This is a genomic window from Paraburkholderia sp. J41, from assembly GCF_905220235.1.
Lineage (GTDB): Bacteria > Pseudomonadota > Gammaproteobacteria > Burkholderiales > Burkholderiaceae > Paraburkholderia.
In genome coordinates this window covers 1-56,972 of record NZ_CAJMZE010000029.1, presented here as the reverse complement: position 1 = coordinate 56,972, position 56,972 = coordinate 1, and the positions used below count along the sequence as shown (strand labels likewise).

Below are 56,972 nucleotides of genomic sequence, written 5' to 3'. Positions count from 1 at the left end.
GCGAGCGAAGGCTCGAGCGTCGCGGTCATCAAGGTGAAGACGCAAGCCGAACTCGCGCCGGCGCTGGAAGAAGCCGCGAAGTACGACAAGATCGTGCTCGCGGAAAAGAGCATTGAAGGCGGCGGCGAATACACGGCCTGCGTCGCGGGCGATCTCGACCTGCCGATCATCAAGATCGTGCCGGCGGGCGAGTTCTACGACTACGACGCGAAGTACATTCTCGACACCACGCAGTATCTGATTCCGTGCGGCGTGGCGCCGGAAAAGGAAGCGCAGCTGAAGCAGCTCGCGCGCCGCGCGTTCGACGTGCTCGGCTGCACCGACTGGGGCCGCGCGGATTTCATGATGGACGGCGCGGGCAACCCGTACTTCCTGGAAGTGAACACGGCGCCCGGCATGACCGACCACTCGCTGCCGCCGAAGGCCGCGCGCGCGGTCGGCATCGAATATCGCGAACTGGTGGTGAAAGTGCTGGCGCTGACGCTGAACGACTGAAACCGGCTTGAACCTGGCTTGAACCTGCTTTGAACCAAAGCATCGATTGATCGACTAATTGCCGTCTCGAAAATGTGGAATAACGTACGCCAGCTCAACCTCGCCGCCAATGCGCTGCACACGCTGCTCGTGCTCGCGCTGCTGGCGGCCGGCTGTTACTGGCTCGTGCAGCGGCCGAACTTCGCGCTGCGCGAAATCCGCATCGAGGGCGACACCGAGCACATCAACTCGCCCACGGTGCGCGCGAGCGTGGTCGGCAAGCTGAAGGGCAATTTTTTCACCGTCGATCTCGACACGGCGCGCGCTGCATTCGAGCAGATGCCGTGGGTGCGCCACGCGAGCGTGCGCCGCGTGTGGCCCAATGCGCTCGCGGTGTCGCTGGAGGAGTACAAGCCGCTCGGCACGTGGGGCAGCGATCAGCTCGTGAGCACCGACGGCGAGCTGTTCACGGCGAATCAGGGCGAACTCGACGAAGACCTGCCCGCGTTCGACGGCCCGGAAGGCACGGCGAAGGAAGTGGTGGCGCGCTATCGCGACTTCGAGAAGTGGTTCGCGCCGCTGGGCCTCACGCCCGACGAGGTGACGCTGTCGCCGCGCTATGCGTGGACGGTGAAGCTCTCGAACGGCACGCAGTTGGAACTGGGCCGCGAGCGTAACGCGGACACGCTCGGCGAACGCTCGCATCGTCTCATCGCGGCGTGGTCGGCGCTTACGCAGCGCTGGGGTAAAGACATCGAATACGCGGACTTGCGCTATCCAAACGGGTTTGCCATTCGGGCGGCGGGCATGCGCTTCATCAGCGACACGCCGGGTCCGGGCAAGAAGTAACAGCACATCACACGCAACGAGCACGATATGAGTAAAGACTATAAGGATCTGCTGGTCAGCCTCGACATCGGGACGTCGAAGGTGGTGGCCATCGTCGCCGAAATGAAGGGCGACGGGCACTACGAGGTGATCGGCCTGGGCCAGAGCGAGTCGAAAGGTCTCAAGAAGGGCGTGGTGGTGAACATCGAGGCCACGGTGCAGTCTATCCAGCGAGCGCTCGAAGAAGCGGAACTCATGGCCGACTGCAAGATCACTAATGTGTTCACGGGCATCGCGGGCAGCCACATTCGCAGCTTCAACTCGAGCGGCATGGTGGCCATCAAGGAAAAGGAAGTCACGCAGGCCGACGTCGCGCGCGTGATCGAAACGGCGAAGGCGATCAACATCCCGACCGACCAGCAGGTGCTGCATATCCTCACGCAGGAATTCATCATCGACGGTCAGGAGGACGTGCGCGAGCCGATCGGCATGAGCGGCATTCGCCTGGAAGTGAAGGTACATATCGTGACGGGCGCGGTGAGCGCGGCGCAGAACATCGTGAAGTGCGTGCGCCGCTGCGGGCTCGAAGTAAACGACCTCATCCTGCAACCGCTGGCGTCGTCGCTGGCGGTGCTGACGGAGGACGAGAAGGAGCTGGGCGTGGTGCTCGTGGACGTGGGCGGCGGCACGACCGATATCGCCATTTTCAGCGAAGGCGCGATTCGCCATACGGCCGTGATTCCGATCGCGGGCGACCAGGTGACGAGCGACATCGCCATGGCGCTGCGCACGCCCACGCCGGACGCGGAAGATATCAAGGTGAGCTACGGCATCGCGAAGCAGGCGCTCGCCGACCCGGACGAGATGATCGAGGTGCCGGGTCTGGGCGAGCGCGGTCCGCGCACGCTGTCGCGCCAGGCGCTGGCGGCCGTGATCGAGCCGCGCGTCGAAGAGTTGTTCTCGCTCGTGCAGCAGGTCGTGCGCGAGTCGGGCTACGAGGAGTTGCTCAGTTCGGGCGTGGTGCTCACGGGCGGCGCGGCCATGATGCCGGGCATGGTCGAACTGGGCGAGGACATCTTTCTCAAGCCGGTGCGCATCGGCGTGCCGGAGTATGCGGGCGGTCTCGCCGACGTCGTGCGCAATCCGCGCTACTCCACGGCGATGGGCCTGCTGGTCGAAGGACGTTCGCAGCGCATGCGCGGGCGCAAGGTGGCGGTGCAGTCGGGATCGATGGGCCAGGTGTTTTCGCGCATGAAGGACTGGTTCCTCGGCAATTTCTGACGCGACTTCCGAGGCAATTGAAGTCACGCGGTCGAAGTCGATCTCGCAGCACGGATGTCCTGTAGGAAAACGCAGTACAAGCAGTGAAAACCGCGCTGGTGCCGGCGGCTGGCGCGCGGTGAGGGGTTGCCCGATCTTTCACCGGATAACGGCCGAGGTGCGGAAATTTTTTTCTTGACGGAGGCAACATGGAATTCCAGATGCTGGAAACGGAAACCAACGGCACCATCATCAAGGTGGTGGGCGTTGGTGGTGCTGGCGGCAATGCCGTGCAGCATATGATCAGCCGCGGCGTGCAAGGCGTCGACTTCATCGTGATGAACACGGACGCACAGGCGCTCTCGCGCTCGCGTGCATCGGCCGTGATCCAGCTCGGCAACACGGGCCTTGGCGCCGGTGCGAAGCCGGAGATGGGCCGCGCGGCGGCGGAAGAAGCCCGCGAGCGCATCGCCGATTCGCTGCGCGGCGCGCACATGGTGTTCATCACCGCGGGCATGGGCGGTGGCACCGGCACGGGCGCAGCCCCGGTCGTCGCACAAATCGCCAAGGAAATGGGCATTCTGACCGTCGGCGTGGTGAGCAAGCCGTTCGAATTCGAAGGCGGCAAGCGCATGCGCGTGGCGGAAGCCGGCTCGCAGCAACTGGAGGATCACGTCGACTCGCTGATCGTCGTCCTGAACGACAAGCTGTTCGACGTGATGGGCGATGACGCCGAGATGGACAAGTGCTTCCAGTGCGCCGACGACGTTCTGAACAACGCTGTCGCGGGCATCGCCGAAATCATCAACGTCGACGGCCTCGTGAACGTCGACTTCGAAGACGTGAAGACGGTGATGGGCGAGCAGGGCAAGGCGATGATGGGCACGGCCACGGTGGCCGGCGTCGATCGCGCGCGCCTCGCGGCGGAACAGGCCGTGGCGAGCCCGCTGCTCGAAGGCGTCGACCTGTCGGGCGCGCGCGGCGTGCTGGTCAACATCACGTCGAGCCGTTCGCTGCGTCTGTCGGAAACGCGCGAAGTGATGAACACCATCAAGAGCTACGCGGCGGAAGACGCCACGGTGATCTTCGGCGCCGTCTACGACGACGCGATGGGCGACGCGCTGCGCGTCACGGTGGTGGCAACGGGTCTTGGCCGCGCTGCGAAGAAGCAGCAAGCCGCGCCGATGCAACTGCTGCGCACGGGTACGGACAACCATCCGATTCCCCAGGCGCAAACGTACGCCCCGCAACAAGGCAATGCCGCCGACTACGGCGCGCTCGACACGCCGGCTGTCTGGCGCACGTCGCGCGACACCGCGGCGTCGCACGTTCAGGCGTTGCAGGAAAAGGGCGTCGACACGTACGACATTCCGGCGTTTTTGCGCAAGCAGGCGGACTGAACGGCGCGAGCCCGGCTGCGGCGCGACACGCGGTGCGCGTGCGCCCGTGGACGGACCGCGCGGGAAGTTGCGATGAAGGCGAGAAAGACCAGCAAGGCCGCATCTCACGAAGATGCGCGGCAGGGACGGTTGCCCGCCACGTTCTGAACGTGCGGGCCGGGCGCGGTGTCGCTCCACGGTCCTGCTATACCTTGTCGTACATCGTTGCCCGCCATCGCGATTGGCCAGCGCGGCGCGCATTTCAGGCTTAACCGGCCTTACGCATGCCGCTTTATGCATGCTTACGCATCGTTGCAAAGGACGAGTCATGATCAAGCAAGGCGATACGCTGCCGCCCGCGACCCTCTTCGAGTTCGTCGAAGACGAGCGCGAAGGCTGCACACTGGGGCCCAACAGCTTCGAAGTGAAGCAGGAAGCTGCGGGCAAGCGTGTGGTGATCTTCGGGTTGCCGGGCGCTTTCACGCCCACGTGTTCCGCAAAGCACGTGCCGGGCTACATCGAGCATGCCGACGCATTGCGCGCGGCCGGCGTCGACGAAGTCTGGTGCGTGTCCGTCAACGACGCGTTCGTGATGGGCGCGTGGGGCCGCGATCAAGGTACCTCGGGCAAGGTACGCATGATGGCCGACGGCAGCGCGGCGTTGACTCGTGCACTCGGACTGGAGCAGGATTTGTCGGCGCGCGGCATGGGAATCCGTTCCCAGCGCTACGCGATGGTGGTCGACGACGGCGTGGTCAAGACGCTGCACGTCGAAGCACCGGGCAAATTCGAAGTGAGCGATGCCGCGAGCATACTTGCCACGTTGACCCGCGCATGAGCGTTTCGCGCGAACCTCGCGTTGCCTTGGCGCAACGCAGCGTCGCGGCGCAAATGTGACAGGCAATTACGCGAGATCCGCGGGCCGATGTCCGGAAACGCCTCCGTTCCGGGCGTCGGCCCGTCCTCCATTCCCGCTGGCCGCATGGCGGCTTTTATTGCCGATGCCTTGAGGGTAACAACGGGAAACAGTTTGTCACGCTGGGAGAACGGCGGACTTGCCTCAACTGGAGTATACTTCGCGCTATGAAATAAAAAGTCCCGATTGGGATTTTCAATGAGCAGAAAATTATGTTGAAGCAGCGAACCATCAAATCGATCGTGAAGACGGTCGGCATCGGCCTGCACTCGGGCCGCAAGGTCGACCTCACGCTCCGTCCGGCGGCGCCGAACACGGGCATCGTGTTCTCGCGCGTGGATTTGCCGACGCCGGTGGACATTCCCGCTTCGGCCATGGCGATCGGCGACACCCGTCTCGCTTCGGTGCTGCAAAAGGACGGTGCGCGCGTCTCGACGGTCGAGCATCTCATGTCCGCATGCGCCGGCCTCGGCATCGACAATCTTTACGTCGACGTGACCGCCGAAGAAATTCCGATCATGGACGGCAGCGCCTCGTCGTTCGTGTTCCTGATCCAGTCGGCCGGCATCGAGGAACAGAACGCGCCCAAGAAGTTCATCAAGGTGAAGAAGCCGGTCGAGATTCGCGACGGCGACAAGTTCGCGCGCCTCGAACCGTATTTCGGCTTCAAGCTGAAGTTCACCATCGACTTCCGTCATCCGGCCGTGGATAAAACCGGCCAGGCGCTCGAAGTGGATTTCGCGAACACTTCGTACGTGCGCGAGATCGCGCGTGCGCGCACGTTCGGCTTCGCGCACGAAGTCGAAATGATGCGCGAGCTGGGTCTTGCGCGCGGCGGCAGCATGGACAATGCGATCGTGCTCGACGAGTACCGCATTCTCAACAACGACGGCCTGCGCTACGACGACGAGTTCGTGAAGCACAAGATGCTCGACGCGATCGGCGACCTTTACGTGGTCGGCCATCCGTTGCTCGCGTCCTACGACGCGTACAAGTCGGGCCACGGCTTGAACAACGCGCTGCTGCGCGAACTGCTCGCGAACGAGGACGCCTACGAGATCGTCACCTTCGACGACACGCAAAAGGCGCCGCGCGGTTTCGGCTACGAAGCGCAAACGGCGTTTGCCTGACAGGAACCCTTCGCGAGGACCGTTCCGAGTGGTTTCGCGAAGCAATCCGGCAACAAAAAAGGGCGACTCGATGTCGCCCTTTTTTATTGCGCGCGCTCCGGCGCGGCGTTCTAACGTTTTGTGTGGCGCGCGGCCATGCGTGCGAGCGCGGCCTGCAACGGCGACGGTTCCAGATGCTCGCTCAGCGCCTGGAGCGCCGCGGCGCCGGCCGGCGTCATGCGCGCCTGTTTGGGCGGCGCGGGATCTTTCACCGCTTGCGGACGAATACGGATGCGCACGCCGTCGAGCGCCCATCCGCGCGCCTGCAAATCGGCAACGAGGCGAGGCTCCAGATGCCGCAGCCGCGCCGCGAGCGCGTTGTGCGCGGCGAACAGCGCCAGCTTGCCGTCCTTGATGAAGCCCGGTTCCACGCTGGCCGCCAGATAGTCGGGCAGCAGCGCGTCGAGGTCGCGCCGCATCGCCGTCATTTGCTCGACGCCCGCGCGCAGCGGCGCGAACGCGTCCGTGCGGCTCAGCACTTCGGTGAGCAGCTGCGGTGCGCGCGACCTTGAAAACGGCGGGAAACGGCTCATGTGTCGGAAAGATGCGTAAGTCGCCTCATTGTAGCTTGCGCATCGCCTGGGAACGCGCCTTTTGGCCGTTCGGCCAGGACCGCGCGCGCGCCACGGCGCCGGTCCGGCGCCGCATGGCGAAAAGGCTGTCAGCGCGGGCATTCTTGCGCGAATCGCGTCGTCGAGCCGTCTTCCCGCCGAGACGGGCGGCCTTGAGGGCGCGTGCTAAAATGCCCGATTCGAATCCACCATTTTGGGCTTAAGCCGCCGAGGTTCTTCCGATCCGGGTTGCGTGGCGCAGCGCTTGTTGTGTCCGGCCCAGCGCGCGCAGGAATCCCGGCCGAAGCCGCGACGCAGACACCGATCCGATGACCACCGGTTTCTTACAGAAAATCTTTGGCAGCCGCAATCAGCGCCTGATCAAGCAATATCAGAAGACGGTCGCGGCGATCAACGCGCTCGAACCGAAAATCGAGCAGTACACCGACCAGCAACTGCGCGCGAAGACGGTCGAGTTCCGCGAGCGCGTGGCCAACGGCACCTCGCTCGACGAACTGCTGCCCGAGGCGTTCGCGGTTTGCCGCGAGGCCAGCAAGCGCGTGCTGAAAATGCGTCACTTCGACGTGCAGTTGATCGGCGGCATGGTGCTGCACTACGGCAAGATCGCCGAAATGCGCACCGGCGAAGGCAAGACGCTCGTCGCCACGCTGCCCGTGTACCTGAACGCGCTTTCGGGGCGCGGCGTACACGTGGTCACGGTGAACGACTACCTCGCCCAGCGCGACGCCGAATGGATGGCGCGCCTCTACAATTTCCTCGGTCTTTCCGTCGGCATCAACCTGTCGCAGATGGACCATGGCATGAAGCAGCAGGCCTACGGCGCGGACATCACCTACGGCACGAACAACGAGTTCGGCTTCGACTACCTGCGCGACAACATGGTCTACGAGACCGAGGCGCGCGTGCAGCGCGCGCTGAACTTCGCCGTGGTCGACGAGGTGGACTCGATCCTGATCGACGAAGCGCGCACGCCGCTCATCATCTCGGGCCAGGCCGAGGACCACACCGAACTCTACGTGCGCATGAACGCGCTGCCGCCGCTGCTCGAACGCCAGATCGGCGAAGAAAAGGCCGACGGCACGGGCGTCGAAAAGCCGGGCGACTACACGCTCGACGAAAAAGCGCGCCAGGTGTTCCTCACGGAATCGGGCCACGAAAAGGCCGAACGCATGCTCGCCGAGTGGGGCCTGATCGGCCAGGGCGAAAGTCTCTACGCGCCGCAGAACATCACGCTGATGCACCACGTGTACGCCGCCCTGCGCGCGCACACGCTGTTCTTCAAGGATCAGCACTACGTGGTGCAGAACGGCGAAGTCGTGATCGTCGACGAATTCACGGGCCGCCTGATGGCGGGCCGCCGCTGGTCCGACGGTCTGCATCAGGCCGTGGAAGCGAAGGAGCACGTGAAGATCCAGAGCGAGAACCAGACGCTCGCCTCGATCACGTTCCAGAACTACTTCCGCATGTACGCGAAGCTCTCGGGCATGACCGGCACGGCGGACACGGAAGCCTACGAATTCAACGAGATCTACGGTCTCGAAACGGTCGTGATCCCGACCAACCGCGTGCCCAAGCGCATCGACAAGCAGGATCAGATCTACAAGACCGCGAAAGAGCGTTACGACGCGGTGATTCGCGACATTCGCGACTGCTACGAGCGCGGTCAGCCGGTGCTGGTCGGCACCACCTCGATCGAAAACTCGGAGCTGCTCTCGCATCTGCTCACGAAGGCGGGTCTGCCGCACGACGTGCTCAACGCGAAGCAGCACGGCCGCGAAGCCGCGATCGTCGCCGAAGCGGGGCGCCCGAAGCGCATCACCATCGCCACCAACATGGCCGGCCGCGGCACCGACATCGTGCTGGGCGGCAACGTGGAAAAGCAGGCGTCGTTCATCGAAGCCGACGAAGCGATTCCCGCCGACGAGAAGGCGCGCCGCATCCAGCAGCTCAGCGACGAATGGCAAACGCTGCACGATCAGGTGAAGGCCGCGGGCGGTCTGCACATCATCGGCACGGAACGCCACGAATCGCGCCGTATCGACAACCAGTTGCGCGGCCGCGCGGGCCGTCAAGGCGATCCGGGCTCGTCGCGCTTCTATCTCTCGCTCGAAGATCCGCTGCTGCGCATTTTCGCGGGCGACCGCGTGCGCGCGATCATGGACCGCCTGAAGATGCCCGAGGGCGAGGCGATCGAGGCGGGCATCGTCACGCGTTCGATCGAGTCGGCGCAGCGCAAGGTCGAAGCACGCAACTTCGACATCCGCAAGCAACTGCTCGAATACGACGACGTGTCGAACGACCAGCGCAAGGTGATCTACCAGCAGCGTAACGAACTGCTCGAAGCGCACGACATCACCGAAACGATCGGCGCGATGCGTCATGGCGTGATCACGGAAATCGTGCGCCAGTACGTGCCGGCGGGCAGTATCGAGGAACAGTGGGACGTGCCCGAGCTGGAGGAAGTGCTACGCAGCGAATGGCAGCTCGACCTCGCGATCCAGGAGATGATCAACGAGTCGTCGCAGATCGACGCCGACGAGATTCTCGAAGCCGTGCTCGCCGCCGCCGACGAAGCCTACGAGCAGAAGGTCGCGCAAGTGGGCCGCGAGTCGTTCAGCGCGTTCGAGCGCTCGGTCATGCTGCAAACGCTCGACCGTAGCTGGCGCGAGCACCTGGCGGCGCTCGACCACTTGCGTCAGGGCATTCACCTGCGCGGCTATGCGCAGAAGAATCCGAAGCAGGAATACAAGCGCGAGGCGTTCGAACTGTTCGCCGCGATGCTCGACGCCGTGAAGATGGAAGTCACGCGCATCGTGATGAACGTGCGCATCCAGTCGCCGGAGCAACTGGAGCAGGCGGCCGAGCAGATGGAGGAGCAGGGCGGTCATCTCGAGAACGTCGAATTCCGTCATGCCGAGTTTGCCGAAGCCGCACCGCCTGCCGCCGCCGCCGCGCCCGTTGCCGCCGACGCCACGGCGGCCATGGTCGGCGCGGCCATGAGCCACGCTGCGGTGGGCGGCGACGACTTGCCGAAGGTCGGCCGCAACGATCCGTGCCCGTGCGGCAGCGGCAAGAAATACAAGCAGTGCCACGGCAAGATCGCGTGATCCGCGAAATTTGCCTTGCCGCTTGAGGCGCTGCGTGGCGCACGTCACACCGTTTGCCACGCCGTTGCCACGCGATTGCCTTGCAGGTGCCACGCACTTGCTATGTAGTTGCCGTTCAAGCGGCGTAGATCCGTAGATTCGGTGGCCCGCTTTTCGTAGCGGGCCTTGCGTTTTGAATCCCGATGCCGGTGAGGCCGTGAGCGCCTCAGCCGGCATCGCCTTTTCGACAGGTCGCCATCATGGCTGTCAATTTCCCCTCGATCGATCCCGCACAACTCCACCCGGTCGCCGGCGTGACGCTCGGCTGGGCCGAGGCCAATATCCGCAAGCCCAACCGCAAGGACGTGCTCGTGATTTCCGTCGACGAAGGCGCGAGCGTCGCGGGCGTGTTCACGCTGAACCGCTTTTGCGCCGCGCCCGTCACGGTATGTCGCGAGCATCTCGCGAAGGTGCGCGCGGGCGGCAAGGCGATTCGCGCGCTCGTGGTGAACACGGGCAACGCTAACGCGGGCACGGGCGAGCCGGGCCTCGCGCACGCGCGCGAAACCTGCGACGAACTCGCGCGCCTGATGGGTCTCGATCCTTCGCAGGTGCTACCGTTCTCCACTGGCGTGATTCTCGAACCGCTGCCGGTCGACCGCCTGAAGGCCGGTTTGCCCGCCGCGCTGGAAAACCGCAAGGCCGCGAACTGGTACGACGCCGCGCAGGCCATCATGACGACGGACACGCTGCCGAAGGCCGTTTCGCGTCAGGCGAACATCGACGGCCACACGATCACGTTCACGGGCATCAGCAAGGGCGCGGGCATGATCAAGCCGAACATGGCGACCATGCTCGGCTTTCTTGCCTTCGACGCGAACGTGGCGCAACCGGTGCTCGACGAACTCGTGAAGTACGTGGCCGACCGCTCGTTCAACTGCGTGACCATCGACGGCGACACCTCGACGAACGACTCGTTCATGCTGATCGCTTCGGGCCAATCGAGCCTGCCGGCGATCACGTCGGCGGATTCGCCCGCGTACGCCGCGCTGCGCGACGCGCTCACGGCCGTGGCGCAGGAACTCTCGCAACTGATCGTGCGCGACGGCGAAGGCGCGACCAAGTTCATGACCGTGCAGGTCGAAGGCGGCAAGAACGTGGCCGAGTGCCGCCAGATCGCGTACGCGATCGGCCATTCGCCGCTCGTGAAGACCGCGTTCTACGCTTCGGACCCCAACCTCGGCCGCATTCTGGCCGCCATCGGCTATGCGGGCGTGACCGATCTCGACGTCGACAAGATCGACCTCTATCTCGACGACGTGCTCGTGGCGAAGTCGGGCGGCCGCAATCCGGCCTACCGCGAGGAAGACGGCCAGCGCGTCATGAAGAAAAGCGAGATCCTGATTCGCGTGCTGCTTGGCCGTGGCGACGCGCAAGCGACCATCTGGACTTGCGATCTCTCGCACGACTACGTGAGCATCAACGCCGATTACCGCTCTTAAGCGCCTAAGCCCTCAAGCACCTCAAGCACCTCAAGCACGCCGAAAACCACATGGACAAGCTCGAACAGTTTCTGACCCGCGCCGAAGCGTTGCTCGGACGCCTCGAAGCCGTGCTGCCGCCGGCCGCTCCCGACGTCGACTGGAACGCCGCGGTCGCGTTTCGCTGGCGCAAGCGCCAAGGGCGCGGTTATCTGCAACCGGTGCCGGCGATTTCCGATATTTCGCTCGACGATCTGCAAAACATCGACCGCCAGAAAGACCTCATCGACCGCAACACGCGCCAGTTCGTACACAAGAAGCCCGCGAACAACGTGCTGCTTACGGGCGCGCGCGGCACGGGCAAGTCGTCGCTGATCAAGGCGTGCCTGAACGCGTATGCGAAGGACGGTTTGCGCCTGATCGAAGTCGACAAGGACGATCTGCACGATCTCGGCGATATCGTCGACCTGATCTCGACGCGCCCCGAACGCTTCGTGGTGTTCTGCGACGACCTCTCGTTCGAGGACGGCGAGTCGGGCTACAAGGCGCTGAAGGTGGCGCTGGACGGGTCGGTGGCCGCGCAGTCGGACAACGTGCTGATCTACGCCACGTCGAACCGCCGCCATCTGCTGCCCGAATACATGAGCGACAACGAGTCGTACAAGCACACGTCCGACGGCGAGATTCATCCGGGCGAAGTGGTCGAGGAAAAGATTTCGCTCTCCGAACGTTTCGGCCTCTGGGTGAGCTTCTATCCGTTCAAGCAGGACGACTATCTGACGATCGCCGGTCATTGGCTGCGCCACTTCGGCATGAGCGAAGCCGAAGTCGAGGCCGCGCGCGGCGACGCGCTCGTGTGGGCGCTGGAGCGCGGTTCGCGTTCGGGCCGCGTGGCATGGCAGTTCGCGCGCGACTGGTCGGGCAAGAAGACGCAAGACTCCGGGCAAGAGGCTTGAGCGGCATGAGCGATCAAGTCAACGCGAGCGGCCGCCCGGTGACGGACGTCGCCGTGGGCGTGCTCGTGCAGCCCGACGGCCGCTATCTGCTCGCGCAGCGCCCCGAGGGCAAGCCCTACGCGGGCTACTGGGAATTCCCCGGCGGCAAGCTGGAGAAGGGCGAGTCGGTCGAGGCGGCGCTCGCGCGCGAATTGCACGAGGAACTGGGCATCGACGTGCAGGCGAGCCACCTGTGGCACACGCTCGAGCACGATTACCCGCACGCTTACGTGCGCCTCTTCTTCTGCAAGGTCACGCAGTGGAGCGGCGAGCCGCACGGGCGCGAAGGTCAGGCGTTCGTCTGGCAGAGCTTGCCGGCGACGGTCGCGCCGCTGTTGCCCGCGACGATTCCTGTGCTGGAGTGGCTCGCCGCCGAGTGAAGGCATGTGGCATCGAGCGAAAAAGGCCGCTTTGCGTCATGCAGAGCGGCCTTTGCGTTTGCGGCGGACGGTTTGGTTGGGCGCCGGCCTGGCGCCTGGTTCGGCGTCTTTGGGCGTCTGGTTTGGCGCGGCGGCGCTTCGGTTATGCCGATACGCCTACTGGCGCGTTTCGCCCGGTGCGTCCTCGGGCGGCGACTCTTCGTCGTTCCCGCCGATCCGATATTTCTCGGCTGCCCAGGCGCCCAGATCGATTTGCTTGCAGCGCTCCGAACAGAACGGACGGAAGCGATTTTCCGGCACCCACCGGACATCCTTGCCGCAGGTCGGACATTTGACGACTGAGATCATGCGAAACGGACTTCGACTGATGCGGTTGACGATTACAGGCTGCAAAGCGTGAGCTGGAACGGCACGTCCTGATCGACGGTGCGCGGACGCAGATCGCCGTCTTGCACCGTGAAGCGCACCCACAGCATGTACTTGTTGGCGCTCGCCTCGGGAATCATGCGCAAATCGGGTGCCACGCGCACCTGCATCAATTGATAAGCACGACCCGAAAGCATTTGCTGATAGCTGCCCTGCATGGCCATCACCTTCGACGCCTGACCCGATTCGCGCGCGAGCCGCAGCACGATGGCCGCCGCGTCGCGCAGCGACAGCAACGGCGTGACCCATTTCGCGATGTCCTGACGGCGCTGGTCGGCGTGCAATTGCTGCCACGCATAGTACGACGGCAGGTCGAACTTGCAGGTGCCGCCCGGAATGATGGCGCGGCTGCGAATGCTCGTCAGCCATTCGTTGTCCATCAGATGCTGGCCCGTTTTGCCTTGCATGTGCGTGAGGCCGGCCAGCGTTTGCTCGATTTCGCCGAGCACGGCTTCAAGCGCGTTTTGCTCGATGCCCGGATTGCCGCGGAACGGCGCCAGCGTCTGACGCTGCCTTTCGAGTTCCTTCATGAGGTCCGACTTGAGGTCGGCGCGGCCCGCGACTTCCGCAATTTCGAAGAGCGTCGTGAGCGCGACGTGGTGTTCCCTCGGATCTTCCTGCGTCAGGAAGAACGTAAAGCGCTCGAAGAGGTCTTCGAGGCGCAGCAGCGTCCGGATTCGCTCGTTGAAGGGATACTCGTAAAGAATCAAGCGCGCTCGCCTCGGGCGTGGTCGGTGAAGGTTGAAAGTTGCAGGACATTCTAATGCCGTGGGACCACCCTCGCAATCGCACGGGCGGTGCGATCGGCCACGCTTTACTGCGTTGGATCGCGTCTTGTCGCTGCCGTGGCGCCGCAGTCACCTCGCAGCGCCGATATGTCCCGCGTTTTGGCGCAAAAATCGCACCGCGCCGCGCTTCGACTCGCCGCTTGCGCCGGAGTTCGCCCACGCAAGCGAGATAGTTTGCGCTTACTCTCGTGCGGTGGCGTACCTCAGATATGTCTGATGCAATGCATCGACGTCGTTCGCGAGCGCGTCGAGCGACGTTTCGTCGTTGACGATGACGTCGTCGGCGGCCGCGAGTCGCATTTCGCGCGTGGCCTGGCGCGCGATGATCGCGAGCACCTGCTCGCGCGCGAAGCCGTTGCGCCGCATGACGCGCGCGATTTGCGTTTGGACGCTGCAATCGACGGTAAGCACGCGGTCGACGCGCGCTTTCCACGATCCCGATTCCACCAGCAACGGCACGACCGCCATTACGTACGCGCCGTGCGCCTCGCGAATTTCGCGCTCCGTTTCCGCGCGGATCAGCGGATGCGTGATGGCTTCGAGGCGCTTGCGCGCCGCTTCGTCGCCGAACACGAGCGCGCGCATGCGGGCGCGATCCATCGAGCCGTCTGCGGCGACGAATTCGGGGCCGAATTGCGCGGCGATAGGCGCCATTGCCACGCCGTGCGGCGCGGTCACGCGATGCGCGATGACGTCGGTGTCGACGAGGGAAACGCCGCGCGCGGCGAACAGGTCCGCCACCGTCGATTTGCCGCTACCGATGCCGCCTGTCAGTCCGACCACGAACATGAATCAGCCCCCCCACGCAAAAACGCCGTAAAGCGGCGTGCCCGCGAATAACGTGACGAGCGCGCCCGCCGCGAGATACGGCCCGAACGGCAGCGGCTCCTCGAACCGCATGCGCCCGCTCACGGTCGCCGCGACGCCGACGATCGCTCCCGCCAACGCGGCGATCACCACGATCTGCGGCAGCGCGCTCCAGCCGAGCCACGCACCGAGCGCGGCCAGCAGCTTGAAGTCGCCGTGCCCCATGCCTTCCACGCCGCGCAGCAGTCTGAACACCCAGTACACGCACCAGAGCGCGAGATAACCGGCAATCGCGCCGATCACGGCTTCCTCCAGCCCGGTGAACGTGCCTTCGAAATTGACGATGAGTCCCGCCCAGAGCAACGGTTGCGTAAGCTCGTCGTAGAGCATTTGACGCTGGAGGTCGATCGCGCTCGCGGCGATGAGCACGGCGCACAGCACGAACGCCGCAAGTGCTTTGCCCGACGGGCCGAACGCGATGAGCGCCGCCGCCGCGCATGCGGCGCTCAGCAATTCGACGAGCGGATAGCGCACGCTCACGCGCGCATGGCAATGCGAGCAACGCCCGCGCAAGGCGAGCCAACTGAGCACGGGAATGTTTTCCCACGCGCGCAAGACATGGCCGCAATGCGGGCAAGCGCTGCGCGGCAGGCAGAGGTTGTAGCGCGCGGGGAAGCCGTCGTCCTCGAACGCCGGGGCGGGCGTGCCGAGCGATTCGGCGACGTCCGCGCGCCATGCGCGCTCCAGCATGATGGGCAGCCGATGCACGACCACGTTGAGAAAGCTGCCGACGACCAGCCCGATGGCGATGGCGAAGCCCACGAGCACGCCGAACGGCAACGCGCCTAAAGCGTCGAGAAACGCCGCGGAGAAGGGACTGCTGGCGCCGGGAGCGGACAGGATGGGAACGGGCATGAGACGGAACCGGAATCTGGCAGCGATGCTACACCACGTTGCCCAGTTGAATGATGGGAAGATACATCGCGACGACGAGCCCGCCGACCAGCGCGCCCAGCACGACGATCACGAGCGGTTCGCAGAGGCTCGAGACTAGTGCGATCTTTTCGTCCACCTGACGATCGGCGAGCGAGGCCACGTCGAGCAGCATGGCGTCGAGCGCGCCCGATTCCTCGGCAACGGCCACGGGCTGAATCACGTCGACGGGGAAGCACCCCGCGGCGCGCATGGCGGCGGCGAGCCGTTCGCCATGACGCAGGCGCGCGCTGATGCCCGCGCTTGCGCGGTCGAAAAACGCATTGCCGCTGGCGTGCGCGAGCGAATCGAAGGCGTCGGCGAGCGGCGTGCCGGCGGCGAGCAAGGTGCCGAGCGCGCGGCTCCAGCGCGCCGCGCACAAGGTGGTGAGCAACGCCCCGCACAGCGGCAGCTTGAGCAGCGCGCTTCCGAACGCGATGCGCGCGGTGAGCGAGCGGCGCAACGCGTGATGCAGCGCCATCGCTCCCGTTGCGGCGACGACGGCCGCAGGCACGCTCCAACGCGCGGCGCCCGCCGAGAGCATCAGCACGAACTGCGTGGGCGCGGGCAGCGCGGCGCCGAAACCGTCGAAGATCTGCTTGAACGTGGGCACGACCCAGACGAGCAGCGCCGCCGTGATCGCGAGCGCCAGCAGCAGCACGGCAACCGGATAGGTGAGCGCCGCGCGCACCCTGGCGCGTTGTGCGGCAGCGCGCTCGCGGTCGTCGGCGAGACGCGCGAGCACGGTGGCGAGCGCACCCGACGCCTCGCCCACGGCGACGAGCTGGCAATACAGCGCGTTGAAACGCGCGGGATGACGCGCGAGGGCCTCGGCGAAAGGCTGCCCCACGGCGATGTCGCGCGCGAGCACGGCGGCAATGCGCGGCATGTCATGCGGCCCCGGCGACTGCGCGAGCAAATCGAGCGCGTGTGCGAGCGGCAGGCCCGCGCGCAGCAGGCTGGCGAGCTGGCGCGTGAAGCGCGTGACATCGGCATGATTGGCTTTGGGCGCGGGAGCGTTCGCGCGCCGCTCGATCGAAAGCACGGTGATGCGCTCGCGCTTGAGCGCGGTTTGCGCCGCGGCCGCGTCGAGCGCGATCAGGGTGCCGCGCCTGGGCACGCCTCTCGCGTCGAGACCGCGCCATGCAAAGCGGCCGTCCGTGCGCGGGTGGAGCGCGCGCTGCGTGCCTTGCATACGGGAAAGCGGGGTATTCATGTGGCGTCCGTGGCGGCGAGCGCTTCCGCCAGGCTCGTGGTGCCGTCGCGCACGAGCGCGAGCGCCGCGTCGCGCAGGCTCGCCACGCCGCTTGCGCGAGCTTCGCGCGCGATCTCGTGGGCGCCGCGCCCCGCGACGATCAGATCGCGCATTGCCGGGGAAATCGGCATCACTTCGTGAATGCCCACGCGCCCGCGATAACCGATTCCGTGACACGCATCGCAGCCGCGCGCGATGTATGGCTGAACTTCGGGATGCGCTTGAGGCTGAACTGCGTGAGGCTGAACTGCGTTCGCGTCGAAACCCGCTGCGCGCAGCGCCGCCGCCGATTCATCGCTTTTCTCGCGGCAGTGCGGGCACAAACGCCGCACGAGACGTTGCGCCGTGACGAGCCGCAGCGCGCCCGCCAGGTTGTACGGTTCCACGCCGATGTCGATGAGGCGCGCGCACGCGGCGCTTGCATCGTTCGTATGCACGGTCGAGAGCACGAGGTGGCCCGTTTGCGCGGCCTTCACGGCGACGCTGGCGGTCTCCTCGTCGCGAATCTCGCCGATCATGATGACGTCCGGGTCTTGCCGCAGCAGCGCGCGCAGCGCGACCGCGAACGTGAGCCCGGCTTTCTCGCGCACGTTGACCTGATTGATGCCCGCGAGCTGGATCTCGGCGGGATCTTCCACCGAGCACAGGTTGCGCGACGTGCCGTTGAGCATTTGCAGGAAGCAGTAAAGCGAAAGTGTCTTGCCGCTGCCGGTCGGCCCGGTGACGAGCACGAGACCGTGGGGCGCGCCGATCGCTTGCGCGACGGTGCGGCGCTGTGCTTCGTCGAGCCCGAGCGCGTCGAGCGCGAGATCGGCGGGCAACGCTTCGAGCCGGCGCAGCACGAGTTTTTCGCCGTGCAGCGTCGGCAGCGAATTCACCCGATAGTCTTCGGCCGCTTGCGACGGCGAGCCTGGCGACAGACGCAGGCGGCCGTCTTGCGGAATGCGCCGCTCGGCGATGTCCATGCGCGCCAGCACCTTGATGCGCGTGATGAACGCGTCGCGCAGATGCGCGGGCGGGCGCGACATTTCGTGCAGCACGCCGTCGATGCGCAGACGCACGCGCCAGCCGTATTCCATCGGCTCGATATGCACGTCGGAGGCGTTGCGGCGCGCGGCTTCGCGCAGCGTTTGTGCAAGAAGCCGCACGGCGGGCGCGTCGTCGGAAGCGGGCGCGCGCGGCGCCGCCTTTGGTGCGATTGATCGTTCAGGAGTGGAAAACATCGCATGCCGGCGCGAAGCCGCCTCGGTCGGGTGACGGCTTCATCTTCGGCCGTGACGCGCGCGGGCGCCACCTGGCCGAACGGCTAACGTCAATGTCCGGGCAGCAGCTTTTTCGCTTTTTGCAGCGTGCCTTCGCGCGCTTTCGCGCCGGGCCGGAAAAGCTTGACGGTGCGCACGGCCTGATCGTCGCTGCGCAGCACTTCGAGCTTGACGTCGCCGATTTGCAGGCACACGTCGCCTTCGGGAATCTCTTCGAGCATTTCGAGAATCAGGCCGTTGAGCGTTTTCGGGCCGTCGGTGGGCAGCTTGATGTGCAGCCAGCGGTTCAGTTCGCGCAACGGCATGCTGCCCGGCACGATGCACTCGCCTTGCTCGTTCCAGCCGCCGCGGCCGGTGCCGCTGCGAGGCATCGACGTCGTGAATTCGCCGATCAGTTCTTCGATGATGTCTTCGGGTGTGACGAGCCCTTCCAGTTCGCCGTACTCGTTCACGACGAGCGCGATGCGATGGCGGCTTTCCTGGAAGTATTGAAGCTGCTGAAACACGGGCGTGCCCGTGGGTACGAAATACGGTTCGGCGAGCAGCTCGCGCAACGTTTCGCGCTCGAAGTCCTGGTTATGAAGCGCGGGCAGCGTTTTGCGCACGTGCAGCACGCCGAGCACGCGGTCGATGTCGCCCTGATAGACGATCAGCTTGTTGTGATAGCAGGTTTCGAGCTGATGCAAGATTTCTTCGAGCGGCGCGTTGAAGTCGAGCGCCTCGATGCGCCGGCGCGGGATCATCACGTCGTCGACGGTGATGTTCTCCAGATCGAACAGGTTCAAGAGAATGCTGCGGTGTTTGGTCGGCATGAAACTGCCCGATTCCAGCACGATGCTGCGCAGTTCCTCAGTGGACAGCCGCTGCTCGTTCGCCTTGCTCGTGTTGATGTGCAGCACGCGCAGGATGGCGTTGGCAAAACCGTTCACGAACCAGATGACGGGCTTCGTCACGCGCATGAGCGGCGCGATCAAAAGGCTCGCGGGCAGCGCGATTTTCTCGGGAAAGGTTGCGCCGACGATCTTCGGCGTGATTTCCGCGAACACGATGATGAGAAACGCGACGATGCCGGTCGCCACCGAGAGCACGAGATTGTCGTGGCCGAACGTGCGCAGCGCGATCGAGGTGGTGAGCACCGGAATGATCGTGTTGAACAGGTTGTTGCCGATCAGGATGACCGAGAGCAGCAGGTCGGTGCGCGCGAGCAGGCCTTGCGTGGTTTTCGCGCCGAGCGCGCCGTGATTGGCGAGATGTTTGAGCCGATGGCGGTTGAGCGCCATCATCGCCGTTTCGGAGATCGAGAAAAAACTGGAGCAGATGAGCAGGACGAAGACGGCGCAAATCTGCGCCCATAAGGGAAGGTGGTCCACGCGTCGAGAGGAGTGAGGGGGCGGATGGGGAAACTATAGCAGAGGGGTGCGGCGCGACTGGGGCGTCCGTGCCGCTCGTTGGCCGAACGGATAAGGCCGGGCGGGCGCGGCGCTCGGTTTCGTGGGACTCGCGCGCGTGCTATCAGCGACTTGCCGCGAAATTGCCGTAAAAAATCGCGGACGAAAAAAAACCGCGCAATTGTGCGCGGTTTTTTCGAAATTCTGGTCGGGGTGAGAGGATTCGAACCTCCGGCCTCTACGTCCCGAACGTAGCGCTCTACCAGGCTAAGCTACACCCCGAATTTTGCTGCTGAACTCTGCTGCTAGACTCAACCACTCGCCGGGTCTTGTTCAAGACTGGCGCGTCGTCGAGTAAGAACATAATTCTAGCAGGCTATCTTTGTAAATGGAAGAGGGGAACGCCGAAATCGCGTCTGCGGCAGCTTGGGCCTCGGCCTTCGCGCATTGCAGCGTATGGTCGAGTGCGCCTGAACGGGTGATGGCCGCGAAAATTTCGTCGAAGCGCGTGGTGCCGCCCTGCTCGATGGCCTCGCGCGCGAGCGCCGCTTCCGCCGCCGTGCCGTGCTCGATCAGCCAGATGAGCGGCAGCGTGGGTTTGCCTTCGCGCAGGTCGTCGCCGGCGTTCTTGCCCATCGACTCGGGCGTGCCCGTGTAGTCGAGCCAGTCGTCCATGATCTGGAACGCCGTGCCGATGCGTCGCCCATATTCGGCGGCGGCTTCTTCCGCATGCGCGTCGGCGCCCGCGAGCACCGCGCCCAGTTGCGCCGCCGCCTCGAACAGCTTGGCCGTCTTGTAGCGGATCACCTGCATGTAGCGCGCCGTGTCCACGTCGGCGTCGTGCATGTTCAGCAGTTGTAGCACTTCGCCTTCCGAGATGATCGTGGTGGCGGTGGAAAGGATTTCCATCACGCGCATCTTGCCCACGCCCACCATCATCTCGAACGAGCGCGAGTACAGATAGTCGCCCACCAGTACGCTCGCCGCGTTGCCGAACAGGGCGTTGGCCGTCTGGCGGCCGCGCCGCAGGTCGGATTCGTCGACCACGTCGTCGTGCAGCAGCGTGGCCGTATGGATGAATTCGACGACGGCCGCGAGCACGTGGCGATGCGAGCCGCGGTCGCCGAGCGCGCCGGCCACGAGCAGCAACAGCGCCGGACGCAGCCGCTTGCCGCCCGCGCCGATGATGTACTCGGAGATCTGGTTGATCAGCATCACCTCGGAAGCCAGGCTTTGCCGGATGACACGATTCACCTGCTCCATGTCACTGGCGATGGGGGCAAGCAGGGTGGCTGCGCTGGGAGATGGGGTGGCGGTGGACGACATGATGGCAAATAAAGGTAGTGCCGCGAATTATAAGGCGAATCGCTCTCAGGCCGGACGCTGCCCTGACGTCCGGCCGATGGCACCCTCTATTTTTGCCGCGCGGGACGGGGCTGCGGCGGGACCGCGGCGCGTGGCTGAGCGGATGGCGGGGCGGCGTTGGCAGGCGGAGGCGTTGCGCGCCGGGGCGCAAAGCACAGTTGACGGAAACTCGCAACGGTTTTGACCGCGCAGCTAACTCTATGTATAATCTAAGGTTTCGGGCGCGCAGTGTGCCCGGAATTATTGAAGAGTGAGGTTTTCAATGTACGCGGTCATAAAAACCGGCGGCAAGCAGTACAAGGTTGCCGTTGGCGAAAAACTTAAAGTAGAACAGATACCGGCTGACATTGACGCAGAAATCACGCTCGACCAGGTGCTCGCAGTGGGCGAAGGCGAATCGATTAAGTTCGGTACGCCGCTGGTCGGTGGGGCTTCCGTCAAGGCCACCGTTGTGTCGCACGGTCGTCACGCCAAAGTGACCATTTTCAAGATGCGTCGCCGGAAGCACTACCAGAAGCATGGCGGCCACCGCCAGAACTACACCGAACTGCGCATCGACGCGATCAACGCGTAAGCGCACGCAGGTAAAGGAGCAAACAAATGGCACACAAAAAGGCAGGCGGGTCGTCACGTAACGGCCGCGATTCCGAGTCGAAACGACTTGGCGTGAAGGTGTACGGCGGCCAGGCTATCCTCGCCGGCGGCATCATCGTTCGCCAGCGCGGCACGCGCATGCACCCGGGCAACAACGTCGGCATCGGCAAGGACCACACGCTCTACGCGCTGGTCGACGGCCACGTCGCGTTCACGACCAAGGGCGCATCGAACAAGCACACGGTCATCGTCGTTCCGGCAGCGGCCTAAGCTTTAGACCGCTCACGAGCGGGCTACAACGCGACGCAAGGAAAGCCCCGCGAAGTTTGCGGGGCTTTTTGTTTGTCTGCGCATTGCCTCGCGCGCGACAGCGCCGCCGTTGGCCGTTCGGCCAGGTTGGCCGGCGTCGCTGGGGCGGGCAAAATACCGATATTCACGGGACGGAGTTACGCATGAAGTTCATTGACGAAGCGAAGATCGAAGTCATCGCCGGTGATGGGGGCGATGGCAGCGCGTCGATGCGGCGCGAAAAATTCGTCCCGTTCGGCGGGCCGGACGGCGGCGACGGCGGGCGCGGCGGCAGCGTTTACGCGGTCGCGGACCGCAACATCAACACGCTCATCGACTACCGCTACACGAAGAAGCACCAGGCGCGCAACGGCGAAAACGGCCGCGGCTCCGACTGCTACGGCAAGGGCGGCGACGACATCACGCTGCGCATGCCGGTGGGCACGACCATCACGGACCAGGAAACGGGCGAACTGATCGCCGACCTGACCGAGCACGACCAGCAGGTCATGGTCGCGAAGGGCGGCGCGGGCGGCCTCGGCAACCTGCATTTCAAGTCGTCCACGAATCGCGCGCCGCGCCAGAAGACGGACGGCAAGCCGGGCGAGCGCCGCATGCTCAAGCTCGAACTCAAGGTGCTGGCCGACGTCGGTCTGCTCGGCATGCCGAACGCGGGCAAGTCCACGTTCATTTCCTCGGTGTCCAACGCCAAACCGAAGATCGCCGACTATCCGTTCACCACGCTCGCGCCTAATCTGGGCGTGGTGCGCGTGGGGCCGAGCAAGAGTTTCGTGATCGCCGACATTCCGGGCCTGATCGAGGGCGCCGCCGAAGGCGCGGGCCTCGGCCATCAGTTCCTGCGCCATCTCCAGCGCACGAATTTGCTGCTGCATCTCGTCGATCTCGCGCCGTTCGACGAAAGCGTCGACCCGGTCGCGGAGGCGAAGGCCATCGTCGGCGAATTGCGCAAGTACGACGAAACGCTGTTCGAGAAGCCGCGCTGGCTCGTGCTGAACAAGCTCGACATGGTGCCGGAAGACGAGCGCGCCGCGCGCATCGCCGATTTCGTCGAACGCTTCGAGTGGGACGGTCCCGTGTTCGAGATTTCGGCGCTCACGGGCCAAGGCTGCGAAAACCTCTGCTACGCGATCTACGACTACGTTTCCGAGCACTCGGACGCGCGTCGCGCCGCCGAGGCGGAAGACCTCGCTTCGGACGTGCGTTTTCGCGAGCAGGATGCGAATGCGCGCGTGGCGGGCAGCGAGGGCGGCGAGGGCCGCGCGGCGTCGCCGGAAGAGTAACGGGTAACGCGGCTCGCGGTAGTAACGGGAATAACGGCAGTACCGGGCAGTATCGGCAGTATCGGGGCCGCACGCGGCCGGCGTGCGGGCCGTGCCCGCGGCTTCAGGCAATATCACGCGTCATAGTCATTAGGGGAGACCGCGCAGCATGCGTTCCGTCATCGCCGATTCGCGGCGTCTGGTAGTGAAAGTCGGTTCGAGCCTCGTCACCAACGACGGCCGGGGCCTCGATCATGCGGCCATTGGCCGCTGGGCCGCGCAAATCGCGGCGCTGCGTGCGCAGGGCAAGGAGGTCGTGCTCGTGAGTTCGGGGGCGATTGCCGAAGGCATGCAACGGCTTGGCTGGACGAAGCGGCCACGCGAAATCGACGAACTGCAGGCGGCTGCCGCTGTTGGCCAGATGGGGCTCGCGCAGGTCTACGAGAGCCGTTTTGCCGAGCACGACATCCGCACCGCGCAGATCCTGCTCACGCATGCCGATCTGGCCGACCGCGAGCGCTATCTCAACGCGCGTTCGACGCTGCTTACGCTGCTGCGCCTGGGCGTCGTGCCCATCATCAACGAGAACGACACGGTCGTGACCGACGAAATCAAGTTCGGCGACAACGACACATTGGGCGCGCTCGTCGCGAATCTGATCGAAGGCGACGCGCTCGTGATCCTCACCGACCAGAGCGGCCTGTACACGGCCGACCCGCGCAAGGACCCCGGCGCGACGCTCGTGCGCGAGGCGGACGCCGGCAAGCCCGAACTCGAGGCGATGGCGGGCGGCGCGGGTTCGAGTCTGGGGCGCGGCGGCATGCTCACCAAGATCCTCGCGGCCAAGCGCGCCGCGCATAGCGGCGCGAACACCGTGATCGCGAGCGGCCGCGAAGCCGACGTGCTGGCGCGTCTGGCCGCGGGCGAGGCGATCGGCACGCAACTCATCGCGCGCACGGCGCGCATGGCGGCGCGCAAGCAGTGGATGGCCGACCATTTGCAGGTGCGCGGCCATGTCGTGATCGACGACGGCGCGGTGAACAAGGTCACGGCGGACGGCAAGAGCTTGCTCCCGATCGGCGTGATCGGCGTACAGGGCGCGTTCGCGCGCGGCGAGGTGATCGCGTGCCTCAATGCTTCGGGCGCGGAAGTGGCGCGCGGACTCACGAACTACAGCAGCGCGGAAACCAAGCTGATCCAGCGCCACGCGAGCGGCGACATCGAAGGCATTCTCGGCTACATGCTGGAGCCGGAGCTGATTCATCGCGACAATCTCGTGCTCGTCTGAATCGACGCGGGTTCAACGCGGGCTTGATACGAACCCGCTGTAAAAAAGCCGCAGTGGCCGAAGGGCACTGCGGCTTTTTCATTGCCGCGCGAAGCGGCGAAGATCGGCGTGCAAAAATTAATGTATGAGCATCGACTGCGTGCGGCCGTAGCGCAGATTCTCGAGTATCGCCGGCGCCTTCGCCACCGGCATCTTGTTCGCGCAGAAGTAGTCGCGGTAGAGCACCGACTGGTACGCGTTGAGCGTGCCGCTTTCGATGCGCGACCAGTTGTTTGCGACGGTCTGGTCCCAGCCGTTGTGGTCGGCGTCGAGGCTCGCGTAGAGGCGCCACTCGTAGGTGTCGCAGCGAATGCCCTCGTAGTTCACGTTGCGCGCGCCCGAACTGCTCGTGATGACGATGGTGTAGCGCACGACGCCGTCGCTGCCGACCGTGAGCGAGGCGGGATCGATCGCGAACCTGAGCGGCGAATTGTTCGAGACGTCGAGCGGGAGCAGCGTCGCGCCGGCCTGCGGCAGCGGCGGAAGGCTTTCGAGCTTGTTTTCCTGCCAGACGCCTTTACGGTCCAGCAAGTAGGTGAACGCGCTGTCGTCCTTGTTGGTCGGACCCGAGCTGGAGCATCCCGCCAGCGTCAGAAACAGCACACCGCCTGCGGCGCAGGCCGCAGCAAGAGCAAATCGTTTCAAATTGGTTTTCCTCGAAGCTCCGGCGCTGGTTCACGAACGTGCAGCGCCGCGAATGCGAATCGCGAGGCCCGGCGCAAAAGTGCGCCGGGCTCGCCGGTTCGGGCGTTCATCGCGCCGGTTCCGGGCGGCTCGTCCCGGGCGCCGGTTTCAGGCGTCCTGGTCGTGCTCGTCCGGCGCAGGCAAGATGATACTCCCCGCCGAAGCGCAGTCGCTGTCCGGGCTGGCCGGTACGAACTCCGACGTCACCTCGGTCGTCACCACCGTCGCCGCGCTCATGACGGCGTCGGCATGCGCGGAGGTCACGATGCGCGGGTAACGCACCTCGTGAACCTGCACGTGTACGCGCTCCTGGCGCACCACAGGCCGGCGCAGGAAACGCGAAAGCTCGGTCAGCGCGAGTTGGTAGACGTCGCGCTTGAACTCGATGACCGCTTCGAGCGGCACCCAGTATTCGTTCCAGCGCCACGCGTCGAACTCGGGATGCTCCGTTGCCCGCAGGCAGATATCGCAATCGCGCCCGACCATGCGCAGCAGAAACCAGATTTGTTTCTGCCCTCGATAATGGCCGCGCACTTCGCGCTTGATGAACTTGTCCGGCACCTCATAACGCAGCCAGTCGCGCGTGCGACCGACGATCTTGACGTGCTCTGGATGCAGACCGGTTTCTTCGTGCAACTCCCGATACATTGCCTGCATGGGGGTCTCACCATATTTGATGCCCCCTTGCGGAAACTGCCAGGAATGTTCGCGAACCCGTTTGCCCCAAAACACCTCGTTTCGCGCGTTCAAGAGGATGATGCCGACGTTCGGGCGAAACCCCTCACGATCCAGCATACAACCACCTTCGAATCCTTTAAAATTGCTTTGATTATAAACAGATAACGGCCCTCACGCACCCGCCGGCCAGAAGTTTGGAACGAACCGCCGGGTTGCCGTTGCGTGGGGCGCCGAGCGCGCGCGACCCCGGTCTTGCCGCGCGGCGCAAACGGGGTCGAAAGTCGGCCGCAAGTCCTGCCGGAAGGGCGCCGCACCGGTGCCGCCAAGGTATAGTGTCGGACTCTGCTCGTTCGGCCCGGCGTGATCCGGCTGAGCGAACTTCGCGCGAAATCCACGGTTACACCTTCTCAGGGCGGTCCGCACCGGCCGCCGCTTTTGGAAAATTCTGAATGAAAGCCTCCCGTTTCTTTATCGGCACCCTGAAGGAAGCGCCCTCCGACGCGGAAATCGTCAGCCACAAGCTGATGGTGCGCGCGGGCATGATCCGCCGCGTCGCCGGCGGCATCTACAACTATCTGCCGATCGGCCTGCGTTCCATTCGCAAGGTCGAGCAGATCGTGCGCGAGGAAATGAACCGCGCCGGCGCGATCGAACTGCTGATGCCGGCCGTGCAGCCGGCCGAGCTGTGGCAGGAATCGGGACGCTGGGAGCAATACGGGCCGGAACTGCTGCGCTTCAAGGACCGCAAGCAAAGCGATTTCGTGATGGGACCGACGCACGAGGAAGTCGTCACCGACATCGCGCGCAACCAGATCAAGAGCTATCGCCAGTTGCCGGTGAACTTCTATCAGGTGCAAACGAAGTTCCGCGACGAAATCCGCCCCCGCTTCGGCGTGATGCGCGGCCGCGAGTTCATCATGAAGGATGCGTATTCGTTCGATAAGGACGTGGACGGCCTCAAGGTCTCGTACCAGAAGATGTACGACGCCTACACGCGCATCTTCACGCGCCTCGGCCTCGAATTCCGCGCCGTGGCGGCCGACAACGGTTCGATCGGCGGTTCGGGTTCGCACGAATTCCACGTGATCGCCGAAACGGGCGAAGACGACATCGCCTATTGCCCGACCTCCGAGTTCGCGGCCAACGTGGAAGCCGCCGACGCGCTGCCGCTTGTCGCCGAACGCGCCGCGCCCGCCCAGGCGCTCACGAAAACCTCCACGCCGGGAGCCGCCAAGTGCGAGCAGGTGGCCGAGCTGCTCGGCATCGCGCTCGAAAGCACGATCAAGTCGATCGTCCTCGCGACCGACAACCACGAAGGCGCCGAACCCACGATCTGGCTGCTGCTCCTGCGCGGCGACCACGAACTCAACGAGATCAAGGTCGGCAAGCTCGAAGGGCTCGCCGGTTTCCGTTTCGCGACCGAAAGCGAGATCGTCGAATGGTTCGGCACGCCGCCCGGCTACCTCGGCCCGCTCGGCACGAAGAAGCCGGTCAAGGTGATCGCCGACCGCACGGTCGCGAACATGAGCGATTTCGTCGTGGGCTCGAACGAAGCGGACTTCCACACCACGGGCGTGAACTGGGGCCGCGATCTGCCCGAACCGGTGGTGGCCGACATCCGCAACGTGAAGAAGGGCGATCCCTCGCCGGACGGCAAGGGCGTGCTCGACATTTGCCGCGGCATCGAAGTGGGCCACGTGTTCCAGCTCGGCACGAAATACTCCGACGCGATGAACGCCACCTATCTCGCCGAAAACGGCAAGCCCGCGCCCATGCAGATGGGTTGCTACGGCATTGGCGTCACGCGCATCCTGGGCGCGGCGATCGAGCAGAATTTCGACGACAAGGGCATCATCTGGCCGGAAGCGATCGCGCCGTTCGAGGTCGTCGTGTGCCCGATGGGCATGGACCGCAGCGAACTCGTGCGCGAGCACGCCGAACGCGTCTATAACGAACTCGTGGCGGCCGGCGTGGACGTGATCCTCGACGATCGCGGCGAGCGTCCGGGCGTGATGTTCGCCGACTGGGAACTGATCGGCGTGCCGCATCGTCTCGTGATCGGCGATCGCGGCTTGAAGGAAGGCAAGATCGAGTATCAGGGCCGCCGCGACACCGAAGCCACGCTGCTCGCGGCCGAGGAAGCCGCGCAGTCGGTCGTCGCGAAGGTGCGCGCCGCGCTTGGCCGTTGATCACGGCCCGCTCGCGCGTCGCGGTGTCATCGTCAACCCGGTTAAAGGAGCGCTGAGAGCGTGGAGTACAGTTTCCTGTCCGCTACGATCCTGTTGCTCCTGATCACCGATCCGCTCGGCAACATTCCGCTTTTCATCACCTGCCTGCGCGGCGTCGCGAAACAGCGCCGCGCGGTGGTGATCCTGCGCGAAGTTGCGATCGCGTTCGTGATCCTGCTCATCTTCATGGTGGCCGGCAACGGCTTCCTGCGCATGATGGGGCTCACGGACACGTCGCTGCGGATCGGCGGCGGCATCGTGCTGTTCCTGATCGCGCTGCGCATGATCTTTCCGCATCCGGGCGGTCCGTTCGGCGGCGGCGACAAAGGGGGCGAGCCGCTCATCGTGCCGCTCGCGATTCCCGCGCTCGCCGGGCCTTCGGCGCTCGCCACGGTCATGCTGCTCACCTCGCAGGCGCCGGGCAAGCTGTTCGAGTGGATCGGCGCGCTGGTCGTGACCATGGTGATCTGCGCGATCGTGCTGGTGATGGCCGAGCGCATCCAGCAATGGCTCGGCGAGCGCGTGGTGACGGCGTTCGAGCGCCTGATGGGTCTCGTGCTCGTGGCGATTTCGGTGGAGATGATCCTCGCGGGCATCAGCACGTTCGTGCATCATCTTTGACGGTTGCATCGACGTATCGGCACCAATAAAAAAAGCAGCCCGAGGGCTGCTTTTTTCATGGCGGCGCGAAATGCTGGCGCGGGCCAGCGCGCGCCGGCGTGGGCCCGCGTGGGCCGGTACGGCGTCAAGCGCCTTCGGTGAGCGCGCGAATGGTCGGCAGATTGCGCCAATATCCCTTCGCGTCCATGCCGCAGCCGAACACGTAGCGATCCGGCACCGAAAACCCGCAGTAGTCGGGATGCAGCGGCTTCGCCTTCGGAATGATCTTTTCGCAGAGCACGGCCGAGAGGAAACGCTTCGCGCCCATGTCCATGATGCGGTCGCGGATCGCGGCCATGGTTTCGCCTTCGTCGAGAATGTCGTCGAGCACGAGCACCACGCGATCCTTCACCGATTCGCGCGGCGCCACGCGCCATTGCATCTCGGCGCTGCCCTTGATGGCGTTGCGGTAGCGCGTGAGGTGGATGTAGTCGAACTCGAGCGGGAAGTCGAGATGCGGCAGCAGCATGCCGGTGAACACGGCGGCGCCGCCCATCACCGACAGCACGAGCGGGAAGTCCTCGCTGATGTCGGCGCGGATGGCGTCGGCCATACGGCCGATCGACGCGTTGACGTCGCCCTCCGAAACGATTTCTTCGGAGTGGCGGAAAATGTGGAGGGCTTCTTCGCGATTCATGAGTCTGGCGGGACGGTGGCTGTAGCGTTGGCGTGAAAACAGGTTTGGAAAAGAGCGGCGGCGCGCGCTACAGCATAAACCCGCGCGTTCTTCCATCGCGCGCCGCGTGTCCACGAAGCCGCCGCGCACGGTCGGCGCGCGCCGCGGCTTCGCGAAAGATCAGCGCATGCCGGGCATCATGCCCTTCATGCCGCGCATCATCTTTTGCAGATTGCCGCCCTTCAACTTCTTCATCATGGTGCGCATCTGGTCGTACTGGTTGAGCATGCGGTTCACTTCCTGAACCTGTACGCCCGCGCCCGCCGCGATGCGGCGCTTGCGCGTGGCCTTGATGAGATCGGGCTTCGCGCGCTCCTCGGGCGTCATGGAATTGATGATGCCTTCCATGCGGCGCATCTGCTTTTCGGCTTGCCCCATGTTGGCGCCGGCGGCGGCCTGCTGGAACTGCGCGGGCAGCTTGTCCATGAGCGACGAGAGGCCGCCCATGTTCTTCATCTGCGAAAGCTGCGCGCGGAAGTCGTTGAGGTCGAAGTCGCCGCCTTTCTTGACCTTGTCGGCGAGCTTTTGCGCGGCTTGCACGTCCACGCCGCGCTGCGCTTCCTCGACGAGCGCGAGAATGTCGCCCATGCCGAGAATGCGGTTCGCCATGCGGTCCGGGTGGAACACCTCGAGGCCGTCGAGCTTTTCCGCGACGCCGACGAACTTGATCGGCTTGCCCGTGATGTGGCGCACGGAAAGCGCCGCGCCGCCGCGCGAGTCGCCGTCGAGCTTGGTGAGCACGACGCCGGTGAGCGGCAGCGCGTCGTTGAACGCCTTCGCGGTGTTGACCGCGTCCTGGCCGAGCATGGCGTCGACGACGAACAGCGTTTCGGCCGGCTTGAGGAACGAATGCAGCGCGCTGATCTCGTTCATCATGGCTTCGTCGATACCGAGACGGCCGGCCGTGTCGACGAGCAGCACGTCGTGGTAATGGCGCCGCGCCCAGTCGATGGCCGCCGCCGCGATGTCGACGGGCTTCTGGTCCGGCTGCGAGGGGAAGAAGTCGGCGCCGACCTGCTCCGTCACCGTCTTCAACTGCGCGATGGCGGCGGGGCGGTAGACGTCGCACGAAACCGTGAGCACCTTCTTCTTGTACTTCTCGCGCAGGAGCTTGGCGAGCTTGCCGGTGGTCGTGGTCTTGCCCGCGCCCTGCAAGCCGGCCATGAGGATGACGGCGGGCGGCGCGACGTTCAGGTTCAGCTCGGCGGCCTTGCCTTCGTAGTCGCCGCCGATCACGGCGGTCAGCTCGCGCTGCACCACGCCGACGAGCGCCTGGCCCGGCGAGAGGCTGGCGATCACTTCCTCGCCGAGCGCCTTTTCCTTCACCTTGGCGATGAATTCGCGCACGACGGGCAGCGCCACGTCCGCTTCCAGCAGCGCGAGGCGCACTTCGCGCAGCATTTCCTGCGTGTTGGCTTCGGTCAGCCGGGCTTCGCCGCGCAGCGTCTTGACGACGCGCGCCATCCGTTGAGTGAGATTGTCGAGCATGGGGAGGCGGTGAGCAGTGCGGCCCGGCATGCACGCGCAAAAAGGACGGCGTAGCGATTCGTCGCGATCCCGCGCGGCCGGGGGGCCTATAGTAAACTTCGAACATGGATATTGTACTGTATGCCCTCACCGTGCTCCTGTACGGCGGCTTGTGCGCCGCCGACTGGCGCGCCTTGCGCCGCGCCGGCACGCAGCCGTGGTTCGGCGGCGTGCCGCCGGTGCCTGCGACCCTCGGCGTCAATGGCGGCGTGAACGGCGGCGTGAACGGCGGCGTGAACGGCGGCGCAGTGACGAGCGCCGCGCCGCGCCCCGCGCTCGACGCGCCGCGCGCGCGCAGCTTTGGCGCGCTCTCGCGCGGGCTGCTGTTCGTCGCGCTCGCGGCGCACGGCGTCTTGCTGCACATGACGATCTTCCCCGCCCACGAAATGGTGTTCGGCTTCGCGTTCGCGTTGTCGGCCATGTTCTGGCTGGGCGCGGGCATCTACTGGATCGAGAGCTTTTTCTTCGCGCTCGACGGCTTGCGCCTGCTGCTGCTGCCGCTCGCCGCGCTCGCGTCGCTGATGCCGCTCGTGTTCGGCGGCGTGCGTGTGCTGCCTTATGCCGCGGCGCCCATGTTCAAGCTGCACTTCGTCATCGCCAATATCGCCTACGGGCTGTTCGCGATCGCGGCGCTGCACGCGGTGCTGATGCTGGCGGTCGAGCGCCGCCTGCATGCGTTGAAGGGCGCCGGTTTTCAGCGCAACGCCGGCAATCCGGGCGGCGGCTGGCTGTCGAACTGGATCGAGACGCTGCCGCCGCTCCTCACGATGGAGAAGCTGCTGTTCCGTCTGATCGGCGCGGGCTTCGTGCTGCTCACGGCCACGCTCGTTTCGGGCATCGTGTTCAGCGAGCAGTTGATCGACCGGCCGCTCTCGCTCGATCACAAAACCGTATTCGCGATTCTTTCGTGGCTGATGTTCGGCGCGCTGCTCACGGCGCGCAAGATTTCCGGCTGGCGCGGGCGCGCGGCGCTGCGCTGGGTGATCGCGTCGTTCGTCGCCTTGCTGCTCGCGTACGTGGGCAGCCGTTTCGTCTTCGAGGTGCTGTTGCACCGTCCCGTGGTCTAAGGGCATTCACACGCGTTCCGATGAGACAGATCCTTCTCCTCGTGCTGCTGTTCGTGGTTGGGCAGTGGTTCCTCAAGGCGCTGCGCCGTGCGCAGCCGCAGTCGCGTTCCGGCGCCGATCCGCGTGGCGCGGGGCCGGGTGCCGCACGCCGTGCGAACGGTGAGGGTGCGAACGGCACGACCCAGGGCACGACCCCAGGCGCGAAAACCGCCTTGCCGGAGCCGATGGTGCGCTGCGCCGAATGCGGCGTTCACGCGCCGCGCAGCGAGTCGCTGAACGTGGGCGCCCGCTCGTTTTGCAGCGCCGACCACGCGCGCGCCTACGACGCGCGCAACGTCGGCCAGGATCGTCCCGCGCGATGAGCGGCGCCGGTTCTTCCGCTCGCTCCACTCGTTCCGCTTCTTTATCCCGCTTCTTTGTCCGCTTCTTTATCCGTTTCCCGCTCCGCCATGCCGCTGCATTTCGAAGTCGACGCACAAGGCTGGGTGGCCGGCGCGCGCCGGCTGCCGTCGCCGAATTTTGAAGCGCGTCCGCAAGGCGCGGCGCCCTCGCTCGTCGTGGTCCACAACATCAGCCTGCCGCCTGGCGTGTTCGGCGGCCCCGAGATCGCCGATCTCTTTCTGAACCGGCTCGACTGCGACGCGCATCCTTACTTCGACGCCAATCTGCGCGGCGTGCGCGTGTCGGCGCATTTCGTGATTCATCGCGACGGCACGCTCGAGCAGTTCGTCTCGTGCGACGAACGCGCGTGGCACGCGGGCGCGTCGAGCTTTTTCGGCCGCGAGCGCTGCAACGACTTCTCCATCGGCATCGAACTCGAAGGCAGCGACACCACGCCGTTCGAGGATGCGCAATACGCGACGCTCGCCGCGCTCGCGAAGGCGCTGGCGGCGCGCTATCCGGTCGAGGCGCTCGCGGGCCATTCGGACATTGCGCCGGGTCGCAAGACGGACCCCGGTCCGCACTTCGACTGGACGCGTTTGCAGCGCGACACGCATTGGGACGACGCGCGCTTTCCGTATCGGCATCGGCGCGAGGGAAATGGCCTCGACGGCGGCGGCGCACCAGATGTGGTGCCGTGACGCGCGCCCGGGCGCGTCAGGCGCGGCGAAAGCCCGCGCCCGCCGCATGCTTTCGCGACCCTCGGCCGCACGTGGCGCTGCATAAGAAATAAGCATTCGCCTTGCGCGCAAGCAGGGTGTCCACGCTCCCCTCGCAGACCACTTCGCCTCGCGCGCGGCGGTAACGCCCGCGCCAATTGGGCTTCGCTCTTGTCAAGATGGAACCAGCAAAAAAAGGGATTTGACCGCCCTGGAACTTCCACTATACTTTGTACCCGAAACAAGGCTTCACACCATATGTTGTGTTGTACTGCGGCGCCCCGCTCCACGAGCATGGCGCCGCAAGCATTAGCGGCATAGGAAAAAAAGAACTTGGTTCGGTGCCGCCGGCGGATAACCGGCGCACCGGCTGTATTCGAGAGTGAAGGTGCAGCCAATGATCGCGACATCCACGATGAAGACCGCAGTCGTTCGAGTTTCATCTGCCTTGTCGCATCCGGCAGCCTCGCCAGGCTGGCTTTTCCTCTTCGTTCGATCGCGCGTGCACACGGGGGCACGAGGTCGACGTCCGTACTAATTTCGCGAAATCTTCTTCGCACCTTTTCCAGGACCACAGGAGCTTTGCACATGCAAACGACCGATAACGTCTCGACCCGGTATGAAGGCGCGCCCGCCGCGCACAACCTGGGCGGCCAGCCGCAGGACGGCCAGTCGGGCGCGCAGCAGTTCGCCGACCACAAGGTGATTCGCCGCAACGGTAGCGTGGTGTCGTTCGAGCCGTCGAAGATCGCGATCGCGATGACGAAGGCGTTCCTCGCCGTGAACGGCGGCCAGGGCGCGGGTTCGGCGCGTGTGCGCGAACTCGTCGAGCAGCTCACGCAGAACGTCGTGCGCGCGCTGGTGCGCAGCCGTCCGAACGGCGGCACGTTCCATATCGAGGACATTCAGGATCAGGTCGAACTCGCGCTCATGCGCGGCGGCGAGCACAACGTCGCGCGCGCCTACGTGCTGTATCGCGAGAAGCGCAGCCAGGAGCGCACGCATGCGCCGGAAGCGGCGGCGGCGCCCGGCATCAACGTGACGGACAACGGCGTCACGCGCCCGCTCGACATGCAGGCGCTGCACGCGCTGATCGTCTCGGCAACGGAAGGTCTCGGCGACGCGGTCAACGCCGACCCGATCGTCGCGGAAACGGTGAAGAACCTGTACGACGGCGTGCCGATGTCGCAGGTCTACGACTCGGCCATTCTCGCCGCGCGCACGATGATCGAAAAAGACCCGGCATACAGCCAGGTCACGTCGCGCATCCTGCTGCACACGATCCGTCGCGAAATTCTGGAAGAGGAAGTCACGCAAGCCGAAATGGCCCTGCGTTACGCCGACTATTTCCCGCAGTTCATCAAGCGCGGCGTGGAAGCCGGCCTGCTCGACGACAAGCTCCAGCAGTTCGACCTCAAGCGTCTCGGCAACGCGCTCGACGCGAACCGCGACCTGCAATTCGGCTACCTCGGCCTGCAAACGCTGTACGACCGCTACTTCCTGCACGTCGGCGGCACGCGTATCGAAATGCCGCAGGCGTTCTTCATGCGCGTCGCGATGGGCCTCTCGCTCAACGAGATCGACCGTGAAGCGCGCGCGATCGAGTTCTACAACGTGCTCTCGTCGTTCGATTTCATGTCGTCCACGCCCACGCTGTTCAACTCGGGCACGCACCGCTCGCAGCTCTCGTCGTGCTACCTCACGACCGTTGCCGACGACCTCGACGGCATCTACGAAGCGCTCAAGGACAACGCGCTGCTCTCGAAATTCGCGGGCGGCCTTGGCAACGACTGGACGCGCGTGCGCGCGCTCGGCTCGCACATCAAGGGCACCAACGGCAAGTCGCAAGGCGTGGTGCCGTTCCTGAAGGTGGTGAACGACACGGCCGTGGCCGTCAACCAGGGCGGCAAGCGCAAGGGCGCGGTGTGCGCGTACCTGGAATCGTGGCACCTCGACATCGAGGAATTCCTCGAGCTGCGCAAGAACACGGGCGACGACCGCCGCCGTACGCACGACATGAACACGGCGAACTGGATTCCCGACCTGTTCATGAAGCGCGTGATGGAAGGCGGCGACTGGACGCTGTTCTCGCCCTCGACCTGCCCGGACCTGCACGACCTGTTCGGCGCCGATTTCGAAAAGGCTTACACGGCTTACGAAGACAAGGCCGCGCGCGGCGAGATCAAGCTGTTCAAGAAGATTCCGGCCGCGCAACTGTGGCGCAAGATGCTCGGCATGCTGTTCGAAACGGGCCATCCGTGGATCACGTTCAAGGACCCGTGCAATATCCGTTCGCCGCAGCAGCACGTGGGCGTCGTCCACTCGTCGAACCTGTGCACGGAAATCACGCTGAACACGAGCGACACGGAAATCGCCGTGTGCAACCTCGGCTCGGTGAACCTCGTCGCGCACATGGTCGAACAGGCCGACGGCACGTTCGCGCTCGACCACGACAAGCTCAAGCGCACCATCAGCGTGGCGATGCGCATGCTCGACAACGTCATCGACATCAACTACTACGCGGTGTCGAAGGCGCGCAACTCGAACCTGAAGCACCGCCCGGTGGGCATGGGCATCATGGGCTTCCAGGACTGCCTGCACGTGCTGCGCACGCCGTTTGCTTCGCAAGAGGCCGTGGAGTTCGCCGACCGCTCGATGGAAGCCGTCTGCTATTACGCGTACTGGGCGTCGACGGAGCTGGCAGCCGAGCGCGGCCGCTACTCGACCTATCGCGGCTCGCTGTGGGATCGCGGCATCCTCCCGCAGGACACGCTCAAGCTGCTCGCCGAAGCGCGCGGCGGCTACGTGGAAGTGGATTCGAGCGAGACGATGGACTGGACCTCGCTGCGCGGGCGCATCGCCCAGCACGGCATGCGCAACTCGAACTGCATCGCGATCGCGCCCACCGCGACGATCTCGAACATCATCGGCGTGTCGCCGTGTATCGAGCCGACGTTCCAGAACCTCTACGTGAAGTCGAACCTCTCGGGCGAATTCACGGTGGTGAACGACTACCTCGTGCGTGACCTGAAGGCGCGCGGCCTGTGGGACGAAGTCATGGTCGCCGACCTCAAGTACTTCGACGGCATGCTCTCGCGCATCGACCGCGTGCCGGCCGATCTGCGCGCGGTGTACGCCACGGCGTTCGAAGTCGATCCGACGTGGCTCGTCGAAGCGGCGTCGCGCCGTCAGAAGTGGATCGACCAGGCGCAGTCGCTCAACATCTTCATGGCGGGCGCATCGGGCAAGAAGCTCGACGAGATCTACAAGCTCGCATGGGTTCGCGGCCTGAAGACGACGTACTACCTGCGCACGATGGCGGCCACGCACGTCGAGAAGTCGACGGTGGCGCACGGCGCGCTCAACGCGGTGCCGACGGGCGGCGCGGGCGGCGCCGGCGGTGCGGGCTTCGGCGCCAATGGTGCGAGCGGCGCGGGCGCTTCGAACGGCGCGGGCCCGGCCACGCTGGCATCGGCGCCGGTGGCGCAAGCCGCGCCCGAAGCAGACGGTCCCGTGTGCATGATGCGTCCGGGCGATGCGGGCTTCGAAGAATGCGAGGCTTGCCAGTAACGCCGACGCGGCGCGCGCGGCGCAATACCGCGCGCGTCGGCCGAAGCATCGCGGCACACTGGTAAACAGTCGCCGCGAGTCGTAACCAGCATTGAACCCAAGGCGGCGCGCGCGACGCGCGCCGCTTCACTCCCGGCGACGTGCGCCATGCACGCTTCGACTCGCAAGCGAGTCGTTTCGCAAGGACTTCGGGATTCCCTGGAGTGCCGCGCGAGATGCTCGGAGTACACGCTGCGCACATCGCCGGTTTGTTGATCGGCATGGCAGGCGCGCGGCGAAGAGAGACACGAGACGGCGAGCAGCACGCGAAACACGGCGAGTCCCGCAGCAAGGACCGCCTTCGCGAGAATTTCGCGAGCATTTCGCGAGAAGCGCGAGACGAATGCGCTGGAGTGAAAAGAGCGCTGCGAATGCAGCCATTCGCAAACGCTCGCGATTCATGTGAAGACCTTCGATTGCATCGTCGATACGACGCTCGCGCGACGCATCGGCAACCACGGCGCAACGTGATGGCGAGTCGTTCGCGAGTTCGTCGTCGCATAGCGATCACAAAGTGTTGTATCGAGGTCGCAACGCGAATCGAAAACAGGCTTTTTCGTGTGCGAACCCTTTTACCGCTCACGAAAAGATGGTACAAACCGATCTAAATTGATGGTGACATTTATGCTCAACTGGGATGACGAGATCACGGCCGTAACTCCGTCGAGCGGTGCGCAGCAAAACGCAATGCGCAACCCCGCGGGTGAGGCTGTCCAGGCTGCCGAAGTGCAGTTTGGTCTGCGTTCCGCTCCTCAGGCTTCATCGGCGACCAACATCTTCTCCGCCGACTTCGCCGTTGCACCGCCGCCGCAAGCGCCGGTTTCGAGCGAAGCCCGCGTGAATGTCGCCGACAAGCGCATCATCAACGGCCAGACCGACGTGAACCAGTTGGTGCCGTTCAAGTACAAGTGGGCCTGGGAGAAGTACCTCGCGGGTTGCGCGAACCACTGGATGCCGCAGGAAATCAACATGTCCCGCGACATCGCGCTCTGGAAAGACCCGAACGGTCTGACCGAGGACGAGCGTCGCATCGTCAAGCGCAACCTCGGCTTCTTCGTGACGGCCGACTCGCTCGCGGCGAACAACATCGTGCTCGGCACCTATCGCCACATTACGGCGCCCGAATGCCGCCAGTTCCTGCTGCGCCAGGCGTTCGAAGAGGCGATCCACACGCACGCTTACCAGTACATCGTCGAATCGCTGGGTCTCGACGAAGGCGAGATCTTCAACGCGTACCACGAGGTCAAGTCGATCCGCGACAAGGACGAGTTCCTGATCCCGTTCATCCAGACGCTGACCGATCCCTCGTTCACGACCGGCACGCTCGAAACCGACCAGACGCTGCTCAAGTCGCTCATCGTGTTCGCCTGCATCATGGAAGGCCTGTTCTTCTATGTGGGCTTCACGCAAATTCTGGCGCTCGGCCGACAGAACAAGATGACCGGCGCGGCGGAGCAATACCAGTACATCCTGCGCGACGAGTCGATGCACTGCAATTTCGGCATCGACCTCATCAACCAGATCAAGCTCGAGAACCCGCATCTGTGGACGCCCGAGTTCCGCGCGGAAATCCGCGAGCTGTTCAAGCACGCGGTCGACCTCGAGTACCGTTACGCCGAAGACACCATGCCGCGCGGCGTGCTGGGTCTGAACGCGTCGATGTTCAAGAGCTATCTGCGCTTCATCTGCAACCGCCGTTGCCAGCAGATCGGTCTCGATCCGCTGTTCCCGAACGAAGAAAACCCGTTCCCGTGGATGAGCGAGATGATCGACTTGAAGAAGGAGCGCAACTTCTTCGAGACGCGCGTGATCGAATATCAGACGGGCGGTGCGCTGTCCTGGGAATAACCCGGGCGCACTGCGGAGCAAGTCTTTAGGGGATGCCGGAGGCGGCGCGCGTGCTGCCTCGACCGGCATGATGACCAGGAGCAGGAACGCCTGATGCAAGGAGTGCCCGGAGCCCCGGTGGCTTACCGACATGACCGGCACTTTGCGAACCCTTCAGTGGGATGGGCAAACTTCCCCCCGGAAAAGCGCGCGGGCCATGTGGCCTGTGCCTTCAACGAACGTTGGCCGGTGTCGGTAGCCGATACCGGATTGACTTTGGCGGCGCTGTGCTTCGTGGCACGGCGCCGCCTTACCGCATTCATTAGCGTAAGCGCGCGGGATCAGCGTACGCCGATGAATAGCCCGCTTCGCAGCGTGCGCCCTGAGAAGCGTTCGCGGGAAGCGGGTTTTGACGAAGGGTGTAGTTTGAACTGACTCTCATCTGAACCTGAAGGAGTAAAAAATGGCAACTGCCAAGAAGAAACCGGCGGCCAAGAAGGTCGCAGCGAAGAAGGTTGCAGTGAAGAAGGCCGCTCCGGCGAAGAAGGCTGCCGCGAAGAAGGTTGCGGTCAAGAAGGTTGCAGCGAAGAAAGTCGCCGTGAAGAAGGTTGCTGCGAAGAAGGCAGCGCCGGCGAAGAAGGCCGCAGCGAAGAAGGTTGCCGCCAAGAAGGTCGCGGCGAAGAAGGTTGCTGCCAAGAAGGCACCGGCGAAGAAGGTTGCTGCGAAGAAGGCAGCGCCGGCGAAGAAGGCCGCGGCGAAGAAGGTTGCCGCCAAGAAGGCGCCTGCGAAGAAGGCTGCTGCCAAGAAGGCCGCACCTGCGAAGAAGGCCGCGGCGAAGAAGGTTGCCGCCAAGAAGGCGCCTGCGAAGAAGGCTGCTGCCAAGAAGGCCGCGCCTGCGAAGAAGGCCGCCGCCAAGAAGGCTGCCAAGAAGGCGCCTGCGAAGAAGGCTGCCCCTGCCGCGCCCGCTGCACCGGCTGCCGCTGCGCAACCGGCTGCTCCCGCAGCAACGGTGAAGACTGCCCTGAATCCGGCCGCAGCATGGCCGTTCCCGACCGGCAGCCGTCCGTAAGCCGTACCGGGCGAAGCGCGCTCGCAACGGTTTCCGCGTGCTTCGCCAGACAGACTGATCGAGCCGGGCGACGCCGTTTGTCCGACTCGATCCTGATCCCGTCGCCGGATGATCCGCGACGGGATTTTTTTCGTCCCGGCTTGGGGTGTCCGGGCGGAATGATGTCGATGGGCTTACGATTCGTCAGGTGTCCAGACGAATCTTCAGACAACGCGCGAGCAAGATTCGCGAGCAAGAAAAAAGGCGCATGCACAGGGGAGCGCATGCGCCTGAGGTCCCGCATCCGGCGCAAGGCGCCTTGCGGTACAGGGGAAAACGTTGCTACATAATTAGTGCGTCACGCGGGTGACGCCCGCGCTAGACAGGAGCCGCACGCGTTCGCCGGCGTTGAAGACTTCGCCCGTGGCCGATTGCGTGATGGCGCGATAGTCGCCGTTGTCGAGGCGCACCGTGATTTCCAGGCCGTCGTGCACGGCCACGCCGTTCTCGACCGCGTTGCCCGCCACCGCGCCCGCGATGCCGCCGATGATGCCCGTAACGATCGAGCCGCGTCCGCCGCCGATCGCGCTGCCGGCCACCGCGCCGAGCGCGCCGCCGCCCACGGCGCCCAGACCGCTCGGCTGACCGTTGTTCGAGCTGATCTTCACCGCGCGCACGCTTTCGACCGTGCCCATGCGCACCGTTTGTTCGCGTTGTGCCTGCGAGGCCGTGTAGACGTCGGCGGAACTGCTGTTATAGGCGCAGCCCGACAGCGCGAGCGTACCCGCGACGACGGCTGCCACAATCAGACGACTCGTTGTTTTCATACCCGTAGCTCCCAAAGGCGCCGCGCGTTCTCGCGCGTCGCGCCCGCGTTCCAGTCGGCTCCGGACTCGCGTTACTTCGCCAGTTCGTAGCCGAATGCTTCCTTGAACCGTTCGTTGATCTGCGCCCGCGTGGGCGCGTAATTCTGCGGACCTTGATGCTCGATCTTGAGTGCGCCCATGAGGCTCGCGAGACGGCCCGTGGTTGCCCAGTCCAGACCGTTTTCGATGCCGTAAAGCAAGCCGCCGCGGAATGCATCGCCGCAACCGGTCGGATCGAGCACCTGAGCGGCGTTGACCGGAGGAATCTCCTCGATCTGGCCGCCGTGGTAGATCTGCGAGCCGTGTTCGCCGCGCGTGACGATGAGCGCTTCGACATGGCTCGCGATTTCTTCGAGCGACCAACCGGTGCGATGGCTCACAAGATTCGCTTCGTAGTCGTTGACCGCTACGTAGGTCGCAAGTTCAATGGCGTGGCGTAAAGACGCACCATCGAACAGCGGCAAACCCTGACCCGGATCAAAAATAAACGGCACGCCGGCCTTCGCGAACTGCTCGACGTGCTGAACCATGCCGTCGAAACCGTCCGGCGCGACGATGCCGAGCTTGATGCCGGGCGCTTCGTCGGCGCGGTTCAAGTGCGATTGCATCATCGCGCCGGGGTGGAATGCGGTGATCTGGTTATTTTCGAGATCGGTGGTGATCATCGCCTGCGCGGACCACGTTTCGGGCAGCACGCGCACGTGCGCTTTCGAGAGGCCGAGCGAATCGAGACGATCGAGGTAAGGCTGCGCGTCGGCGGCGCCGAGCGTCGCCATGATGCGCGCGTCGCCGCCGAGCAGATGCAGCGAATAGGCGATGTTGCCGGCGCAGCCGCCGAATTCGCGGCGCATCGTCGGCACGAGGAAGCTGACGTTCAGGATGTGTACCTGATCGGGCAGGATGTGCTCCCGAAAGCGACCTTCGAAGGTCATGATGTTGTCGTAGGCGAGCGAGCCGCAGATCAGCGTAGCCAAGGCGGAATTCCTGTAGGACGTGGAAGAAGCGGGGCGGCGCGGCGGCCGGAATGCGCGAAGCCGCGGCTCGCGCGGCGCGCGCCGCCGCCGGATTACTTGAGCGCGGCGAGCGCGGCGTCGTAGTTCGGTTCGTTCTTGATTTCGCCGACGCGTTCGGCGTGGATCACGTTGTCGTTCGCGTCGAGCACGACCACGGCGCGCGCCGTGAGGCCGGTGAGCGGGCCGCTCGTCACGTCCACGCCATAGGCTTGCGCGAACTCGTGGCCGCGGAACGTGGACGCCGTGACGACGTTTTCGATGCCTTCGGTCGTGCAAAAGCGCGTGGCCGCGAACGGCAGATCGCCCGAGATCACGATGACGGCCGTGTTGTCGAGTTTGGCGGCGGCTTCGTTGAACTTGCGCGTGGAAGTGGCGCAGGTGGGCGTGTCGAGGCTCGGCACGATGTTGAGCACCTTGCGCTTGCCCGCGAAATCGGCGAGCGAAACGGGCTTGAGATCCTTGCCGACGAGCGAGAACGCAGGTGCCTTCTGGCCGACGTTCGGGAACGTGCCGGCGACTTCGATCGGGTTACCGCCCAGCGTGACTTGACTCATGATTGCTCTCCGATTGCGTGTAGTGATGAATGGCGCCCGATGCGGCCGGACGCGGAAAATGCGCGGGCGCGCGGCGAGGCGCGTCCGCCGGGAAAGACCGCTCAGGGATAGAAAATCTCGATGCGGAAATTCGATGCCACGACGTCGCCGGTGTCGAGCCGCACGATCATCGTTTGCGTGGTGTGCGCGGGCAGGCCGGCTTCCACGTGCGTGCCGGGCGTGACGTAATCCTGCGGCCACAGCACGCGGCGCACGACGATGTTGTTCTGCCGGTCCAGCAGCGACAGTTCGATCGCGGGATACGCGAGCGCGACGTTGAAGCGGTTGCGCAGCGGTACCTTCAGTTCGAGATGATGCGGCTCGTTGTCGACCTGGCGCAGATCGGACGGCTCGACCAGCAGGCCGTCGATGTCGCGCGGCGGCAGCACGCGGCAGCCCAGTTGCGCGCACGCCTTCAGATACAACGGCTGCGAGTCGGGCCAGTAGACCATCACCGTTTCACGCTGCCACCACGCGAGTTGCACGACGAGCAGTGCGAGCAGCAATAGCGACACGATCACGCCGAGAATGCGCCAGCCCGCGCGGCGTTGCGCGCGCGCGCGCGCAGGCGCTTCGCGCGTGACCGCGAACGGCGGGTTGCCTTCGTTGGATTCGAGCGCGCTGAACGCGGGCATCGGTGCGGGTTCGGGCGCGGCCTGGCGCGGGGGCTGCTGGGGTTCCGCGGCTAAAGGCGCGGCCGCTCGAACCGGCTCTTGCGCGTGGCTCGGGTTGCGCGCGAGCGTCGGCTCGGTGTCGTCGACGGACGCGCGCGACGCTTCGTTAAGCGACAGCGTGGGCTCGACCGATCCGGCGGCGCCAAGACCCGGCTCGACGCGCGTCCAGCGCGTGGCGGGCGGGAACGGCTCGGCGGCTTCTGCGGATTGAGCGGATTGAGCGGATTGAGCGGCGGCGGACGCGGCAACGGACGCCGCCGCGTGCGCGGCCGATGCCGCCTGCGGCGCGCTGGCGGCGGGCGCGGGGGCGGGCACGTCGACCGGCTCGGCCGACGCATCCGGAACGACAGGCGCCGTGGGCGCGAACGGAGCGGCAGGCGCAACCGCGCCGCGCGGCGCGGCGGGCGTCGGGTCGTCGACGATCACGCGCGCTTCCACGTTCGGCGTCACGCCCGGCGTCGCGCCCGGCGCGAGACCGGCTTGCGGCAGACGATCGGCGTTGTATTGAAGACGCGGGTCCAGATGACTCTGCGTGGGCGGCGCCCACGGATCCCATGCACGATTCGAGAAATTGGGCGCTTCGCCTGGCTGCGGCGGCGCGGCTTCGTGGATGGGCGCGGGAGTCTCGGGTTTTGCCTCGGCATGCGCCGCAGGTTGCGGCACATCCGGCAAAGGAGGCGGCAAATCCGGTGGCAAATCCGACGGCAATTCGGGTTGCAGGTCAGGCGGCAACGCCGTTCGCAACGGCGCAGGCGCTTGCGCACCGAGATCGGCATCAAGATCGGCATGAAGATCGGCATTAAGCGCGGGATGCGTCGCGCTTCGCGGATCGAGCGGCGCGGTCAGACTCGCGGCGAGTTCCGCCGAAACCGGCACGGCCGACACGAACGCGCTGCCCTCGGGCATTTCGTACAAACTGCCCGTTGCGTCGAACGCTTCCTGGCAATGTCCGCAACGCACGAGGCCGCGCCGCACGGCAAGCTGCGTGGGCTGGATGCGGAATACGGTTTCACAGAAGGGGCAGCGCGTTGCCAGAAGCATGTGGGCCGAGGATCTGAATAGACCGGAGGGTTGGCGATACCCGCCATTCTACTGGCAATCCGTCGCGTCCTACGACTTGCGGCCGTGCGCAAGGGCCGGAACACCCATGCACCGCGCGCCGGCGAGGCGCCTACGCGCGGCGCGTGCCCGCGAGACAGACCCAGCCTTCGTGCTCGCGCCACACCGAAATGTCGATCCAGCGCGCGTAAACCTGCGCCACTTCGTCGGCCTGGCGCGCGAGGATGCCCGAGAGCGCGAGGCGGCCGCCGGGCTTCACGCGCGAACTCAGCATCGACGCCATGAGCTTCAGCGGATTCGAAAGAATGTTTGCAACGACCACGTCGAATTCGCCGGCCTGAAGGTCGTCGGGCAGGCCGTAAGCGACCTGGGCGCGGTTGCGCTCGCTGTTGTAACGCGCCGATTCGACCGCTTGCGGGTCGATGTCGATGCCGATCACGGGATTCGCGCCGCACTTCTGCGCAAGGATCGCGAGAATGCCGGAGCCGCAGCCGTAATCGAGCATCGACTGGCCAGGCTTCACGTGCTGCTCGATCCATTCCATGCACAGGCGCGTGGTCGGATGGCTGCCCGTGCCGAACGCGAGGCCGGGATCGAGTTCGAGCACGAGCGCGTGAGGATCGGGCGCATCGTGCCATGACGGCACGACCCAGATGCGCTCGCCGATCTGGATGGGATCGAACTGCGATTGCGTGAGGCGCACCCAGTCCTGTTCCTCGACTTCGCGCAGTGAAAACCGGGGCGTTTGGGCCAGCGCGAGTTCGTTCGAAGCGGCCGCGAGCAGCAACGCGGGGTCCTGATCGGCGCCGATCAGCGCGATCACGCGCGAATGCTGCCACGCGGTGCGCTCGGGCGTGAGACCCGGCTCGCCGAACAGCGGCTGCTCGTCGGGCGTGTCGGCGTCGGCGTCTTCCACCGACACCGAAAGGGCGCCAAGCTCGATCAGCGCGTCGGAGAGTTCTTCCGCGCGGTCGCGTTCAAGCTCGACGATCAGTTCCCTGTAGCTCATGAATTACGCTTCGTCCTTTTTCACGGCCTGACGCTCGGCCAGACGGCTTTCGAGGTAGTGAATGCTCGTGCCGCCTTCGACGAACTTGGCGTCGAGCATCAATTCGCGATGCAGCGGAATGTTGGTCAGGATGCCTTCGACGACCATTTCCGAGAGCGCGATGCGCATGCGCTGGATCGCCTGCTCGCGCGTCGCGCCATAGGTGATCAGCTTGCCGATCATCGAATCATAGTTCGGCGGCACGAAATAGCCATTGTAGGCATGCGAATCCACGCGCACGCCGGGGCCGCCCGGCATGTGCCACGACGTGAGACGACCCGGCGACGGCGTGAACTTGAACGGATCTTCCGCGTTGATACGGCATTCGATCGCGTGGCCCTTCAACTGCACGTCGCGCTGGCGGAACGAGAGCTTTTCGCCGGCGGCGATGCGGATCTGTTCCTGCACGATGTCGATGCCCGTGATCAGTTCCGTGACCGGATGCTCGACCTGCACGCGCGTGTTCATTTCGATGAAGTAGAACTCGCCGTTCTCGTAGAGGAATTCGAACGTGCCCGCGCCGAGATAACCCATCTTCTTGCAGGCGTCGGCGCAGCGGTCGCCGATGCGGTCGAGCAGGCGGCGCGCGATGCCCGGCGCCGGCGCTTCCTCGATCACCTTCTGGTGGCGGCGCTGCATCGAGCAGTCGCGCTCGCCGAGCCACACGGCGTTCTTGAACGAGTCCGCGAGCACCTGGATCTCGATGTGACGCGGATTCTCGAGGTACTTCTCCATGTAGACCTGCGGGTTGCCGAAGGCGCGGCCCGCTTCTTCCTTGGTCATGTTGACCGCGTTCACCAGCGCCGCCTCGGTGTGGACGACGCGCATGCCGCGGCCGCCGCCGCCGCCCGAAGCCTTGATGATGACGGGATAGCCGATCGTCCGCGCGATCTTCACGATTTCCTTCGGATCGTCGGGCAGCGCGCCCTCCGAGCCCGGCACGCAAGGCACGCCGGTCTTGATCATGGTCTGCTTCGCCGTGACCTTGTCGCCCATCATGCGGATCGTTTCGGGGCGCGGGCCGATGAACGTGAAGCCCGATTGCTCCACGCGCTCGGCGAAGTCGGCGTTTTCGGAGAGGAAGCCGTAGCCGGGGTGGATTGCTTCGGCGTCGGTGACTTCGGCCGCGCTGATGAGCGCCGGCATGTTCAGATAGCTCAGGTTCGAAGGCGCCGGGCCGATGCAGACCGCCTCGTCGGCGAGCTTCACGTACTTGGCTTCCTTGTCGGCTTCCGAATAGACGACGACCGTCTTGACGCCGAGTTCGCGGCACGCGCGCTGGATGCGGAGCGCGATTTCGCCACGATTGGCAATGAGGATTTTTTCAAACATGGTGGGTATTCGACTCATCAATGGGCGCCGGGAAGTGCAAAGGCGCGCCTGTCGATCGGAGTTGGCGCAACCCGTAGGATCGGCCGCGCGTGCGCCGCGATGCGCGATCCGCCGGGCGGCAAGCGCGGCGTGCCCGTGTTCCGGGCCGCGCCGCGCGCGGGAAAACTCAGGCGATCACGTAGAGCGGCTGGCCGTATTCCACCGCCTGGCCGTTCTCGACGAGAATTTCCTTGACCACGCCGGCCGTATCCGACTCGATTTCGTTGAGCAGCTTCATGGCTTCGATGATGCAGAGCGTCTGGCCTTCCTTGACCGTGTCGCCCACTTGCACGAACGGATCGGCGCCCGGCGACGGCGCACGGTAGAACGTGCCCACCATCGGCGAGGTCACGACATGGCCTTGCGGCGCGGCCGGCACGGCGGCGGCCGGTGCGGCCGGGGTGGCTTCGCCCGCCACGCCCGGCGCGGCGACCGGGGCGCCCGCGAGCGGCGCGGCGTATTGCGCGGCCGGTTGCACGTAAACGGGCGGCGCGTTCTTGACGATGCGCACCTTGCCTTCACCCTCGGTGACTTCGAGTTCCGAGATGCCCGATTCGGAGACGAGGTCGATCAGAGTTTTCAGCTTACGTAGATCCATGATGCAGCCCCTTTGCTTGAATACGTGAGGTGCCGGGGCATCTTGCAATCAATTGCACGCCCGGCACGGGTTGGATGTTGTCTGGGTTCGGCGTCGGTCTCGGGCGCGGAATCAGGCGGCGCGTCCGGCGGCGAGCCGGTCGAGCGCGTATTCGAGCGCGTAGAGATAGCCTTTCCAGCCGAGGCCGCAGATCACGCCTTCGGCCTGGTCGGAAAAATACGAATGGTGCCGGAAGGACTCGCGCCGATGCACGTTCGAAAGATGAATCTCCACGAACGGAATGCCGACGCCCGCCAACGCGTCCCGGATCGCGACGCTCGTGTGCGTGTACGCGGCGGGGTTGATCAGGATGAAGTCGGTTTGCTCGGTGCGGGCCGCCTGGATGCGGTCGACCAGCGCGCCTTCGTGATTGCTCTGGAAGGTCGCAAGTTCCACGCCGGCGTCCGCGGCACGGTCGAAAAGCGCCTGGTCGATCTGCGGTAACGTCACGCGGCCGTACACCTCAGGTTCCCGGGTGCCGAGAAGATTGAGGTTGGGTCCGTGCAGAACCAGCAGTCGCGTCATGGTCGCTTCTTTTTCCGTGGAATTGCGCGAACTTTAGCGCCGATTAGAGAAATTTGTCTAGTTTTACGATGACTCGATATGGCCCCGACGCTGCCCGCGAAAGCGGCAGCGCGCTCATCTTCTGTCAAAAAACGTAATCTGGAAGGCAAAAGGCGCCTTTTGGCGCCTAAGGTTTTGCAAGTGTTGACGATGCGTCAAAGTGCGTCGAGCGTGCGGCGCAATTCGTCGGGCTTGATTTGCCCTAATTTTGTCGCGCGTACGGCGCCGTTCGCGTCGATTACGACGGTGTAAGGTAATCCGCCCGCGTTGTTGCCGAAGGCCCGCGCGACGTCCGCGCCGCCGAAACCGGCAATGAAAATGGGGTAGTCCACCGGCACCTTTTTCAGAAAGGTTTTGATATTCGCCGCCGAGTCGACGCCGAGCCCCACGAACTGAATGCCCTTTTTGGCGTACTCGCGTTGCAGCGAAGAAAGCTCCGGCATTTCTTCCACGCACGGGCCGCACCACGAAGCCCAGAAGTTCACGACAATCGGCTTGCCCTTATAAATGGCGAGCGACTGCGGCTTGCCGTCGGGGTTCGTCACCGCGGCCGACCAGAGTTGCGTGACCGCGTCCTGTTTGCCGGGCGCCGCGGGGGCGGTCGCCACTGCCGCGTCGGCCTCGCCTGCATTGCCGCCGCTCGCCCAATGTCCGGCCAGAATGCCGCCGCCCGCGGCGACCGCCGCCACTGCCACGCCGGCCAGAATCCGTTTCGTATTCATCGCTGCCGCTTCAAGTATTGAATCAGGTGGTGGAGGAGGTGGCGCCGCTTTCGTCGATGAGCGCCTGAAGCGCCTGTGCGTTCACGCGCGGCAGGCGGCCACGCGCATCGGCGCGCACCGCGCCGCGCAGGTCGTCGGTATTGTAGAGCGCCACGTGAATGCCGACCGGCTCCTCGTCGCGCGCCGGCCGCCACATGAAGCTCAGCGTTTCCACGAAGCCGCGCGCCGCGAAGTGCCGCGTTTCCGACACGTCGTATTGCACGTTGGCGTTGAGGAGCCAGATGGCGACGTCCTTCGCGTTGTCGCAAAAAATCTGCAAGTGGATGTCGGAATGCTCGCCCGCCGTGCCATTGAGCACCGCGCCCGTCAGGAACGGATTGAATTCCTGGAGCCGCCGCATCCATTCGAGCGCGATCTCGCGCAGCCGCCGCAGCACCGCCGGTTGGCTGTCGCCCTGAAAAAGCGCCTGATATTCGCGGATTTCTTCCTCGATCTGGTCGTTATCGGGCAGCCAGGTGCCTTCGATACGGGTTTCCCCCACCACCTGCCGCGCGGCTTTGCGCTTGGCGGTGGCGTAGTCGAGGCCGTCTTCGGCGACCATGCGTGCCGCCGCGATGGCGATTTCCTCGCGCACGCGCTGAGGATCGAAATGTGATCTGCGAACCATTCTCGAATCATACTAGAGAACGCTTGGGGCTCTCTTTCACCCACCTTGGCGCGGGTTGGGAACGGGTTCGAGGAAGAATTGGGGGACGGCGCGCGCCGTCTTGCCGCGCCGAGCGGCTTGCCGTCCCGCTGCCGCCCGTCGCGCCGGAATGCCCCGGACGGCGCGGGCAGCCCGGGCACCTCGGGTACAATACGCGTCTTGGCTCCGGCGGCGCAGGCTTCCGATGGTTCCCCGGCGTTCCCAGGCGGGTTCCGTCAGTCCGCCGTCGCGCTTCCCCATTCCTGAATCCGTTCACGACGCCCGCGCGGCGCGACAGGCTTATGCACATCCATATCCTCGGCATCTGCGGCACGTTCATGGGCGGTCTTGCCGTGCTCGCGCGCAGCGCCGGTCATACGGTGACCGGCTGCGACGCAGGCGTCTATCCGCCGATGAGCACCCAGCTCGAAGCGCAGGGCATCCGCCTGATCGAGGGTTACGACGCGAGCCAGACCGGGCTGAATCCCGATCTTTACGTGATCGGCAACGTGGTCTCGCGCGGCAACCCGCTGATGGAGGAAATTCTCAATCGCGGCTTGCCGTACACCTCGGGGCCGCAATGGCTCGGCGAGCACGTGCTGCGCGACAAATGGGTGCTGGCCGTGGCCGGCACGCACGGCAAGACCACCACCAGCTCGATGCTCGCGTGGCTGCTCGAGGACTCGGGCCTGAATCCCGGCTTCTTGATCGGCGGCGTGCCGCTCAACTTCGGCATTTCGGCGCGGCTCACCGATTCGAGCTTTTTCGTGATCGAAGCCGACGAATACGACACCGCATTCTTCGACAAGCGCTCGAAGTTCGTGCATTACCGGCCGCGCACCGCGCTGCTCAACAATCTCGAATTCGATCACGCCGACATCTTCCCGGATCTCGCCGCGATCGAAACGCAGTTCCATCACCTCGTGCGCACGATTCCGGGCGTGGGCCGCATCGTCACGAACGGCCGCTCGGACGCGCTCGAACGCGTGCTCGCGCGCGGCGTGTGGAGCGAGGTCGAGCGGTTCGGGGTGGACGGCGGCTGGCAGGCGCTGCCCGCCGAAAACGGCGTGCCGGTGGACGAACGCTTCGCCGTGTATCACAACGCCGAGCGCGCGGGCGTGGTCGACTGGCAGATCCAGGGCGAGCACAACCGCCTGAACGCGCTCGCGGCCATCGCCGCCGCGCGCAGCGTGGGCGTGCCGCCCGCGCAGGCGGCGCAGTCGCTCGCGAGCTTTCGCAACGTCAAGCGCCGCATGGAAGTGCGCGGCAGCGTCGACGGCGTGACGGTGTACGACGACTTCGCGCACCATCCCACGGCCATCGAAACCACGATCGCCGGCTTGCGCACGCGCGTCGGCCGCGACGCGTCGGGCCAGCCCACGCGCATTCTCGCCGTGCTGGAGCCGCGTTCGAACACCATGAAGCTGGGCGTGATGAAAGCGCAACTGCCCGCGAGTCTCGCCGACGCCGATCTCGTGTTCGGCTACGGCGCGCCGAGCGGCAAGGACGCGCTCGGCTGGGATCTCGCGGGCGCGCTCAGCGCGCTCGGCGAGAAGGCGCGCGCCTTCCACGATCTCGATGCGCTCGTGAAAGCCGTGGTCGCGGCGGCGCGCCCCGGCGACCAGGTGCTCGTGATGAGCAACGGCGGCTTCGGCGGCGTGCATCAGAAGCTGCTCGACGCGCTTGGCGCGCGCGACGCCGCGAGCCATGACGGGAGCGCCGCGTGATCGTCTATCTGCACGGCTTTCGCTCGTCGCCGCAGTCGTTCAAGGCGCGTCTGCTCGCGGCGCGCTTGAGCGAGCTTGAGCGCGGCGACGAATGGCTGTGCCCCGCGCTGCCGGTTTCGCCGAAAGAGGCCGTCGAACGGGTCGAGCGCGACGTTGCGGCAAAACTCGCGGCGAATCGTGCCGGGGGTTTCGCTGAAAAGCCGGCGGAAAAGCCGGCGGAAAAGGGGCAAGCGGACGAGCGCGTTACGCTGATCGGCAGCTCGCTCGGCGGTTTCTTCGCCACCTGGCTCGCGGAAAAGCACGGCTGGCGCGCCGTGTTGCTCAATCCGGCCGTCGTGCCGGACCGCGATCTGTCGAAGTATCTCGGCGAACAGCCGCTGTGGCACGGCGGCGGGAGCATCGTCGTCGAGCCGCGCCATCTGGACGAATTGCGCGCGCTGGCCGTCGCCACGGTCACGCAGCCCGCGCGCTACTATCTGATCGCCGCGACCGGCGACGAAGTGCTCGATTACCGCGAGATGCTCGCGCACTATCCGGGAGCGGCCACGCACCTGATCGAAGGCAGCGACCACGGCATCAGCGAATTCGCCGATTACGTGGACGAAGTGCTCCGGTTCTGCGACGCGCCCTGAAAGCGTCGTCGCCATCGTCCGGCGTGTGCGGCCGTCATCGACGAAAGCCGCGCGCCGAACGCCTATATGTATACAGCAGCACCGCCCGCGCGCCGTGCGCCGGCGGTCGTAGCAAGTCAGACGAGAGTGTTGAGTGAACGTTTTCTTTGAGGAATCGGGCAGTTTCAAGGCCGGCAGCGTGCTGTCGAAGCAGGGCGACGCGTTTCAGGTCGAATTGCCGGGCGGGCGGCGCGCCAAGGTGCGCGCGAAGGACGTGCTGATCGAGTTCGAAAAGCCCGCCGCCGCCGAGTTGATGACCGAGGCGGAAGCCGCGTCGCAGGAAATCGATCTCGACTTCCTGTGGGAATGCGCGCCCGCCGACGAGTTCGCGTTCACCGCGCTCGCGAGCGAATACTTCGGCGAAACCTACGGCCCGGTCGAGCGCGCGGCGCTCGTGCTGCGCCTGCACGGCTCGCCGGTCTATTTCCGCCGCAAGGGCCGCGGCCAGTATCAGCGCGCGCCCGAGGAACAGCTCAAGATGGCGCTCGCCTCGCTCGAGCGCAAGCGTCAGCAGGCGCTCGTGCAGGCCGGTTACGAGGAGGAGCTGAAGGCGGGCAGGCTGCCCGAGGCGTTCGCGGGCAAGGCGCTCGGCCTGCTCACCCGGCCCGACAAGAACTCGATCGAATACAAGGCGCTCGAGGCCGCCGCCGCCGCGCGCGGCATTTCCATGCCGCGCCTGATGCTCGAAAACGGCGGCGTCGCTTCGCCGCGCGCGCTGCACGAAGCGCGGTTTCTGGCCGAATTCTTCCCGCACGGCACCGGCTTTCCGCCCGTGGAAGTGGGCGCGCTGCCCGACGATCTGCCCGACGCCGCCGAACACGTGCAGGCGTTTTCCATCGACGACGTCACGACGACCGAAATCGACGACGCGTTCTCGATCGAGCATCTGGCCGACGGCCGCGTGCGCATCGGCATTCACATCGCGGCGCCGGCGCTCGGCATCGCGCGCGGCGACACGGCCGACACCATCGCGCGCACGCGTCTTTCGACGGTCTACATGCCCGGCGACAAGATCACGATGCTGCCCGACGATTTCGTCGACGCCTTCACGCTCAAGGAAGGCGGCATGCGCCCGGCGCTGTCGCTCTACTGCATCGTGAACCGCGAGACGCAGGAGATCGTCGCGACCGAAACGCGCGCCGAGCGCGTGTTCGTCAGGAGCAACCTGCGCCACAACACGCTCGACGAAGTCGTGACCGAGGAGACGCTCGCGGCGGGCACGGGCGAGTATCCGCACAAAGAGGACATCGCCGTGCTGTGGCCGTTCGCGCAGGCGCTGTTCGAAAAGCGCCAGCAGGCGCGCGCCGGTTACGGCCTGCGCCGCGAAGTGCAGCGCAATACCGACTACAACTTCTACGTGGACGGCGAGCACGTCACGATCACGCCGCGCCGCCGCGGCTCGCCGCTCGACACGATCGTCGCGGAACTCGCGATTCTCGCCAATTCCACGTGGGGCGCGTTCCTGCACGACCACGGCGTGCCGGGCATTTATCGCTCGCAGCGCGCGTTCGGCGCGCCCACCGGCCCGAAGCGCACGCGCATGCAAACCACGGCCGCGCCGCACGAAGGGCTGGGCGTCGCGCAGTACGCGTGGAGCACCTCGCCGCTGCGCCGCTACGTGGACCTCGTGAACCAGTGGCAGTTGCTTGCGTGCGTCGAGCACGGCGTGGCCGCGAAGCTCGTCGCGCCGTTCAAGCCCAAGGACGCCGATCTTTTCGCCGTCGTGCAGGGCTTCGACGAAACCTATTCCGCGTACGCCGATCACCAGCGCCGCATGGAATATTTCTGGTGCCTGCGCTGGCTTCAGCAGGAAGGCCGCCGCGAATTCGCCGCGACCGTCGTCAAGGACGATCTCGTGCGTTTCGAGGAAGTGCCGCTCCTGATGCACGTTCCGGCGCTCGGCGTGCATGCGCGCGGCACGCGCGTGCTGCTCGAACTGATGTCCGTCGATGAACTGACGATCGAAGCTTCGGTGCGCATGCTGCGCGTGCTCGATGCGCCGGTCGTGTCGGGCGGCGAGGCCGCCGAGGAAGAAGCGGGCGACGACGAGGAACTGATCGAAGCCGCCGACGAATCGGCGCAAAGCGAAGCCGAAGCGCTCGCGGAAGCGAACGAAACGAACGAAGCGGCGGAAGCAAACGAAGCGAGCCAAGGCGAAAGCGACGGCGACGGCGACGCAAAAGCGCCCGGCGCGGAGCAGCAGCACAGCGATCGGCACGCCACGGAGCCGCGCGAATGAACGTCGACGAGACCGCAGCCGGGGCTCAGGTCGGGCGTTACGCCGTGATCGGCAACCCGGTCGCGCACAGCAAATCGCCGGTCATTCACGCGCAGTTCGCGCAGCAAACCGGCGAGCGCGTCGAGTACGGCCGACTGCTCGCGCCGCTCGAGGGTTTCGTCGAGCACGTGCAGGCGTTTCGCGCGGCGGGCGGGCGCGGCCTGAACGTCACGGTGCCGTTCAAGCTCGAAGCGCATGCGCTCGCGCAACGTCTGTCGCCGCGCGCGGCGGCGGCGGGCGCGGTAAACACGCTGCGTTTCGACGCCGACGGCATTTTCGGCGACAACACCGACGGCTTCGGCCTCGTGCGCGACATCGAATCGAATCTGAACGTGCCGCTCGCTCGCGCGCGCGTGTTGCTGCTCGGCGCGGGCGGCGCGGCGCGCGGCGTGGTGCTGCCGATGCTGGAGCGCAAGCCGCGCGAGATCGTCATCGTCAATCGCACGGCGCCCAAGGCGCATGCGCTCGTCGAGCAGTTCGAAGGCGCGGCGCGCGAGTTCGGCTGTCTCTTGAGCGGCGGCGGCCCGCAAACGGTTTATCGCGACCCGGCTCACGCGCTGCCTTACGACGTGATCGTCAACGCGACGGCGGGCAGCCTGGACGCCGCGCTGCCCGAATGCGACGAGCGCGCGTTCGGGGCGAACACGCTCGCCTACGACATGATGTACGGCGCGCAGCCCACGGTGTTCATGCGCCACGCGCAACGGCTCGGCGCGCGCGCCGCCGACGGTCTCGGCATGCTGGTCGAGCAAGCCGCCGAATCGTTCTTCGTGTGGCGCGGCGTGCGTCCCGAAGGCGCGCCCGTGCTCGCCATGCTGCGCGCGCAACTCGCGGCGCAGCCGGCCTGAGGAAGCGAGGAGACGCCATGCGCAGGGAGGCTGTCGGAGCGCGGGCAATTCACAACGACAGGCGGCGCGCGCCGCTGCACGATCGCGGTTCGCCAGCCCGGCGTGCCGGCGCGCTGCGCTGGCTCGTCTACGTGGCGTCGGTGTTCGCCGTCGCGTGGGTCGCGTTGCAGCTTTTCTACGTTGCGCAAATCGCGCTCTGGAATGTCGTCGATCCGCAAACCACGGCGTTCATGCGCTCCGACGCGGCGCGCCTCGCGCGCGAGCGTCCCGACCTCGCGATCCAGCACGAATGGGTGCCCTACGAGCAGATTTCGCGCAATTTGAAGCGCGCGATCATCGCTTCGGAAGACGCGAATTTCGTCAACAACAACGGCTACGAAACCGACGCCATCCTGCAAGCGTGGGAGCGCAACAAAAAGCGCGGCCATATCGTGCGCGGCGGTTCGACCATCACGCAGCAACTCGCGCGCAATCTGTTTCTGTCGCGCGAGAAAAGCTATATCCGCAAAGGCCAGGAACTCATCATCACGTGGATGCTGGAAGCGCTGCTCGACAAGGAGCGCATCTTCGAGATCTATCTGAATTCGGTCGAATGGGGCAACGGCGTCTACGGCGCCGAAGCCGCCGCGCGCTACTACTATCACAGCACGGCCGCGAAGCTCACGCCGTGGCAGTCGGCGCGGCTGGCCGTCATGCTGCCGCGCCCCAGATACTTCGACGAGCATCGCAATTCCGCGTATCTCTCGCAGCGCAGCGCCGTGATCGCGCGGCGCATGGGCGCGGCGGAATTGCCGCATTGAGCCGCAGCCGCGGCGCGGTTCGCGTCGACATGAAAAAACGCGCCGCCGTTGCGGCGCGTGGTCGTCTGGAACCGGCGAACGTTACTGGCGCGCGAGCCGCGCGTTGTCCGGCATCGGCATGTTGAAGTTGGTGCGAAACGGATTGATGTCGAGCCCGCCGCGCCGCGTGTAGCGCGCATACACGGCGAGCCGGTCCGGTTTGCACTCGCGCAGGATGTCCATGAAGATGCGCTCGGCGCATTGCTCGTGAAAGCCCGTGTGATTGCGAAACGAGATGATGTAGCGCAGCAGCCCCGCCTGGTCGATCTGCGGCCCCACGTAGTGAATCTGCACGCTGCCCCAGTCGGGCTGGCCCGTGACCGGGCAGTTCGATTTCAGGAGATTGGACACGAGCGTTTCCTCCACCGGCGACTCGCCGAGCGCCGCCTTCAGCAGCGTGGCGTCGGGGCGATACACGTCGGTGTCGAGATCGAGCCGGTCCAGCGAAAGCCCTTCGAATTCCTCGAACGCGATCTTGCCGAAGCCGCCCGGCTGGTCGAACCTCACCGAAACCGACGCGCCGCACGCCGCCGAAACGTCGCGCCGGATCGTGTCGCGCACGGCGTCGGCGGATTCGAACGGCGTTTGCGCGAACGAGCCGAGATAAAGCTTGAACGACTTCGATTCGACGATGTTGGGCGAATCGGCCGGAATGAAGAACGTGGCGATGGCGATCTGCGGCTTGCCGCGCGCGTTGAGCCACGAAAGCTCGTACGCGTTCCAGATGTCGGTGCCGAAGAAGGGCAGTTGCGCGCCGATGCCGATCTGCTCGCGCGCGCCGGCGCGCGGGATCGGGAACAGCAGCGAGGCGTCGTACTGTTCGGTGTAGGCGGCGGGCTTGCCGAGCGGTGAGTGTTCGGGAGTCATGATGCGCGGGTATCTGCGGTTGCGTCTGCGGTTGTGTTGCCGGCCGTTGCGGACGCGGCGAGCCGGGCGTTCGCCGCGCCGAGCGCGACGTGCCCGGTCGCCGTGACCGAGCGCGCGGATTCGCAATGGCCGATCTGGTCGTCGAAGAAAAAATCGGGCGCGAACTCGCGAAGGAACGGGCCTTTTTCGAGTCCGCCGAGGAACATCGCTTCGTCGATCTCGATGTTCCAGGCCATCAGCGTGCGGATCGCGCGTTCGTGCGCGGGCGCGGAACGCGCGGTCACGAGCGCGGTGCGAATGCGCATGTTGCGCGCATTGCCGTCCGCGAGCTTTTGCAGGCGGTGCAGCGCGGCGAGCAACGGTTGCAGCGGTCCGTGCGCGAGCGGCAACTCGCGGTTGTCGCGCTCGTGGCTCACAAACGCGCCCAGGCCTTGCTGCTGGAAAATCTGCTCGGCTTCGTCGGAAAACAGCACCGCATCGCCGTCGAACGCGATGCGAATTTCGTTCGCGTTGCGGTCCGGCGCGTTGGTCGCCGGATTGGCCGTCATTGTCGCCGAATTCGCGTCGAAGCGTGGGAACACGGTCGCGGCGGGAAAACCGGCTTCGAGCGCGCCGCGCACGTCCTCGGGATTCGCCGAGAGGAACAGCGCCGCGTTGAGCGGCTTGAGGTAATGCCAGGGCGTGCGGCCGCGCGTGAACACGCCGCGCTGGACGTCGAGGCCGTGCTCGCGGCACGAGCTGAACGCGCGCAGCCCGCTGATCGGATCGCTGCGCGAGAGGATCACCACTTCGACGTGATGCGCGCCCGAATTGAGCGCGAGCAGCTTGCGCATGAGGCCGAATGCGACGCCGGGGCGCGCGGGCACGTTCAGGCGCTCGCGCTGGAGCTTTTCGTAGACGGCGAGGTCGCCCGCTTCGAACACGCGGTTTTCCTCCTCGAAGTCGAAGAGGGCGCGCGACGAAATGGCGACGACGAGTTTGTCGGTGAGCGAAACGGACACGATGGCGGCCTTTTTGCGCGTTATGCGGCGGTGAGTGCGCTCAAGCGAGAAACAACCGATACGCCGGATTCTGCGTTTCCTCGTGATGCGGATAACCGAGCGTGGCGAGGAAA

General features: G+C 65.3%; 52 protein-coding genes, 1 tRNA gene and 1 pseudogene (1 of these 54 running past the window's edge). 28 read left to right on the top strand and 26 right to left on the bottom strand.

Going from position 1 to position 56,972, the window contains the following annotated elements; translation table 11 throughout:
- The 6 genes from U5805_RS24505 to lpxC form a co-directional block, all read left to right on the top strand.
- Nucleotides 1-495, top strand: the 3' portion of a protein-coding gene (locus U5805_RS24505; RefSeq protein WP_322106099.1) for a D-alanine--D-alanine ligase. The gene continues 447 nt to the left of window position 1, outside the view; only the last 495 of its 942 coding nucleotides appear in the window; the start codon falls outside the window, past its left edge; it ends in the stop codon at nt 493-495.
- A 72-nt stretch (nt 496-567) separates the two neighbouring features.
- Nucleotides 568-1,323 carry a cell division protein FtsQ/DivIB gene (locus U5805_RS24500; protein ID WP_322106098.1) on the top strand — a complete coding sequence of 252 codons (756 nt, stop codon included), beginning with the start codon at nt 568-570 and terminating at the stop codon, nt 1,321-1,323.
- 27 nt (nt 1,324-1,350) lie between these two features.
- Nucleotides 1,351-2,583, top strand: a complete 1,233-nt coding sequence (gene ftsA / locus U5805_RS24495) for a cell division protein FtsA (RefSeq protein WP_322106097.1) — start codon at nt 1,351-1,353, stop codon at nt 2,581-2,583.
- Nucleotides 2,584-2,771: 188 nt separating this feature from the next.
- Nucleotides 2,772-3,962, top strand: a complete 1,191-nt coding sequence (gene ftsZ, locus U5805_RS24490; protein WP_322106096.1) for a cell division protein FtsZ — start codon at nt 2,772-2,774, stop codon at nt 3,960-3,962.
- Between the two features lie 307 nt (nt 3,963-4,269).
- The gene (locus U5805_RS24485; protein ID WP_322106095.1) at nt 4,270-4,779 is read left to right on the top strand and encodes a peroxiredoxin; all 510 of its coding nucleotides are present in this window, start codon (nt 4,270-4,272) and stop codon (nt 4,777-4,779) included.
- 290 nt (nt 4,780-5,069) lie between these two features.
- Nucleotides 5,070-5,987, top strand: a complete 918-nt coding sequence (gene lpxC, locus U5805_RS24480) for a UDP-3-O-acyl-N-acetylglucosamine deacetylase (protein WP_322106094.1) — start codon at nt 5,070-5,072, stop codon at nt 5,985-5,987.
- A 110-nt stretch (nt 5,988-6,097) separates the two neighbouring features.
- Here lpxC and U5805_RS24475 read toward each other — a convergent pair whose 3' ends face one another.
- Entirely contained in the window at nt 6,098-6,559 is a 462-nt protein-coding gene (locus U5805_RS24475) for a DciA family protein (RefSeq protein WP_322106093.1), read from the bottom strand.
- Between the two features lie 347 nt (nt 6,560-6,906).
- On the opposite strand from U5805_RS24475, the gene secA reads away from it, so the two are divergent.
- The 4 genes from secA to mutT all read left to right on the top strand — a co-directional run bounded on the left by secA (nt 6,907) and on the right by mutT (nt 12,540).
- On the top strand, nt 6,907-9,705 hold the full coding sequence (gene secA, locus U5805_RS24470) for a preprotein translocase subunit SecA (protein ID WP_322106092.1): 2,799 nt from the start codon (nt 6,907-6,909) through the stop codon (nt 9,703-9,705).
- A gap of 239 nt (nt 9,706-9,944) precedes the next feature.
- Nucleotides 9,945-11,186, top strand: coding sequence for a bifunctional glutamate N-acetyltransferase/amino-acid acetyltransferase ArgJ (argJ, locus tag U5805_RS24465; protein ID WP_322106091.1), 1,242 nt, complete (start codon nt 9,945-9,947; stop codon nt 11,184-11,186).
- Nucleotides 11,187-11,236: 50 nt separating this feature from the next.
- Entirely contained in the window at nt 11,237-12,121 is an 885-nt protein-coding gene (locus U5805_RS24460) for an ATP-binding protein (protein WP_322106090.1), read from the top strand.
- Nucleotides 12,122-12,126: 5 nt separating this feature from the next.
- Nucleotides 12,127-12,540: an 8-oxo-dGTP diphosphatase MutT gene (mutT, locus tag U5805_RS24455; protein WP_322106089.1), complete on the top strand. Its 414-nt coding sequence runs from the start codon at nt 12,127-12,129 to the stop codon at nt 12,538-12,540.
- Nucleotides 12,541-12,696: 156 nt separating this feature from the next.
- Here mutT and U5805_RS24450 read toward each other — a convergent pair whose 3' ends face one another.
- The 9 genes from U5805_RS24450 to U5805_RS24410 form a co-directional block, all read right to left on the bottom strand.
- A complete protein-coding gene (locus tag U5805_RS24450) occupies nt 12,697-12,888 on the bottom strand; it encodes a DNA gyrase inhibitor YacG (RefSeq protein ID WP_322106088.1) in 192 nt (63 codons plus the stop codon).
- Nucleotides 12,889-12,920: 32 nt separating this feature from the next.
- A complete protein-coding gene (zapD, locus tag U5805_RS24445) occupies nt 12,921-13,676 on the bottom strand; it encodes a cell division protein ZapD (RefSeq protein WP_322106087.1) in 756 nt (251 codons plus the stop codon).
- 258 nt (nt 13,677-13,934) lie between these two features.
- Complete coding sequence (gene coaE / locus U5805_RS24440; protein WP_322106086.1) at nt 13,935-14,543, bottom strand: dephospho-CoA kinase; 609 nt, start codon at nt 14,541-14,543, stop codon at nt 13,935-13,937.
- Between the two features lie 3 nt (nt 14,544-14,546).
- A complete protein-coding gene (locus U5805_RS24435) occupies nt 14,547-15,476 on the bottom strand; it encodes an A24 family peptidase (RefSeq protein WP_322106085.1) in 930 nt (309 codons plus the stop codon).
- A gap of 28 nt (nt 15,477-15,504) precedes the next feature.
- Entirely contained in the window at nt 15,505-16,749 is a 1,245-nt protein-coding gene (locus tag U5805_RS24430) for a type II secretion system F family protein (protein WP_322106084.1), read from the bottom strand.
- Complete coding sequence (locus tag U5805_RS24425) at nt 16,746-18,011, bottom strand: GspE/PulE family protein (protein WP_322106083.1); 1,266 nt, start codon at nt 18,009-18,011, stop codon at nt 16,746-16,748. Before U5805_RS24425 ends, U5805_RS24430 begins: the two co-directional genes overlap by 4 nt.
- 89 nt (nt 18,012-18,100) lie before the next feature.
- Nucleotides 18,101-19,420 carry an HlyC/CorC family transporter gene (locus U5805_RS24420; RefSeq protein ID WP_322106082.1) on the bottom strand — a complete coding sequence of 440 codons (1,320 nt, stop codon included), beginning with the start codon at nt 19,418-19,420 and terminating at the stop codon, nt 18,101-18,103.
- A gap of 223 nt (nt 19,421-19,643) precedes the next feature.
- Nucleotides 19,644-19,720: transfer RNA gene (locus U5805_RS24415), tRNA-Pro, on the bottom strand.
- 51 nt (nt 19,721-19,771) lie between these two features.
- Nucleotides 19,772-20,764 carry a polyprenyl synthetase family protein gene (locus U5805_RS24410; protein ID WP_322106081.1) on the bottom strand — a complete coding sequence of 331 codons (993 nt, stop codon included), beginning with the start codon at nt 20,762-20,764 and terminating at the stop codon, nt 19,772-19,774.
- Between the two features lie 301 nt (nt 20,765-21,065).
- Between U5805_RS24410 and rplU the strand changes: the two genes are divergently transcribed.
- The 4 genes from rplU to proB all read left to right on the top strand — a co-directional run bounded on the left by rplU (nt 21,066) and on the right by proB (nt 24,253).
- Nucleotides 21,066-21,377 (top strand): 50S ribosomal protein L21, encoded by a 312-nt coding sequence (gene rplU / locus U5805_RS24405; protein ID WP_158951405.1) that lies wholly within the window; start codon nt 21,066-21,068, stop codon nt 21,375-21,377.
- A gap of 26 nt (nt 21,378-21,403) precedes the next feature.
- Entirely contained in the window at nt 21,404-21,667 is a 264-nt protein-coding gene (rpmA, locus tag U5805_RS24400; protein ID WP_322106080.1) for a 50S ribosomal protein L27, read from the top strand.
- A 182-nt stretch (nt 21,668-21,849) separates the two neighbouring features.
- Nucleotides 21,850-22,986 carry an Obg family GTPase CgtA gene (gene cgtA / locus U5805_RS24395; RefSeq protein ID WP_322106079.1) on the top strand — a complete coding sequence of 379 codons (1,137 nt, stop codon included), beginning with the start codon at nt 21,850-21,852 and terminating at the stop codon, nt 22,984-22,986.
- Nucleotides 22,987-23,134: 148 nt separating this feature from the next.
- Nucleotides 23,135-24,253 (top strand): glutamate 5-kinase, encoded by a 1,119-nt coding sequence (proB, locus tag U5805_RS24390; RefSeq protein ID WP_322106078.1) that lies wholly within the window; start codon nt 23,135-23,137, stop codon nt 24,251-24,253.
- Between the two features lie 117 nt (nt 24,254-24,370).
- On the opposite strand, the gene U5805_RS24385 is transcribed toward proB, so the two are convergent.
- Together U5805_RS24385 and U5805_RS24380 are read right to left on the bottom strand one after the other, a co-directional pair.
- Nucleotides 24,371-24,937, bottom strand: a complete 567-nt coding sequence (locus U5805_RS24385; protein ID WP_322106077.1) for a CNP1-like family protein — start codon at nt 24,935-24,937, stop codon at nt 24,371-24,373.
- 147 nt (nt 24,938-25,084) lie between these two features.
- Complete coding sequence (locus tag U5805_RS24380; protein WP_322106076.1) at nt 25,085-25,771, bottom strand: RNA pyrophosphohydrolase; 687 nt, start codon at nt 25,769-25,771, stop codon at nt 25,085-25,087.
- Nucleotides 25,772-26,103: 332 nt separating this feature from the next.
- Between U5805_RS24380 and U5805_RS24375 the strand changes: the two genes are divergently transcribed.
- Complete coding sequence (locus U5805_RS24375; RefSeq protein WP_322106075.1) at nt 26,104-27,843, top strand: proline--tRNA ligase; 1,740 nt, start codon at nt 26,104-26,106, stop codon at nt 27,841-27,843.
- Nucleotides 27,844-27,903: 60 nt separating this feature from the next.
- Entirely contained in the window at nt 27,904-28,503 is a 600-nt protein-coding gene (locus U5805_RS24370) for a MarC family protein (RefSeq protein ID WP_322106074.1), read from the top strand.
- Nucleotides 28,504-28,627: 124 nt separating this feature from the next.
- Here U5805_RS24370 and U5805_RS24365 read toward each other — a convergent pair whose 3' ends face one another.
- Nucleotides 28,628-29,179, bottom strand: a complete 552-nt coding sequence (locus tag U5805_RS24365; RefSeq protein WP_322106073.1) for a hypoxanthine-guanine phosphoribosyltransferase — start codon at nt 29,177-29,179, stop codon at nt 28,628-28,630.
- A 159-nt stretch (nt 29,180-29,338) separates the two neighbouring features.
- Nucleotides 29,339-30,706: a signal recognition particle protein gene (gene ffh, locus U5805_RS24360; protein WP_322106072.1), complete on the bottom strand. Its 1,368-nt coding sequence runs from the start codon at nt 30,704-30,706 to the stop codon at nt 29,339-29,341.
- Nucleotides 30,707-30,810: 104 nt separating this feature from the next.
- Between ffh and U5805_RS24355 the strand changes: the two genes are divergently transcribed.
- The 7 genes from U5805_RS24355 (at nt 30,811) to U5805_RS24325 (ending at nt 39,417) form a co-directional block, all read left to right on the top strand.
- A complete protein-coding gene (locus tag U5805_RS24355; protein ID WP_322106071.1) occupies nt 30,811-31,812 on the top strand; it encodes an inner membrane protein YpjD in 1,002 nt (333 codons plus the stop codon).
- A gap of 20 nt (nt 31,813-31,832) precedes the next feature.
- On the top strand, nt 31,833-32,174 hold the full coding sequence (locus tag U5805_RS24350; RefSeq protein ID WP_322106070.1) for a PP0621 family protein: 342 nt from the start codon (nt 31,833-31,835) through the stop codon (nt 32,172-32,174).
- An 87-nt stretch (nt 32,175-32,261) separates the two neighbouring features.
- On the top strand, nt 32,262-32,894 hold the full coding sequence (ampD, locus tag U5805_RS24345; RefSeq protein WP_322106069.1) for a 1,6-anhydro-N-acetylmuramyl-L-alanine amidase AmpD: 633 nt from the start codon (nt 32,262-32,264) through the stop codon (nt 32,892-32,894).
- Nucleotides 32,895-33,500: 606 nt separating this feature from the next.
- On the top strand, nt 33,501-36,482 hold the full coding sequence (locus U5805_RS24340) for a ribonucleoside-diphosphate reductase subunit alpha (protein ID WP_322106068.1): 2,982 nt from the start codon (nt 33,501-33,503) through the stop codon (nt 36,480-36,482).
- A 663-nt stretch (nt 36,483-37,145) separates the two neighbouring features.
- Nucleotides 37,146-38,369: a ribonucleotide-diphosphate reductase subunit beta gene (locus U5805_RS24335; RefSeq protein WP_322106067.1), complete on the top strand. Its 1,224-nt coding sequence runs from the start codon at nt 37,146-37,148 to the stop codon at nt 38,367-38,369.
- Between the two features lie 93 nt (nt 38,370-38,462).
- On the top strand, nt 38,463-38,783 hold the full coding sequence (locus tag U5805_RS24330) for a hypothetical protein (protein ID WP_322106066.1): 321 nt from the start codon (nt 38,463-38,465) through the stop codon (nt 38,781-38,783).
- A 28-nt stretch (nt 38,784-38,811) separates the two neighbouring features.
- Nucleotides 38,812-39,417: a histone H1-like DNA-binding protein gene (locus U5805_RS24325; protein WP_322106065.1), complete on the top strand. Its 606-nt coding sequence runs from the start codon at nt 38,812-38,814 to the stop codon at nt 39,415-39,417.
- Nucleotides 39,418-39,746: 329 nt separating this feature from the next.
- On the opposite strand, the gene U5805_RS24320 is transcribed toward U5805_RS24325, so the two are convergent.
- From U5805_RS24320 to U5805_RS24275, 10 genes are all read right to left on the bottom strand, one after another.
- Nucleotides 39,747-40,223 (bottom strand): glycine zipper 2TM domain-containing protein, encoded by a 477-nt coding sequence (locus U5805_RS24320; protein WP_322106064.1) that lies wholly within the window; start codon nt 40,221-40,223, stop codon nt 39,747-39,749.
- Between the two features lie 71 nt (nt 40,224-40,294).
- Entirely contained in the window at nt 40,295-41,236 is a 942-nt protein-coding gene (locus U5805_RS24315) for a carbohydrate kinase family protein (protein WP_322106063.1), read from the bottom strand.
- Nucleotides 41,237-41,328: 92 nt separating this feature from the next.
- Nucleotides 41,329-41,829: a thiol peroxidase gene (gene tpx / locus U5805_RS24310; RefSeq protein WP_322106062.1), complete on the bottom strand. Its 501-nt coding sequence runs from the start codon at nt 41,827-41,829 to the stop codon at nt 41,329-41,331.
- A gap of 101 nt (nt 41,830-41,930) precedes the next feature.
- Nucleotides 41,931-43,583: a zinc-ribbon and DUF3426 domain-containing protein gene (locus U5805_RS24305; RefSeq protein ID WP_322106061.1), complete on the bottom strand. Its 1,653-nt coding sequence runs from the start codon at nt 43,581-43,583 to the stop codon at nt 41,931-41,933.
- Between the two features lie 130 nt (nt 43,584-43,713).
- Complete coding sequence (prmA, locus tag U5805_RS24300; RefSeq protein WP_322106060.1) at nt 43,714-44,610, bottom strand: 50S ribosomal protein L11 methyltransferase; 897 nt, start codon at nt 44,608-44,610, stop codon at nt 43,714-43,716.
- 3 nt (nt 44,611-44,613) lie between these two features.
- Entirely contained in the window at nt 44,614-45,981 is a 1,368-nt protein-coding gene (accC, locus tag U5805_RS24295) for an acetyl-CoA carboxylase biotin carboxylase subunit (RefSeq protein WP_322106059.1), read from the bottom strand.
- 166 nt (nt 45,982-46,147) lie between these two features.
- Nucleotides 46,148-46,618, bottom strand: a complete 471-nt coding sequence (gene accB, locus U5805_RS24290; protein ID WP_322106058.1) for an acetyl-CoA carboxylase biotin carboxyl carrier protein — start codon at nt 46,616-46,618, stop codon at nt 46,148-46,150.
- A gap of 111 nt (nt 46,619-46,729) precedes the next feature.
- Nucleotides 46,730-47,182, bottom strand: a complete 453-nt coding sequence (gene aroQ / locus U5805_RS24285) for a type II 3-dehydroquinate dehydratase (protein WP_322106057.1) — start codon at nt 47,180-47,182, stop codon at nt 46,730-46,732.
- Nucleotides 47,183-47,376: 194 nt separating this feature from the next.
- A complete protein-coding gene (locus tag U5805_RS24280) occupies nt 47,377-47,943 on the bottom strand; it encodes a TlpA disulfide reductase family protein (protein ID WP_322106056.1) in 567 nt (188 codons plus the stop codon).
- 22 nt (nt 47,944-47,965) lie between these two features.
- Nucleotides 47,966-48,610: a UDP-N-acetylmuramate--alanine ligase gene (locus tag U5805_RS24275; protein WP_322106055.1), complete on the bottom strand. Its 645-nt coding sequence runs from the start codon at nt 48,608-48,610 to the stop codon at nt 47,966-47,968.
- Between the two features lie 320 nt (nt 48,611-48,930).
- Between U5805_RS24275 and mpl the strand changes: the two genes are divergently transcribed.
- From mpl to mtgA, 5 genes are all read left to right on the top strand, one after another.
- Nucleotides 48,931-50,355 (top strand): UDP-N-acetylmuramate:L-alanyl-gamma-D-glutamyl-meso-diaminopimelate ligase, encoded by a 1,425-nt coding sequence (mpl, locus tag U5805_RS24270; RefSeq protein ID WP_322106054.1) that lies wholly within the window; start codon nt 48,931-48,933, stop codon nt 50,353-50,355.
- Nucleotides 50,352-50,987 carry a YqiA/YcfP family alpha/beta fold hydrolase gene (locus tag U5805_RS24265; protein WP_322106053.1) on the top strand — a complete coding sequence of 212 codons (636 nt, stop codon included), beginning with the start codon at nt 50,352-50,354 and terminating at the stop codon, nt 50,985-50,987. Before mpl ends, U5805_RS24265 begins: the two co-directional genes overlap by 4 nt.
- Before the next feature lie 133 nt (nt 50,988-51,120).
- Nucleotides 51,121-53,265: a ribonuclease catalytic domain-containing protein gene (locus U5805_RS24260; RefSeq protein ID WP_322106052.1), complete on the top strand. Its 2,145-nt coding sequence runs from the start codon at nt 51,121-51,123 to the stop codon at nt 53,263-53,265.
- Nucleotides 53,262-54,152 (top strand): shikimate dehydrogenase, encoded by an 891-nt coding sequence (gene aroE / locus U5805_RS24255; protein ID WP_322106051.1) that lies wholly within the window; start codon nt 53,262-53,264, stop codon nt 54,150-54,152. The genes U5805_RS24260 and aroE overlap by 4 nt, the downstream gene beginning before the upstream one ends.
- 17 nt (nt 54,153-54,169) lie before the next feature.
- The gene (gene mtgA / locus U5805_RS24250) at nt 54,170-54,952 is read left to right on the top strand and encodes a monofunctional biosynthetic peptidoglycan transglycosylase (RefSeq protein ID WP_322106050.1); all 783 of its coding nucleotides are present in this window, start codon (nt 54,170-54,172) and stop codon (nt 54,950-54,952) included.
- 81 nt (nt 54,953-55,033) lie between these two features.
- Here mtgA and queF read toward each other — a convergent pair whose 3' ends face one another.
- Nucleotides 55,034-55,858: an NADPH-dependent 7-cyano-7-deazaguanine reductase QueF gene (gene queF / locus U5805_RS24245; protein WP_322106049.1), complete on the bottom strand. Its 825-nt coding sequence runs from the start codon at nt 55,856-55,858 to the stop codon at nt 55,034-55,036.
- Between the two features lie 65 nt (nt 55,859-55,923).
- Nucleotides 55,924-56,859: pseudogene (locus U5805_RS24240) on the bottom strand (5'-nucleotidase); the annotation flags it as partial.
- Between the last annotated feature and the right edge of the window lie 113 nt (nt 56,860-56,972).

Bases quoted from the DNA above. Each gene is read 5' to 3' on its own strand.
- aroE (WP_322106051.1), top strand. From the start codon at position 53,262: ATGAACGTCGACGAGACCGCAGCCGGGGCTCAGGTCGGGCGTTACGCC.
- U5805_RS24355 (WP_322106071.1), top strand. From the start codon at position 30,811: ATGGATATTGTACTGTATGCCCTCACCGTGCTCCTGTACGGCGGCTTG.
- proB (WP_322106078.1), top strand. From the start codon at position 23,135: ATGCGTTCCGTCATCGCCGATTCGCGGCGTCTGGTAGTGAAAGTCGGT.
- rplU (WP_158951405.1), top strand. From the start codon at position 21,066: ATGTACGCGGTCATAAAAACCGGCGGCAAGCAGTACAAGGTTGCCGTT.
- argJ (WP_322106091.1), top strand. From the start codon at position 9,945: ATGGCTGTCAATTTCCCCTCGATCGATCCCGCACAACTCCACCCGGTC.
- mutT (WP_322106089.1), top strand. From the start codon at position 12,127: ATGAGCGATCAAGTCAACGCGAGCGGCCGCCCGGTGACGGACGTCGCC.
- U5805_RS24500 (WP_322106098.1), top strand. From the start codon at position 568: ATGTGGAATAACGTACGCCAGCTCAACCTCGCCGCCAATGCGCTGCAC.
- accB (WP_322106058.1), bottom strand. From the start codon at position 46,618: ATGGATCTACGTAAGCTGAAAACTCTGATCGACCTCGTCTCCGAATCG.
- U5805_RS24430 (WP_322106084.1), bottom strand. From the start codon at position 16,749: ATGAATACCCCGCTTTCCCGTATGCAAGGCACGCAGCGCGCGCTCCAC.
- U5805_RS24350 (WP_322106070.1), top strand. From the start codon at position 31,833: ATGAGACAGATCCTTCTCCTCGTGCTGCTGTTCGTGGTTGGGCAGTGG.
- coaE (WP_322106086.1), bottom strand. From the start codon at position 14,543: ATGTTCGTGGTCGGACTGACAGGCGGCATCGGTAGCGGCAAATCGACG.
- prmA (WP_322106060.1), bottom strand. From the start codon at position 44,610: ATGAGCTACAGGGAACTGATCGTCGAGCTTGAACGCGACCGCGCGGAA.
- ftsA (WP_322106097.1), top strand. From the start codon at position 1,351: ATGAGTAAAGACTATAAGGATCTGCTGGTCAGCCTCGACATCGGGACG.
- U5805_RS24275 (WP_322106055.1), bottom strand. From the start codon at position 48,610: ATGGTTCGCAGATCACATTTCGATCCTCAGCGCGTGCGCGAGGAAATC.
- U5805_RS24485 (WP_322106095.1), top strand. From the start codon at position 4,270: ATGATCAAGCAAGGCGATACGCTGCCGCCCGCGACCCTCTTCGAGTTC.
- U5805_RS24305 (WP_322106061.1), bottom strand. From the start codon at position 43,583: ATGCTTCTGGCAACGCGCTGCCCCTTCTGTGAAACCGTATTCCGCATC.
- U5805_RS24280 (WP_322106056.1), bottom strand. From the start codon at position 47,943: ATGAATACGAAACGGATTCTGGCCGGCGTGGCAGTGGCGGCGGTCGCC.
- U5805_RS24375 (WP_322106075.1), top strand. From the start codon at position 26,104: ATGAAAGCCTCCCGTTTCTTTATCGGCACCCTGAAGGAAGCGCCCTCC.
- U5805_RS24340 (WP_322106068.1), top strand. From the start codon at position 33,501: ATGCAAACGACCGATAACGTCTCGACCCGGTATGAAGGCGCGCCCGCC.
- U5805_RS24320 (WP_322106064.1), bottom strand. From the start codon at position 40,223: ATGAAAACAACGAGTCGTCTGATTGTGGCAGCCGTCGTCGCGGGTACG.
- rpmA (WP_322106080.1), top strand. From the start codon at position 21,404: ATGGCACACAAAAAGGCAGGCGGGTCGTCACGTAACGGCCGCGATTCC.
- U5805_RS24410 (WP_322106081.1), bottom strand. From the start codon at position 20,764: ATGTCGTCCACCGCCACCCCATCTCCCAGCGCAGCCACCCTGCTTGCC.
- ffh (WP_322106072.1), bottom strand. From the start codon at position 30,706: ATGCTCGACAATCTCACTCAACGGATGGCGCGCGTCGTCAAGACGCTG.
- U5805_RS24380 (WP_322106076.1), bottom strand. From the start codon at position 25,771: ATGCTGGATCGTGAGGGGTTTCGCCCGAACGTCGGCATCATCCTCTTG.
- U5805_RS24425 (WP_322106083.1), bottom strand. From the start codon at position 18,011: ATGTTTTCCACTCCTGAACGATCAATCGCACCAAAGGCGGCGCCGCGC.
- U5805_RS24330 (WP_322106066.1), top strand. From the start codon at position 38,463: ATGCAAGGAGTGCCCGGAGCCCCGGTGGCTTACCGACATGACCGGCAC.
- tpx (WP_322106062.1), bottom strand. From the start codon at position 41,829: ATGAGTCAAGTCACGCTGGGCGGTAACCCGATCGAAGTCGCCGGCACG.
- U5805_RS24365 (WP_322106073.1), bottom strand. From the start codon at position 29,179: ATGAATCGCGAAGAAGCCCTCCACATTTTCCGCCACTCCGAAGAAATC.
- U5805_RS24460 (WP_322106090.1), top strand. From the start codon at position 11,237: ATGGACAAGCTCGAACAGTTTCTGACCCGCGCCGAAGCGTTGCTCGGA.
- ampD (WP_322106069.1), top strand. From the start codon at position 32,262: ATGCCGCTGCATTTCGAAGTCGACGCACAAGGCTGGGTGGCCGGCGCG.
- accC (WP_322106059.1), bottom strand. From the start codon at position 45,981: ATGTTTGAAAAAATCCTCATTGCCAATCGTGGCGAAATCGCGCTCCGC.
- secA (WP_322106092.1), top strand. From the start codon at position 6,907: ATGACCACCGGTTTCTTACAGAAAATCTTTGGCAGCCGCAATCAGCGC.
- U5805_RS24450 (WP_322106088.1), bottom strand. From the start codon at position 12,888: ATGATCTCAGTCGTCAAATGTCCGACCTGCGGCAAGGATGTCCGGTGG.
- U5805_RS24335 (WP_322106067.1), top strand. From the start codon at position 37,146: ATGCTCAACTGGGATGACGAGATCACGGCCGTAACTCCGTCGAGCGGT.
- lpxC (WP_322106094.1), top strand. From the start codon at position 5,070: ATGTTGAAGCAGCGAACCATCAAATCGATCGTGAAGACGGTCGGCATC.
- mtgA (WP_322106050.1), top strand. From the start codon at position 54,170: ATGCGCAGGGAGGCTGTCGGAGCGCGGGCAATTCACAACGACAGGCGG.
- ftsZ (WP_322106096.1), top strand. From the start codon at position 2,772: ATGGAATTCCAGATGCTGGAAACGGAAACCAACGGCACCATCATCAAG.
- U5805_RS24435 (WP_322106085.1), bottom strand. From the start codon at position 15,476: ATGCCCGTTCCCATCCTGTCCGCTCCCGGCGCCAGCAGTCCCTTCTCC.
- aroQ (WP_322106057.1), bottom strand. From the start codon at position 47,182: ATGACGCGACTGCTGGTTCTGCACGGACCCAACCTCAATCTTCTCGGC.
- mpl (WP_322106054.1), top strand. From the start codon at position 48,931: ATGCACATCCATATCCTCGGCATCTGCGGCACGTTCATGGGCGGTCTT.
- U5805_RS24475 (WP_322106093.1), bottom strand. From the start codon at position 6,559: ATGAGCCGTTTCCCGCCGTTTTCAAGGTCGCGCGCACCGCAGCTGCTC.
- queF (WP_322106049.1), bottom strand. From the start codon at position 55,858: ATGACTCCCGAACACTCACCGCTCGGCAAGCCCGCCGCCTACACCGAA.
- cgtA (WP_322106079.1), top strand. From the start codon at position 21,850: ATGAAGTTCATTGACGAAGCGAAGATCGAAGTCATCGCCGGTGATGGG.
- U5805_RS24325 (WP_322106065.1), top strand. From the start codon at position 38,812: ATGGCAACTGCCAAGAAGAAACCGGCGGCCAAGAAGGTCGCAGCGAAG.